The organism is Nocardia sp. NPDC050710 (assembly GCF_040654375.1).
Lineage (GTDB): Bacteria > Actinomycetota > Actinomycetes > Mycobacteriales > Mycobacteriaceae > Nocardia.
The window spans coordinates 401,876-457,589 of the sequence record NZ_JBFAHV010000001.1 but is presented as its reverse complement, the minus strand read 5'-3'; the positions used below and the strand labels follow the sequence as shown (position 1 = coordinate 457,589).

The following is a 55,714-nucleotide window of genomic DNA, read 5'->3' as shown; positions in this document are numbered from 1 at the left end:
CCTGGAGCCGCTTGACCTCCACCATCAGCATGGGCGCCACCATCGGCACCCTGGTCGGCGGTCTCGGTGGCGCGGCCGTCGGCTGCGTCCTCGGCGGCATCGCGGGTGCGACCGTCGCCTCGGCCACCATCGTCGGTCTCTTCGGCCCGTTCATCCCGGCCGCGGCCGTCGGCTGTGCCGGCGGCATCATCGCCGTCGGCGCCCTCGGCACGCTGGCAGGCCAGATCCTGGTCACGGCCCCCGTCGCCATCGTCGCCGCCATCCAGTACGTCAGCACCCTCAACCAACCGGCTCCCAAGCCCGCGAAGTAGCTCTGCCGTAGGGCCGCGCCGAATATCGGAGCTGAATGCGCCGGGGCGGGGGATCAGGGTGCTCGGGAAAGCTTCCCGCCCCGGTGCAGTTCCAGAGCGTTGGCGGCTGACGTTGGACACGTCCTCCGCCGGTGGTTCCGAATTGTCGTCGGAATGGGGTCGACTGTACGAAATGGCGGGCAGCCTCGCGACGGTTCGCCAGATGTTTGCGGGATCGTTAGGGGGAGTGACGGCCCCCGCGATTCGTTGTGGTCATACGGTGACCCATATCTGATGCAATGGTGATCAACATCGCTCGACGTGTCCGTTTTGCCCGGCCTGATAGTCGGCTGAGAAGTCGCAAGATGGGACACTTCGAGCCGTCCGGCCGCGTTGAGATTTGTAGACGGCCGTTCGGCTGATACGAAGGAGTTGTCATGACCCTCATCGGGACAGTGCTCGGGTACGCCCTGACGCTGTTTATCGTCGTGCTGATCGCGCGGATGGTGCTGGACTGGATGGGTGTGCTCGGGAAGGGAAGTTCGCCGGGTGTGATCAAGGCCCGCGGCTTCGCCCAGGCGGCGACCGAGCCGGTGATCGCACCGGTGCGGAAGGTATTGCCGCCGATGCGCACGGGTGGGCTGTCGATCGATCTGGCCTTCACGTTGGTGTTCATCGCGGCGCTGATCCTGCGGTCGATCGCGTTCAGCCTGTAGCCGCGGGGGCGTGCCCATCGGTCAGGCGGGCACGCCCTTCCTGGCCACGGGCTCGCCGACGATCAACTCCGCGCCCGCGATGAGCTCGCCGAGCACGGGTGTCGCCGCGGCCATCGCCGCGCTGTCGCGATGGGTGGTGAAGGCGTCGTCGTCGGCATAGATTTCGGAGACCCAGAACAGTTCCGGATCGTCCTTGGAGCGGTTCAGGACGTAGAGAAGGGTGCCGGGCTCCTTCTCGACCTGCGCGAACACCGGCCCGAAGGCGGCGATGAGGTCCTCGGCCCTGCCTTCCTTCGCTTTCACCCGGGAAACCAATGCAACCTGCGGCATTCGAGCGCACCTCCGAGAACTGTCGACGGGATGGTCATATGAGCCGGAAAGTCCGGTGCGAACGGCCTTTCGGGCGACACCCGCTGAACTGTCGAGCCTGCGCGCCGAGGAGCCCGCGCGGTGTGGATCGGCACCGGCGAGGGTCAGACTATCACCCGTCGTGAAATCCGCCGGTGGGCGCGCGCGGTGCAGTCATCGGGCCGATTACGCGGGTGCGCAACGAGATTCGCCGACCGTATCGTCCGATTCGGCCGTGCGGGCGGGACCGCGCCGCATCGCGATCGCGACCAGTGTCGCTACCGCGAGCACCAGGGCGGCGATGAGGAACGCGGCGCGGTAGCCCTCCCGTCCGCGAGTGTTCGTCTGCGGGTTCAGTCGTTGCGCGGGATGCGCCCGTTCACATCGGTGAACCCGTATTGTTCGGCGAGATCGGCCACGCGCCAAGCAATTCCGGTGCGCTCGCGTCGATCCGGGTCGCAGGCGAGGGCTACAACGGCCCGGCCGGGGAAGCGCGGGGTTTCCGCGGCCGCCAGGTCGTAGGTGCCCTCGCCGGGTAGGGTGACCAGCCGTCGACCCTCGGCATCGACCGGAACCCGTTGCAGCAGTTCGGTATCCACGATGCCGGGCCACAGCGAGACGACGGTCACCTCGGTATCGATGAGGTTGTGTGCCATATCGGCGGTGAGGCGGTCCAGCGCGGTCTTCGCCACCCCGTAGACGGCATTGTGCATATATCGCTGTGCGCCGGGCGAGGAGATATTGACGATCAGGCCACCCGATTCGATCAGCAGCGGAGCGGCGAAAACGGCTGCCGCATAGTGTGATCGGACGCCGACGTCGAAGGTCTCGTCCCATGCCGACGGGGGTACGTCCCAGAACGGCTTGCCCAGCCAGCGGGCCGCGGCGGGGGAGTTGTAGACATTGTTGACCAGGATGTCCAGGCGCCCGTACTCGTCGCGCACCCGTTCGAAGAGACGCTGTACCGCATCGTCGTCGCGATGATCGCAGACGAACGGAATGCCGACGCCGCCCAGCGCGTCGATCTCGGTCGCTGTCCCGTGCACCGTGCCGGGCAGCCGCCCCAGTGTGGCCGATCGTCCGGTGACGAATACGGTCGCACCCGCCGCGCCCAACTCGAGTGCGATGCCTTTGCCGATGCCGCGGCTGGCGCCGGTCACGACGGCGACTCTGCCGCCTAGTTCCTGAGGTATTCCGCTCACGACTTCGGGACATTACCGTGAAATGAGAACACGTTATAAGTTTTGGAGGCGGTAGTGGAACTGAACCATCGGTTCGTGACAACCAACGGCATCCGAATGCACGTCGCCGAACAGGGCGACGGGCACCCGGTGATCTTCTGCCACGGCTTCCCGCACACCTGGTACATGTGGCATCGCCAGCTCCCCGCCGTCGCCGCGGCGGGCTATCGCGCCATCGCACCTGACTTGCGCGGATACGGTCGCACCGACGCTCCGGTGGATATCGACTCCTACACCAATCGCGCCGTCGCCGGCGACCTGCTGGGTCTGCTCGACGAGATGGGCGCCGATCGGGCGGTGTTCGTCGGCCTCGACTTCGGTGCGGCCCTGGTCTGGGAGCTGGCGCTGCGCGCCCCCGAACGCGTCAGCGGCGTCATCGTGCTGAACAACCCCTTCGCTCCGCGCCCGCCCCGCGCTCCGTCGCAGCTGTGGGCCAAGGCCGCTCAACGTCATTTCCTGCACCTCGACTACTTTCAGAAGCCCGGAGTCGCCGACATCGAACTCGGCGCCAGTCCCCGCGAATTCCTGGCCCGGGTGTATTACTCGCTCAGCGCCGACTACCACTACCTCGACACCTGGCGCCACCCCGCCGAGGGGACCGGCTATCTCGATGTCCTCCCCGAAGCGCCCGCCCTGCCGTGGCGCTGGCTCACGCAAGATGATCTCGACACCCTGGCGAAGGACTTCGACAACACCGGGTTCACCGGCGGCCTGAACTGGTACCGGGCGCTGGACCGTAACTGGGAACTCACCGCCGACTATGCCGACGCCCTGGTCACCGTGCCCACGTATTTCCTGTACGGGGACCGCGACCCCGATATGGAAGGATTCAGCGGCCGCGACCCCCTCGGAACGCTCCGCGCCCATGTCCCCGACCTGCGGGCCGTCACCGAGATCCCCAACGCCGGACACCTGGTCCAACTGGAGCGCACACCCGAGGTCAACGCGCTGATCACCGATCATCTGCGCGATCTCGCTCTGTCGTAGGGATCGCCCCTCCTACGAGATCGATGGGGATCCGGTCAGTGGTATTCGGACGATAGTTCGGGATAGTCGGCCCAGACCGGCAGCGGCCGGTACTCGAGGTAGGCGGTGAGCCGGTCGAGGAGGTACTGCCAGCGCGGGCCGATGATGCCCGCCTCGGTGGGGCAGAGATGGCGGCGGATCAGTTCGACGTTCGTGACGACGCCGATCTGAGTGAACTGGAGTTCCAGGATGGAGCCGTCGATATGGATGACGAGCTCATGCGGCGCCACGCAATGGTCGACGCGCACGGCGATGGGACCGGGTATCGGCCCGTCGATGGGGTCGATGGTCAGGTTGCCGTTGCCGCCGGTGACGCCGCCGAGCCAGCGCCCCAGCTGACTGGGCGAGGTGCACGCGGACCACACATCCAGGACCGGCTGGCGAAACGACCGTAGATAGTGCAGCAGAACCTGATCGCCGCCGGATGTGCGATCGTGCTCGGGGCGTACTTCGCCGAGCATGGACACCTCGGTCATAACCAGGTCCTTTCGCTGCAGGTCGGAAATTCTCTCTACTGTATTTCCACCGGATGGCGCGCGAGGGCGGTTCGCCGCGCCTCGATCACCCGGCCAGGAGTTTGTCGGCGGCGGTTTCGATGCGGGCTTCATCCAGCAGCACGGTGTCGGCCGCCGGACCGAGCGGGATGAAACTGTCCTCGCTGGTGACGCGCGCGATGCGGCCGTCGAAGCCCGCGTCGAGCAGAGCGGTGGCCACGGCTTCGGAAATACCACCCGTGCGGCGGGTTTCGTCGGCGATGAGGACGTGGCCGGTGGCGCGGGCGTGGCGCAGCAGGTCATCGACGGGCAGGGGATTGAGCCAGCGCAGGTCGAGAACGCGGGCATGGATGCCGCGCTCGGAGAGTCGGTGCGCGACGCGCAGGCTCATCGGGACGCCATTGGCGAAGCTGACAATGGTGAGATCGGCGCCCTCGCCGTAGATTCCGGCGCGACCGACCTCGAGGTGGTCGGTGGCGGAAATCGGGGCGAGCCAGGCGCCGTCACCGGGGCGCAGGTCACGGGTGTGGTAGAGGGCAATGGGTTCGACGAAAACGCAGACGCGTCCGTCCACGCGCGCGGCCGACACACAGGTCCGCAGCATGGCGGCGGCGTCGTCGGCACGAGCCGGGGTCGCGATGATCAGGCCGGGGATATCGCGCAGCGCCGCAAGGGAATTGTCATTGTGGAAGTGACCCCCGAAGCCCTTCTGATAGGCCAGGCCCGCGACCCGCACCACCATCGGATTGCGGTAGCGGCCGTGTGAGAAGAACGAGAGGGTGGCGCCCTCACCGCGCAACTGGTCGGCGGCATTGTGGATATAGGCCAGGTACTGGATCTCCGGAATCGGAACGAAACCGGCCAGCCCGGCGCCCAGCGCGGTGCCGAGAATGCTCTGCTCGTCCAAGAGGGTGTCGAAGACCCGGCGCGCGCCGAAGGTCTTCTGCAATCCCTTCGTCACCCCGTAGACGCCGCCTTTGCGACCCACGTCCTCGCCGAATACGAGCACATCCGGGTCGCGGCCGAGCAGATCCGCCAGCGTCCGGTTGATCGCCTGCGCCATCGTCATCGGATCGCCCTGCTGCGAAACACGATCCACCCGCGCAGCAAGGCCGGGCTGGGTGCCGAGCTCCGGCTGGGTGCGGTGTTCGGGAGGGGTGCTGCGGTCCGGCCGGGTGTCGAGTTCCGGTTGGATGCTGCGAGCTGGCCGGGTGTCGCGGTCTCGCTGGGCATCGTGTTCGGGCTGGGTGCGGTGGTCGGGAGGCATGCTGCGGTCTGGCTGGGTGCCGAGTTCCGGCTCGGTGTGGTGTTCGGGCTGGGCGCCGCGCTCCAGCCGGGCGCCGCGAAGACGCTGGGCGCTGCGGAGGATTCGGGCGGCGCGATCGAGCCGCGTACCACGCTCGGACCGTGCGGCGCCGCGCGGCGTGCCGGTCGGGCCCGCTGCCTGCTCGTCGACCGCCGCCGTGCCCGGATGTGTGGTGTCGGTGGTCATCCCGCGCTGTCCGGGATCGGCCTGAGGCGGTTCGGACGCGGGTTCGCTTACTTCCACGCCGCCACCGGGCTCCGCCGTAATACCGTTGTGGCGCAGTACATCCGCGCGCACTAGGTCGGGATGGTCGGGCGCGAGAGGGGTGACGACGGCAGCCGCGGTACCGAGTTTCGGTTCGTGCCAGACCAATTCGGCCATGACGGCGACGCGGTGGGCGATATCGTCGTAGCGTTCCAGCACCTGCTGCGGTGTTGCCGAACCCGAGGTCACGAACAATCGCCCGGTAGCGAGCACGGGATCGCGGTCGAGGTCCGCGGCAATGTCGGCGGTTCGGCGGTAGGCGGATTCGACATCGGATCCCGCGTGTCCGAGCAGCCGCACCGTGCGCAGCCGCAGGAAGGCGGGTTTGCGATGCTTGCGCACCCAGTCGGCCGCCGCGGTGGCCGTCGTCAACGCGTCGACGGGATCGCATCCGTCGGCACTGAAATACGCGAGCCCGGGACGGTGGCCGTAGGCGTGCTCGATCCAGTCCGGCGGGGTCGGCACACTGATACCGATCCCATTGTCTTCGCAGAGGAACAGGATCGGCATGGGAATGCCCTGGTGTGCCGTGTGAATCGCGGTGTTGATAGCGCCCGCGGCCGTGGAGTGATTGGCGGAGGCGTCGCCGAAACTGCACAGCACCACCGAATCCGCGGGCCATTCGCTCGAAATACCCAGCCGCGCGGCACGTTCGAGCGCAAACGCGAGACCGACCGCGCGGGGCAGGTGGGAGGCGATGGTGGAGGTCTGCGGGATCACATTCGCGGGCTTGCTGCCGAAAACCTTGTGCCTGCCGCCGGATATCGGGTCCGCGGCGGCCGCGACCACGCCGAGTAGGACATCGCGGATCGGATCGATCCCGGGCACGCGCCGAGCGCGGTGCACGAAGAACGCCCCGGAGCGGTAGTGCAACAGCGCCGGATCGGTGGTGCGCAGCGCCGCGGCCACCGCCGCATTTCCCTCATGGCCCGATGAACCGATGCTGTAGTACCCGCGGCGGGCGCTGCCGAGCCGCCGTGCCGCCAGATCGAGGTGCCTGCTGGTGGCCTGCGCGTCGAACAGTTCGAGCAGCACGGCACTGGTGATGCCGGGTGCGATCGGCTGATCGGCCGACCGGCTCGGCGGTGCGGTCAGCGCCGAGATCTCGGCCCGGAATCGTTCATCGAGTTCCACATCGGCACCGCTCATCGCGGCACCGTACCCAACGGCCGCGCAATCACGCCGCGACCGCAACCTTCGTCGAACCCCTCGGCCGGCACCCGACCCCTCCTGTCCGAAAGGCGCGCTAGCGCAGCGCGGCAGCCGCCTCCTGATCGAGCAACCACGTGGTCGATTCCTGGCCGATGGCGCCAGCGGCCGGAATATCGACCGGTTCGGCTCCGGCGATCGCCGCGGCGACGGCCTCCGCCTTGGCCGCCCCGCCGACCACCAGCACCACATGCCGGGTGCGACGTACGGCGGGCAGGGTGAGGGTCACCCGTACCGGCGGCGGCTTCGGCGAATCCGTCACCGCGACAACGAATTCGTGCTGTTCCCGGACCGCGTCGGTATCGGGGAACAACGAGTTCACGTGCCCCTCGCCGCCCATCCCGAGCAGATGCAGGTCGAATGCCCCGTATTCGGCGAGGTGGGCGTGCACCGCGGCCGAGTACTCGGCCGCGGCCTCGACCGGATCGGGGTACTCCCCATCGGAGGCCGCCACCGGATGCACCCGGGCGTGGTTCACCGGCACGTGATCCAGCAGCGCCCGGCGCGCCTGCAGTTCGTTGCGCTCCGGATCGCCCGCGGGCACGAATCGTTCGTCGCCCCAGAAGATGTCGAGCCGCGACCAGTCGATGTCACCGGGCGATTTGCGTACCAGCTCCAGCAGTCCGACCCCGGTGCCGCCGCCGGTCAGCACCACCGAAGCGGAGCCGCGCGCCGCCTGAGCCGCGACCACCACCTCGACGAACCGGACCGCCGCGGCGGCGACGAGCGCCTCGGTATCGGGGTGTACATCGATGACGTCGACCGGGAATTCCCTCGTGACGCGCGTGCCCTGGTCGGTGTACTCCTGCCCCGCGGTTTCACTCATAGGTCACCCTCTCGATTCCGGCGAGTGCCTCGGCGTAGATCTCGTCGGCATCGAGCCGACGCAGCTCCTCGGCCAGGCAGTCGCGAGTCTCCCTGCGTGCCAACGCGATCCGCTGATCAGGATCTCCGGTGCGGGTCAGTGTGGCGGTGCGGCCGGTCTGTGGACGTTCGATGGCGATGGAGCCGGTCGGGCGGTGCACCTCCACCCTGAGAGCGCCGGAGCGACGGCGTACCGGGCAGCCGAGCCGGGCGGCCAGCCAGCCCGCGAGCATATCCAGCGCCGGTTCATTGCGCAGGCCCGAGATGGTGACCGAATCGACCCCGTCGTAGGGCGGTTCGTCCATCGCGGCGGCGAGCAGTGCCCGCCAATAGGTAATGCGGCTCCATGCCAGATCGGTGTCACCGGGTGCGTAGGATCCGCGGCGCTTCTTGATGGTGGCCTGCGGGTCGGCGGCGAAGGTGGCATCGGTGATGCGCCGCGTCGCCAATCGTCCGACCGAATCCTTGGACGGGAAATCCGGGGCGCCGCGCGGCCACCACGCCACCACGGGGGTATCTGGCAGCAGGAACGGCGTGACGACACTGCTCTCGTGATTGACCAGTTCGCCCTGCAACCGCAGCACGATGACCTCGGCCGCGCCCGCGTCGCCGCCGACCCGGATCTGGGCGTCCAGTTTGGTCTCGGCCTCACGATCGCCGCGCGCCAGCACAACCACGCGACACGGATGCTCCCGGCTGGCGTCGTTGGCCGCGTCTATGGCGTCCTCGGCCTCGGAGCTGTCCAGCGTGCAGACGACCAGGGTGAGCACCCGGCCCATGGTGATGACACCGTTGCTCTCGCGCAGCTGCACCAGGCGCTTGGTGACCGCGCCGGTGGTGGTGTCGGGCATATCGACGATCACGGTCGCCGCCATTCCCGCCCGGTGCGGGCGAGCATTTCGTCGGCCGAGGACGGACCCCAGGTGCCCGCCTCGTACTGTTCGGGTTTGCCTTCGGTGGACCAGCGCTCCAGTACCGGATCCAGGATGCTCCAGGACAATTCGACCTCCGCGTTCACCGGGAACAGCGACGGCTCCCCGAGCAGCACGTCGAGGATGAGGCGTTCGTAGGCCTCGGGGGAGGACTCGGTGAACGCTTCGCCATAGCTGAAGTCCATGTTGACATCGCGCACCTCCATGCTGGATCCGGGCACCTTGGACCCGAATCGCGTGGTGATGCCCTCGTCCGGCTGCACCCGGATGACCAGGGCGTTCTGCCCGAGATCCGCGGTCATAGTCTGATCGAACGGCAGGTGAGGGGCGCGCTTGAAGATCACCGCGATCTCGGTCACCCTGCGGCCGAGTCGTTTTCCGGTGCGAAGGTAGAACGGCACCCCGGCCCAGCGCCGGGTGTCGACCTCGAGGGTGATCGCGGCATAGGTCTCGGTCTTGGACTGCGGGTCGAAACCCTCCTCGTCGAGCAGCCCGACCACCTGCTCGCCGCCCTGCCAGCCGCTCGAGTACTGACCCCGCGCGGTGGTCTCGTCCAGCGGCTCGACCAGTTTCGTCGCCGAGAGCACCTTGATCTTCTCGGTCTGCAACTGATTGGGCTGGAAGCTGATCGGCTCCTCCATCGCGGTGAGCGCGAGCAGTTGCAGCAGGTGGTTCTGGATGACGTCGCGGGCGGCGCCGATGCCGTCGTAATAGCCCGCGCGCCCGCCCAATCCGATGTCCTCGGCCATGGTGATCTGGACGTGGTCGACGTAGTTGGCGTTCCAGATCGGGTCGTAGAGCTGATTGGCGAAGCGCAACGCCAGAATGTTCTGGACCGTCTCCTTGCCGAGGTAGTGGTCGATGCGGAAGACCGTCTCCTCCGGGAACACCCGGTTGACCAGTGCGTTCAACTCGACCGCACTGTCCAGGTCGTGCCCGAACGGCTTCTCGATCACCACCCGGCGCCACGGCTTGCGACCGAGCGCGTCGGTGGTATCGGGCTGGGCCAGTTTGTGTTCGGAGAGCTGGTCGAGCACGACCGGGAACATATTCGGCGGAATCGACAGGTAGAAGGCGTGATTCCCGCCGGTGCCACGTTCCTTGTCCAGCTTGGCCAGGGTCTCGGCGAGCCGCGCGAAGGCGGTGTTGTCATCGAAAGTGCCCTGGACGAAGCGGATCCCCTCCGCCAGATGGTCCCAGACCTCCTGGCGGAAGGGAGTGCGCGCGTGCGACTTCACCGATTCCAGTACGACCTGCGCGAAATCCTCGTCCGCATAGTCGCGCCGGGCGAAGCCGACCAGGGCGAAACCGGGAGGCAGCAACCCCCGGTTCGCCAGGTCGTAGATGGCCGGCATCAGTTTCTTGCGGGATAGGTCACCGGTGACACCGAAGATCACCATGCTGCACGGACCCGCGATGCGTGGGACGCGTTTGTCCCGTTCGTCGCGCAGCGGGTTCTTCCAGACCTCTGCTGTGCCGGCCATGGATCAGTTGCTTCCGCCCGCGGCGCCCAACTCCTCGGCTGTTGCGGAAAGCAGCTCTTCCCAGGACTTTTCGAACTTGTCCACGCCCTCGCGCTCGAGTACGTCGAAGACGTCGTCGAGGTCGATGCCGACGGCGGCCAGCTTGTCGAAGATCTCCTGCGACTCGGCGCCGGTGCCGCTCAGGGTGTCGCCCCGGACCTCGCCATGATCGGCGACGGCCTCGAGCGTCTTCTCCGGCACTGTATTGACCGTGTTCGTCGCCACCAGCTCGGTGACGTACAGGGTGTCGGAGTACTCCGGATTCTTCACGCCGGTCGAGGCCCACAGCGGCCGCTGCCGATTCGCGCCGGACGAAGCGAGAACCGAGTAGGCCGAGGTGTGCGCACCACCGTCGAAGATGTCCTGGTATGCGGCGTAGGCGAGGCGGGCATTCGCCACACCGGCCTTACCGCGCAGTGCCAGGGCCTCCGGGGTGCCGATCGCCTCGAGCCGCTTGTCGATCTCGGTATCCACGCGGGATACGAAGAACGAGGCGACCGAATGGATCTTGGCCGGGTCGTGGCCCGCGGCCTTGGCCGCGCGCACCCCGTCCAGGTACGCGCCCATCACCGAACGGTAGCGGGCGACGGAGAAGATCAGCGTTACGTTCACGCTGATGCCCTCGGCGAGCACCGCGGTGATGGCGGGCAGGCCCGCCTCGGTCGCGGGGATCTTGATGAACAGGTTGGGGCGGTCGACGGTCTTCCACAGGTCGATGGCCTGCGCGACGGTCTTCTCCGCGTCGAAGGCCAGGCGCGGGTCGACCTCGATGGAGACGCGGCCGTCCACGCCCGCGCTCGCTTCGAACACCGGGAGGAACACGTCGCAGGCGGCGCGCACGTCGTCGGTGGTGATGGTGCGGATGGCGGCGTCCGCGTCCGCACCTTGCGCGGCAAGCGCTTTCACCTGCGCGTCGTAGAAGTGGCCCTGGCTGAGGGCGCCCTGGAAGATCGTCGGGTTGGTGGTGACACCGACGATGCTGCGGGTGGCGATCAGCTCGGCCAGGTTGCCGGACTGGATCCGGTCCCGCGACAGATCGTCCAGCCACACCGAGACACCGGCCGACGAGAGCGCGGCGAGGTTTTCGTTCTGTGCCATGAGCGATTATCCCTTCACGTTTTCGAGCGTGCGCTGCGCGGCCGCGACAACGGCGTCCGCGGTGATACCGAACTCACGGAACAGGGTCTTGAAATCGGCCGAGGCGCCGAAGTGCTCGATCGAGACGATCTCGCCCGCGTCACCCGCGAAGCGGTGCCACGGCATGGCGATACCGGCCTCGACGGTGACCCGAGCGCGGATCGCGGGGGGCAGCACCTCGTCCCGGTAAACCTTGTCCTGCGCGTCGAACCACTCCACACACGGCATCGAGACCACACGGGTACCGATGCCCTGCGCCTCCAGCGTAGTGCGCGCGGCGACGGCGAGTTGAAGCTCCGAACCGGTAGCGATCAGGATCACCTGCGGGGTGTCGGTGGAGGCCTCGGCCAGGATGTAGCCGCCCTTCTTGACGCCCTCGTAGCTGGTGCCCTCGACGATCGGCAGGTCCTGCCGGGTCAGCGCCAGCGCGGACGGGCCGTCCTGGTGCGGGGTGTCCGACGGCACGAAGTGCGAGGTGTGCTCGCTGGAGTCGCGCTCCAGGATGGTGCGCCAGGCGTAGGTGGTCTCGTTGGCGTCACCCGGGCGCACCACGTTCAGGCCCGGGATGGCGCGCAGCGCGGCCAGATGTTCGATCGGCTGGTGCGTCGGGCCGTCCTCGCCGAGGCCGATGGAGTCGTGCGTCCAGACGTAGATGGCCGGCACCCGCATGAGCGCGGCGAGACGAACCGCCGGGCGCATGTAGTCGGAGAAGACCAGGAAGGTGCCGCCGTACGGACGCGTCGGGCCGTGCAGCGCGATGCCGTTGAGGATGGAGCCCATGGCGTGCTCGCGGACACCGAAGTGCAGGGTGCGGCCGTAGGGGTTGGCCTTCCACATGCCGGTCGAGATGGACTCGGGGCCGAAGCTCGGCGTTTCCGGCATGGTGGTGTTGTTGGATTCGGCGAGGTCGGCCGAACCGCCCCACAGTTCCGGCAGCACGGGCGCCAGCGCGGCGAGCACCTTGCCGGAGGCCTTGCGGGTCGCCATACCCTTCGGATCCGGCTCGTAGGTCGGCAGCGCCGTCGCCCAGCCCTCGGGCAGGTCACGGGCCTGGAGCCGGTCGAACAGTGCCTTGTTCTCCGGGTTGGCCTGGGCCCACGCGTCGAACTGCTGCTGCCAGGCCGCGTGCGCCTGCTGTCCGCGCTCGACCGCCTTGCGGGTGTGCTCCATGACCGCGGCGTCGACCTCGAAGCTCTGTTCCGGGTCGAAACCGAGGATCTTCTTGGTCGCGGCCACCTCGTCGGCGCCCAGCGCGGCGCCATGCGCGGCGCCGGTGTTCATCTTGTTCGGGGCCGGGTAGCCGATGATGGTGCGCAGCACGATGATCGACGGCTTCGCGCTCTCCGCCTTGGCCGCGTTCAGCGCGTTCTCGATGGCGACGACATCCTCGCCGCCCTCCACCACCTGGACGTGCCAGCCGTACGCCCCGTAGCGCTGGGCGACATCCTCGGTGAAGGCGATGGTGGTGTCGTCCTCGATGGAGATCTTGTTGTCGTCGTAGATCACCACCAGATTGCCGAGCTGCTGGGTACCGGCCAGCGACGACGCCTCCGAGGTGACGCCCTCCTCCATATCGCCGTCGGAGGCGATCACGTAGATGAAGTGGTCGAACGGGCTCGTGCCCGGTGCGGCCTCCGGATCGAACAGTCCGCGCTCGCGGCGCGCGGCCATCGCCATACCGACGGCGGAGGCCAGGCCCTGGCCCAGCGGGCCGGTGGTGATCTCGACGCCGTCGGTGTGCCGGAACTCGGGGTGGCCCGGGGTGAGCGAGCCCCATTTACGCAGGTTCTTCAGATCGTCCAGCTCGAGACCGAAGCCGGTCAGGTAGAGCTGGATGTACTGGGTCACACTGGAATGACCGCAGGACAGCACGAAGCGATCCCGGCCGACCCAGTGCGGATCGCTCGGGTCGTGGCGCATCGTGCGCTGGTAGAGGGTGTACGCCAGAGGCGCAAGGCTCATCGCGGTGCCGGGGTGGCCGTTGCCGGCGTTCTGCACCGCGTCGGCGGCCAGCACCCGTACAGTGTCGACGGCCTTGGTGTCCAGATCCGTCCAGTCGTCCGGGTGGTTCGGCTGAGTGAGGGCGCGGATGTCGTCTGTGACTGACACGACCGAGGTTCTCCTGACATTGGTTTCGTCGACGGCGGCGGTGTTGGTTCGAGCGACCTGCAAGCAGTCGCCAGCGGCGGCGGCGAGTGGTTTTTCGACCACGAGACGCACGGCAGCTGCGCGGTGCGTGCCGGGGTGTCCCCACCACCCTAGATGTGCCCGGTGAGCGGCATGGCGGGAACCCGTCTTACCGGGGCATGTGTCGGGGATTCATGGCATGAATCGGGCTCCCGGGAGACCGATTCGTGACCGGGTACCGACCGGTCGCGTCGGGGGTTTCGGGGTGCCTGAGCAAGGGGCGAGAGGTAGAGCACCCTCGGCGAGGGTCTACCATCCTCTGTAGTAGTAGCCGCGCCGCACTGTGCTGTGCATCGGAACATCCAGGGCCGAGCGCGCTGCTCGTTCCAATGCCGGATGCGATGCACAGCGTGCGAGGAGAGACAGTGCGGATTGGGCAACAGCCGGGTGGCCACGGTGCGCACGGCGCCTCCGCGACGGCGCTTGCCGATCGACTGCAGGGTGACGGTTTCGTGTCTCGGCTCATGCGCCGACCGCTGGCGTACATCGCGCTGACCAAGCCCCGCGTCATCGAACTACTGCTGGTCGCCACCATCCCGACGATGCTGTTGGCCGACCGCGGCCACGTGGACATCCGGCTCATCCTGGCCACGCTGTTCGGCGGGTGGATGGGCGCGGCCAGCGCGAACACCCTGAACTGCGTCGCCGACGCCGATATCGACAAGGTGATGAAGCGCACCGCCAAGCGGCCGCTGGCCCGCGACGCGGTCCCCACCTCGCACGCCTTCGTATTCGGCGTGGTGCTCGGGCTGGGCTCGTTCGCCTGGCTCTGGTGGCAGGCCAACCTGCTCAGCGGCCTGCTGGTCGTCGCGACCATCCTGTTCTACGTCTTCGTGTACACCCTCGGGCTCAAGCGCCGCACCTCGCAGAACGTGGTCTGGGGCGGCGCCGCCGGATGTATGCCCGCGTTGGTCGGCTGGTCCGCGGTGACCGGCACCATCGGCTGGCCCGCTATCGCGCTGTTCGGTGTCATCTTCTTCTGGACACCGCCGCACACCTGGGCGCTGGCCATGCGCTACAAGGAGGACTACCGCGCGGCAGGCGTGCCGATGCTGCCGGTGGTCGCGACCGAGCAGGCGGTGACCAAGCAGATCGTCATCTACACCTGGCTCACCGTGCTGACCACACTGGCGCTGGCGCCCGCTACCGGTGTCGTCTATACCGCCGTGGCGCTGGTGGCCGGAGCGTGGTTCTTGCTCATGGCGCACCAGCTGTACGCGGGCGTACGTCGCGGTGAGTCGGTGAAGCCGCTGCGATTGTTCCTGCAGTCGAACAACTACCTGGCCGTGGTGTTCTGCGGTCTGGCCGTGGATTCGGTCCTCGGCTGGGATACGGTCGGCAGCTTCTTCAGCTGACGGCGGTGTTCTTCGAGCTGACGTCGCCGCGGCGGGCGATGTAGCCGTCGGGGCGCACTTCGATCACCGTGCCGTCGACCGCGGCGTAACCGTCGAAGGCGTGGCCGTCGATGTCGACGACATACCGTCCGGTCGACGATATGCCCGGCCGGATAACCCGGTATGTCCTGACGTCCGATTCGGCCGGGAGTTCGTCGCTCTCGCCGAAAATCAGCAGCGTCGCCTGCGGGCCGCGGAACAGATCGAATAACCGGACCGGATGCCCGGAAGCGTCCTTCAACGGAGCGTCCGGCGCCCGGTCACCGGCGACGAGCGGGCCGCGCTCGGTGCGGTAGCTGATATCCAGCTGCTGGGTTTCCGCGCCGCGGTGCATCGCATCTTCGTCGCCGTCGACCAGCTTGTCGAGCAATTCGGCGCTGATTCCGAGCACCCGGGCCGCGACCGTCCGCCGTTCGGATTCGTAACTGTCCAGGTGTGACTCGTCGCCGCGCAGCGCGGCGGCCAGCTTCCAGCCGAGGTTGTACGCGTCCTGGATACCGGTGTTCATGCCCTGGCCGCCGGTGGGCGGATGGACGTGTGCGGCATCACCGGCCAGGAATACCCGGTCCTGTCGGAAGCGCTGCGCCAGTCGGATATTCGGCCGCCAGACGGTGACCCAGGTGAGGTCGGTGAGGACGATATCGGTCCGGCCGGAGTACCGGTCGACGAATTCCTGCAGGGTCTCCAGGGTGGGTTCGGCGTCGTCGTCGAGCGGGGCCGCGAACTGGAATTGGCGGCCGCCGGGCAGGGGGGACAGCGCGATACCCTCCATCGGGCGTTCCGCGGAGGCGGCGAACCAGTAGCCGCAGTCGTGGTCGAGCGCGTCGGCCCGGACATCGCCGAGCAGCATCCGGATCGACTCGTCGGTACTGCCCTCGAAGGGGATGCCGAGGGTTTTGCGCACCGTGCTGCGTCCGCCGTCCGCGCCGACCAGGTAGGCCGCGCGAACCGTTTCGGTGCCCGCGTTGTCGACCAGCGTCGCGGTGACGCCGGTGGCGTCCTGCTCGAAAGCTGCGAGCGCCGTACCGAGTTCGACCCGCACACCGAACTCCGCGAGCCGATCGCGCAGGATCGCCTCGGTGCGGGACTGTCCGAGCACCCGGAGGTTGGGGTAGGGGATTGCCGGCGTCGGCTCGACCGGTTCGGCCATCCGGCGTTCGGCAACGAATTCGCCGCCGAAATATGCCCGCATGACCGGCGTCTGGGTGCTCGCGGCGTGGATCGCGTCGAGCACGCCGAGGTCGTCGAAGACCTCGAGGGTGCGGGGCTGGATGCCGTCACCGCGGGACCCCGCGAAGAATTCGTCGGCTTTGTCGATGATGCGCACCGGGATGCCCTGGCGGGCGAGGTCGATGGCCAGGGTCAGGCCGGTGGGGCCGGCGCCCACGATGAGTACCTGATCCGTCTCGATTCCTCCATAGCTGAATTGAAATTCACTGAATGCGGATTCACTATGATCTTGATAGGTTTTGCTGTCAAGAGGAGGTGGTGCGGGTGGCCAGCAGCCGCCGGGAGCGATCGGCCGAAACCGAACAGGCGCTGAAAGACGCTGCGCGTCAGGTCTTTGCCGAGCGCGGCTACCTGAACACCAAGATCACCGACATCACCGCGGCCGCCGGGCGCGCCGCCGGATCGTTCTACAACCACTTCGCGAACAAGGAAGAGCTGCTGCAAGCGTTGCTGCAAGATCTCGCCGACGCGGGTGACGAGCGCGCCGAACAACCCGAGCACAACCCGGACTTCAGCGATCCGGATGCGGTGCGCCACCACATCGCCGGGTACTGGATGTTCGCCCGCGAACACGCCACGGTGCTGCGCGCGATAAGTCAGGCGGCGATCGTGAGCGAGGACTTCGCGCGGGTATTCGGGCAGTTCGGCGTCGAGCAACGCGCGGATATCGCCGACCACCTGGATGGGCTGGTGGACAAGGGGTTACGGCTGCCCAGCAGTACGGACGGCAGTCTCGCGATGATGTTCCTGGTGACGCAGGGACTGCTGCAAGTGGTGGAGGACGGCACCGTCGAGTTGACCGACGAGCAGGCGATAGATGGGTTGACGCGGTTCGTCTACCGCGGCCTCACCGGGCGCGACTACTGAAGATCGATCCGGTGTAGTCCAGCGCACTCGAATACGCCTTGCGCCACGGTATTCCGATGGTGATACTCGGCGGAGTCGGCAAATGTTCGAGGGGGGTACGAATGCGGGTGCGTGCGGCCGTTGTCGCCGTTCTGGCGATTGTCGCGCTGGTCGGGCCCGCGGGTACCGACGCCGCGGCGGAGACTTCCGATCATGTAGCGGTACAACAGGCGATGGACGACCTGGTCGCGGCGGGGGCGACCGGTGTGCAGCTCAGGATGCGGGACGAGACGGGTACGTGGACCGCGAGCGCGGGTGTCGCCGAGCGTGGCCGACCCGAGGGTGTTCCGGTGGACGGCCGATTCCGGATCGGGAGTATCACGAAAACCTTTGTCGCGACGGTCCTCTTGCAGATGGTGGGGGAAGGCAGACTGGGTTTGGACGATCCGGTGGCGCGACACCTGCCCCGGTTGACGCTGGACGAACGGATCACCGTCCGAATGATCCTGGGACACACCAGCGGACTGTTCGACTACACCGGTAGAGACACGATCGACGGGACGCTACAGAGCCCGCTCAGCGAGGACACGGCCGCGGTGTATCGGCCCGAAGACCTGGTCCGGTGGGCGGTTTCGATGCCGCTGCGGTTCGAGCCGGGAACCGAATGGCGGTATTCGAATACGAACTATCTGATGGCGGGGCTGCTCATCGAGGAACTCACCGGCCTGCCGTACGCCGCGCAGGTGTACCTGCGAATCATCGTTCCGCTCGGCCTGTGGGGCACCGAAATTCCGAGCCCGTCGGCGGCGATCCGCGGCCCGCACGCGCACGGATATTGGCCGGTCGGCCCCGACGGCGCGGCGCTCGACGTGACAGGCTGGAATCCATCATGGGCGGGGGCCGCGGGTGAGATGATCTCGACCACCGCGGACCTCGATACCTTCCTGGCCGCACTCGCCGAAGGGCGGTTACTCGCCCCGCATCTGATGGCCGAGATGCAGGCGTTCCGTCCCGCGCCCGACGAAACCCTCGGCTACGGTCTCGGCCTGTCCGAACTGAAGAACCGATCGGGTTGTCACGGCATCGGCCACAACGGGGCGATACCGGGCTACTACTCCTGGGCGCTGAGCACCCCAGACGGGCGGCGACGTGTGGTGATGTCGGTGACCGACGGCGCGGGCAACCTCGGTGACGAGGAGTATCAGACCGCGCGGATCCGGCCGGTGATCCTGGCGTTCTGCGGGTCGTAGCCGACCCCGGTCGATGACGCTCCGGCTATGAGTTGTCGCCGCGAGACCGGGACGGTGCGTCTCTGAGTGGTGTGCGGCGCGGTGGTCCGCGGTGGGCAGGCGCGGCGTCGGCGCTTTTGTCCTGCGCGAGCGCGACCGTCGCGACGGCCACCGTGATGAGCGCGGCCACCAGCAGCGCGACCAGCGCGACGTCCACATCCAGGTATTCGCCGAGCGCCAGGAATCCCAGGGCACCGACCACCACCGGTTCGACGACCGTCGCCGCCGGGAATGATGCGTGCAGGCTTCCGGCCCGATACGAGTACTGCTGCACCACCGTGGCGGTGAGGCCGACAATGATCAGCGCGTACGTCTCGGCCGAGAACAAGACGGCGTTCGCGCCCCGGTCGGCGGTCGAGACCACGCCCTTGACGAGCACGGCGGCGAGCCCGAACAGCGCACCGGAGGACACACCCAGCAGTACCGCCTGCCGCGGACCCGGCCAGGCACGGGCGCCGAGCAGCGCGGCGGTGAACAAGGGAACGGAGACCAGCCCCACTATCACCCAGTGCAAGGCCTCGGCGTGCGGCCGACCGGGGCGGGGGTCGCCGACCACCACCAGAATCGCGATTCCGGCGGTCAGCGCCAGCGCCCAAGCCCAGTCGCGGGCCGATACCGAGCGTCCGTTGAGCCACGCGCCCAGCGGCAGTACGAACAGCAGCGACAGCACCAACAGGGGCTGCACGAGCATCAGCGCGCCCCTACCCAAGGCTGCCGCCTGGAAAGCGAACCCGCCGACGCCTACCAGCGTTCCGAGCCACCAATCGGGCGAGCGGAGCAGTCCGCCCATGACCGCGGGCGAATCGGGCGTGTCGGCTGTTCGAGCGGCGGCACGCTGGCGGATCACCGCCCCGAGCGCGATACAGACGGCCGCGCTGAGGGCGAAAACGATGGCGACCTGTGAGGACCGCACGTCCCGTAGGCTACTCCGGCGCGGTCGACCGGGCGTGCCGAGTGGGCGTTTCGAGCTCCATCGGCCTCAGCTCGGTGACGTGACCACCCGGCCCAGATGTCGGGCCGAGAACCGGGCCGAGTCTTCGACCTCGAACCAGGGCGCCTGGTGATGCCCGCCTCAGGTGAGCCTTTCTGGGTCCGAATCATGTCGGATGGCTTCGGTATCGTGCGTTCGGTCGGCGGGAGATTCGGGGATTCACTATGGGATTCAACTCTAATTGGCTGCTCGTGCGCGGGATGAGGCCGCAGCAGGTGTGGACGGCGCTCGGTGTCCAGCCGAGCGGGGTTCGGTCGGATCGCCCCACACCTGTGCTGGCTGGTTCGGTGCGCCCGGATGGCTCGTATCTGTTGGTCGAGGATCGAGCCGACGAACCCGTCGAAGGCACATGGAATTTGGCGGAGTTGTCCGTCGGCTGCGAGGTGATCGGGGTCGGGGAGGTCGACGGTGCCGGTGGTGCGGAGGTGGTGGTGTGGCGTGATGGTCGAAAGGTCTGGGGTGTCGCAGCTCCGATGGACGACGGTGGTCCGGAAATCTGGGGCGATATTCCCGCGGATATTCTCGCTGGAATCGAGAACGACGCGCTATGGGCGGTCCAAGACGATGACGATGATCCGGACTACTTCAATGCGATCCTGGCGCTCGGTATCGCATTGACCGGATACCAGTGCGGAAGGTTTATCGATGGGGTGGCGGTCCCGTCATTCGAGATCCTGGAAACGCCGTGAGACGCAGAGCGGTGCCCGCGTTCAACTCCACAGCGTCACATGCACTTTCGGGCGGAACCGGGTGACGCCCACCCCGGACCCGCGGATCATCGCCTGGAGGCATCGCGGGGTGGTGATGAACCGCAGCAGTTCCGACACCGCGGGCTGGCGAGTGTCGGGCGGCAGGGTGGTCGCGCACCACTCATCGGATACCTGAAGGCCGGGTCCCTTGATGTGGCTCAACCGACCGGTCGCGAGGTCGGAGGAGACCGCGAAGCCGATCGTCAGGGTGATGCCCCCGACACGGCGGACCTCTTCGAGGGCGGCGGCGTCGCTCTGGAAGATCCGCTGGTGTGATTCGGGAATGGCCAACTCGCGCAGCATCGTCGCGATGTGCCCGTCGACACTGCCGGCGCTGGGGCCCAGCATCCATTGCTGCTCCCGCAGCAGCGCCGGATGTGGTGCGAGGTCTGCCAGCGGGCTGTCGGGGCGCGCGACCGAAATGATCTGATACTTCAGGAACGGCCGGGCGGTGATGGTCGTGTCGGTGCCGTCCGGCCCGGGCCCCAGTGCGATATCCACCGCACGGGTCTCGATCAGCCTGCGGAACTGGCTGGTGGGATGCACACTCAGCTCGACCGACAGATCCTTCGCCCGCGCCGCGAACAGGTCAATGAGGCCGGGCGCGGCATGTTCGGCGAATGCGCTCGATGCCGCGATGCGCAGCAGCCGTCGGCCGTGCGCCGCCTCGCTCACCTCGACGGCGGTCTGGCGCTGCAATCCGAGTATCTCGATCGCCCGGCTGGCCAGGCGCAGCCCGCCGGGCGTGAAAGTCAGACCCGTCGCCGCGCGGGTGAACAGCGGGTCGTCGAGCTCCTTGCGCAGCTGGGCGATGTGCATCGAGACACCGGCGTCGGACATCCCCAGCTCTCTGGCCGCCGCATGGACGGAGCCGAGCCGCACCACGGTCGAGTAGGCCCGAAGCTGGGCGGGCGTCACGATTCGAGTCTAGTTTGGAGGTGAACGCGGTGCCTACCGCCGCATTGCGCCTGGAGAACGCATCATGCAGGACGTGCTCGCGGATCTGATGACAACCTGGGACGCCGGGGGCACGGCTGGGGTCGCGACGGTCGTGCGGACCTTCCGGTCGGCTCCGCGACCGCCCGGTGCCGCCATGGTTGTCGCCCCGGACGGCACGGTCGGCGGTTCGGTCTCCGGTGGCTGCGTCGAAGGCGCGGTCTATGAACTCGCCACCGACGTCATCCGGACCGGTCGTCCGGTGCTGCAGCGGTACGGCTTCTCCGATGACGACGCATTCGCCGTTGGTCTCACCTGCGGCGGCATCATCGATATCTTCGTCGAGGCGATCTCACGGGAGACATTTCCTGAACTCGGTGAGGTCGCCGCGGATATCGCCGATCAGCGGCCGGTCGCGATCGCGACCGTCATCGAGCATCCGGGTGCCGCGTGGGTGGGGCGTCGGTTGCTGATCCGGCCGAGCGAGGCGCACGGCACGCTGGGGTCGGCGCGCGCCGACGATGCGGTGATCGATGACGGCCGTGGTCTGCTCGCGGCGGGCCGCAGCGAGGTGCTGTCCTACGGTCCGGACGGGCAGCGTCGCGGCGAGGGCATGGCGGTTTTCGTCGCCAGCTATGCCCGGCAGCCGCGGATGCTGGTGTTCGGGGCGATCGATTTCGCCGCCGCGGTCGCCCAGCAGGGATCGTTTCTCGGGTACCGGGTGACGGTGTGCGACGCGCGGCCGGTCTTCGCCACCTCCGCCCGGTTCCCGACCGCCGACGAGGTCGTCGTCGACTGGCCGCACCGCTACCTGGCCGCGCAGGTCGCGGCAGGCGCGGTCGATTCGCGGACCGTCGTCTGTGTGCTGACCCACGATCCCAAGTTCGACGTTCCGCTGCTCGAGGTGGCACTGCGCGCGCCGGAGATCGGCTATGTCGGCGCCATGGGGTCGCGTCGCACACACGACGAGCGGCTGGCCCGGTTGCGAGAGGCCGGCCTCACCGACGAGCAACTCTCCCGGCTTGCCAGCCCGATCGGGCTGGATCTGGGAGGCCGGACACCCGAGGAGACAGCGGTGTCTATCGCGGCCGAGATCATCGCGCGACGTTGGGGCGGACACGGCGCTGCACTGACCCGGACCGGCGGCCGGATCCACCACACACCGGTCACGAACAGCGAATTAAGTGATTCCTTAAATCGGTCTTGACGACTGCACCGGCGGGGCAAAGGCTGGGCCTATTCCCGCTGATGTGAGGTCGATCACATGCAAGTTCCTGGGCCATTCGAATACGAGCGCGCAACGGGCGTGGATCACGCCATCGGACTACTGGACCGGCTGGGGGAGGAGGCGCGCATCATCGCGGGCGGGCACAGCCTGCTGCCGATGATGAAGCTGCGTCTGGCCAATCCGGAATATCTCATCGACATCAACGACCTGGCTGCCGAGCTGGGATACATCGTCACCGATCCGACCCTGGTGCGAATCGGTGCCATGGTCCGGCATCGGAACCTACTCGAATCCGACCGCCTCGCGGCGGTGTGCCCGATCTTCCGTGACGCCGAGCGCGTGATCGCCGATCCGGTCGTGCGCAACCGCGGCACGATCGGAGGTTCGCTGTGCCAGGCCGATCCGGCCGAAGATCTCACCACGGTCTGTACGGTCCTCGGCGCCACCTGCCTGGTGCGCGGACCGTCCGGCGAACGGGAGATCGCGATGGACGACTTCTTGGTCGGTCCGTACGAAACCGCCATGTCGCACAACGAAATTCTCATCGAGATCCGAATTCCCGTGCGGCATAGGACATCGAGTGCGTACGAGAAGGTGGAGCGCCGGGTCGGCGACTGGGCGGTCGCGGCGGCGGGCGCGACGGTGACATTGCAGGGCGGGACGATCGCGGCCGCGCGGATCGGTCTGACGGCGGTCGACCCCGATCCAGCGGCGCTCGCCGCTTCGGCCGGCGTGCTCATCGGTGAGCCGCCCGCCGAGGAGGTTTTCGCGGAGGCGGGCCGCCGGGCGAGCGCGGCGTGCTCACCTGTCTCCGATGCGCGCGGCAGCGCCGACTACAAGCGCCATCTCGCGTCCGAACTGACGATTCGCGCGCTGCGCACCGCGGTCGAGCGGGTACTGGATGATGCTGCGCTGAAAGGGAATTAGCCATGCAGGTAAATATGACCGTCAACGGCGAGCCGGTGACCGCGGAGGTCGAGCCACGCACCTTGCTCGTGCATTTCCTGCGAGATCAATTGCGGCTCACCGGAACCCACTGGGGCTGCGACACCAGCAACTGCGGCACCTGTGTGGTGGAGCTCGATGGCGAGCCGGTGAAGTCGTGCACCATGCTCGCCGCCATGGCGAGCGGCCACGCGGTGCGCACGGTCGAGGGGCTCGAGGTGGACGGACAGCTCGATCCCGTGCAGGAGGGCTTCATGCAGTGTCACGGGTTGCAATGCGGATTCTGCACGCCCGGAATGATGATCACCGCCCGCGCCCTGCTCGACCGCAACGCGAATCCCGATGAGCAGACCATCCGGGAGGCGATCTCGGGCCAGATCTGCCGCTGCACCGGATACACCACCATCGTGCGGTCGATCCAGTGGGCCGCGGCGAAGCAACGAGGTGAAGCGGTGGAGCCCGAACCCGCCGCCCCGCCGACGCCGGTAGGGAGCACGTCATGACCACCGTCGAGTCCCGGCCCGAAGACCGGGTAGACAACGACCACAAGCCGTGTGGTCACGGCAGGATGCTCCGCAAGGAGGATCCGCGGTTCATTCGCGGACGCGGCAACTTCGTCGACGATGTGTCGCTGCCCGGCATGCTGCATTTGGCGATCCTGCGGTCCCCGTTCGCGCACGCGCGGATCGTGAGCGTCGATGTCTCCGCGGCACAGGCACATCCGAAGGTCAAGGCGGTTGTCACGGGCGCGGACCTCGCGGCGAAGGGCCTGGCTTGGATGCCGACCCTCTCCAATGATGTCCAGGCGGTGCTGGCGACGGACAAGGTCCGGTTCCAGGGCCAAGAGGTGGCCTTCGTCGTCGCCGAGGATCGCTACTCCGCGCGTGACGCGTTGGAACTCATCAACGTCGAATACGAGATGCTCGATCCGGTGATCGACGCCCGGACCGCACTGGCGCCCGAGATGCCGGTGATCCGCGACGATCTCGAGGGCAAGCGCGACAACCATTGCTTCGACTGGGAGACCGGCGACGCCGCCGCGACCGAGGCGGTATTCGCGCGCGCCGACGTCGTCGTGAAGCAGGAGATCGTCTATCCGCGAGTGCATCCCGCCCCGATGGAGACCTGCGGCGCCGTCGCGGATCTCGATCCCGTGACGGGCAAGCTCACGCTGTGGTCGACGAGTCAGGCGCCGCATGCCCACCGCACGCTCTACGCGTTGGTGGCGGGGCTGCCCGAACATAAGATCCGGGTGATCTCACCCGATATCGGCGGCGGGTTCGGCAATAAGGTGCCCATCTATCCGGGATATGTCTGCGCCATCGTCGGTTCGTTATTGCTGGGCAAACCGGTGAAGTGGATGGAGGATCGCAGCGAAAATCTCACCAGCACCGGGTTCGCTCGCGACTACATCATGGTCGGCGAGATCGCCGCCGACTCCAATGGCAAGATCCTGGCCATCCGGTCGACGGTGCTCGCCGATCACGGCGCCTTCAACGGCCAGGCCGCGCCGTTGAAATATCCGGCCGGCTTCTTCGGCGTCTTCACCGGCAGCTACGACATCGAGGCCGCCTACTGCAAGGTGACCGCGGTCTACACCAATAAGGCGCCCGGTGGCGTCGCCTACGCGTGCTCGTTCCGGATCACCGAGGCTGTCTACTTCGTCGAGCGATTGGTGGATTGCCTGGCCTATGAACTGAAGATGGATCCGGCCGAGCTGCGGCTACGGAATCTCCTTCGCCCCGAACAGTTCCCGTACACCAGCAAGACCGGCTGGACCTACGACTCCGGCGACTACGAGAAGACCATGCGACTGGCGATGGACATGATCGGCTACGACGCCTTGCGAAAGGAACAGCGGGACAAGCGCGCCCGCGGCGAGTTGATGGGCATCGGGATGTCCTTCTTCACCGAGGCCGTCGGCGCGGGTCCGCGCAAGGATATGGACATCCTCGGACTCGGTATGGCCGACGGATGTGAGCTGCGTGTCCATCCGACCGGCAAGGCCGTTGTGCGCCTGTCGGTGCAGACCCAGGGGCAGGGGCACGAGACGACGTTCGCCCAGATCGTCGCCGAGGAACTCGGCATACCACCGGACGACATCGACGTGGTGCACGGCGACACCGATCAGACTCCGTTCGGCCTTGGCACCTACGGCACCAGGTCGACACCGGTCTCGGGCGCGGCTGCCGCACTGGTGGCGCGGAAGGTGCGCGACAAGGCGCGGATCATCGCGTCCGGCATGCTCGAGGTCTCCGTCGCCGACCTGGAGTGGGAGAAGGGCTCGTTCCACGTCAAGGGCGATCCGTCCGCGGCCGTGACGATCCAGCAGATCGCGATGCGCGCACACGGCACCGCCGATCTGCCCGAGGGCATCGAGGGTGGACTCGACGCGCAGATCTGCTACAACCCGGAAAATCTCACCTACCCCTATGGTGCGTACTTCTGCGTCGTCGACATCGACCCGGGGACGGCCGTGGTCAAGGTCCGGCGTTTCCTGGCCGTCGACGACTGTGGAACCCGGATCAATCCGATGATCATCGAGGGCCAGGTGCACGGCGGCCTCGCCGACGGCATCGGTATGGCGCTGATGGAGATCATCGCCTTCGACGAGGACGGTAACTGCCTCGGCGGATCCCTGATGGATTACCTCATCCCGACCGCGCTCGAGGTTCCGCATTTCGAGACCGGGTACACGGTCACCCCCTCACCGCACCATCCGATCGGAGCGAAAGGCGTCGGCGAATCGGCCACCGTCGGATCACCGGCGGCGGTGGTCAACGCGGTGGTGGATGCGTTGGCGCCGTTCGGAGTTCGGCACGCCGATATGCCGCTGACGCCGTCGCGGGTCTGGGAAGCGATGCAGGGGCGGGCCACACCGCCCATCTGAGTGGATGTGAGCGATGGGATCACCGATGAAGATCGCCGAGCGGGTACAGCAGCTGGTCGGCTCCCGGACGCCGTTCGTGCACGCGACCGTCGTGCGCGCCCAGCAGCCGACCTCGGCGCACGCGGGCGACGAGGCGATCCTATTGCAGGACGGGACGATCGAAGGATTCGTCGGCGGCCAATGCGCCCAGAACTCGGTCCGTAAGGCGGCGCTGGGTGCCCTCCAGTCGAACGAGAGCGTGCTGCTGCGCGTGCTACCCGATGGCGATCTGCAGTTCCCGGAGGCGCCCGGCGCGGCGGTGGTGGTGAATCCCTGTCTGTCCGGCGGAGCGCTGGAGATCTTCCTCGAGCCACAGAACCCAGCACCGCTGGTGCGCATCTGCGGCGCGACACCTATCGCGGACGCCTTGGCCGAAATGTGCGAACTGGTGGGATTCGGGGTGCAGCGCAGTGTTGCCGATGCCGACTCACTGGATTCGCCCACCGACACGACGGCGATGGTGATCGCGAGTCACGGTGGCCCGGAAGCCGAGCTGATCCGCGTCGCGCTCGACGCGGGTGTGGGATATGTCGGTTTGGTGGCCAGCCGGATTCGGGGCGCGTCGATTCTCGACGAGCTCGGATTGACCGACGCCGAGCGTGCGCGCGTGCGCACTCCCGTGGGTTTGCCGATCGGCGCCAAGACGTCCGCGGAGATAGCCGTCTCGATTGTCGCGGAACTGATCCAGGCGATCCGCAAGGGTGGCTTGGCCGTTCCGGTCCGCTCGGCGAGCGTCGTGTTCGAGGCCGTCGATCCTGTGTGCGGTATGGCCGTGACCGTCGGGGCGGACACACCACATCTCATCATCGACGATGTCGACTACTGGTTCTGCGGCGCGGGCTGCCGCACGTCCTTCGCCGCGACGAAGACGGGCTCATGACAATCGGGTTCGTCACCGGAGTCGTCCTTGCCGCGGGAACCTCACGGCGTCTCGGCACGGCGAAACAGGTCCTGCCGTATCGGAATACGACGCTCCTCGGCGCCACCCTCGACGTGGTGCGATCCTGCGCTTTCGATCAGATCATCGTCACCCTCGGCGGTGCGGCGGCGGCGGTGCGGCAGCAGGTCGATCTCACCGGGCTGGAGGTGGTCATGGCCGAGGACTTCGATTCGGGCTGTTCGTCGTCATTACGTTCGGCTCTGAGCGCGGTGCATCCCCGGGCCGCCGGAATCGTACTGATGCTCGGTGATCAACCGGGCCTGTCGGCGGCGACGGTCGACCGACTGATCGCCGAGGGAACGACCGCCGCGATCACGGTCTGCCGCTACCGCGACGGTATCGGGCATCCATTCTGGCTGAGCCGCAGCGTCTTCGGTGAGTTGGCCCGACTGCACGGCGACAAGGCCGTGTGGAAGATCATCGAGTCGGGGCGTGTCGCGGTGTCCCGACTCGACGTCGACGCACCGGTTCCCTTGGACGTGGACACCTGGGACGACTACGAGCGCTTGCGCGCCGCGGCGTCACCATGATGTCGCCGTTCGACGACATCGAGGACGTGGTGCGACGATTCGACACCGACGACTACCTGCTCGATACCGGAACCGCCGCCGCCTTCTATCTGGCCACCACGTTGGGTCGGCCGTTGCTACTGGAGGGCGAACCGGGAGTAGGCAAGACGACGGCGGCGAAGACCCTCGCCACCGTGCTCGGTGCACCGCTGATCCGTCTGCAGTGTTACGAGGGCCTCACCGTGAGCGAGGCGCTGTACGACTGGAATTACCAGCGTCAGCTGCTCAGTATCCGGCTCGCCGAGGCGCGCGGCGCCGACCTCACCGAAGCCGACCTCTTCACCGAGGCATTCCTGGTCGACCGCCCGATCCTGCGTTGTGTGCGTTATCGCGGTCCGACGCCCCCGGTGCTGTTGGTCGACGAAATCGACCGTGCCGACGACGAATTCGAAGCGCTGCTGCTCGAATTCCTCGGTGAGGCCGCGGTGACCGTTCCCGAACTCGGGACCTTTGTCGCCGAGCATCCGCCGCTCGCGGTGCTGACCTCGAACCGCAGTCGCGACCTGCACGACGCACTGCGGCGGCGCTGCCTCTACCACTGGATCGACTACCCGGAGCCGGCCCGCGCGGTGGCGATCGTGCGACGCACCGTGCCGGGGGCGACCGACGCGCTGATCGAACACGCCACCCGATTCGTCGCCCACGCCCGCGATCTCGATCTCGACAAGCCGCCCGGCGTCGCGGAGACCATCGACTGGATCGCCGCGCTGGCGACGCTCGACGTCGCCGATCTCACCGCGCCGGAAGCGGTCGCCGCGCTGAGCGCATTGGCCAAGACACCCGACGACCGCGCCGCCGTGCACGCGGCATTCGTCGAATACACCCGAAGCCTCGCTACCGGATGAGAGGGAGACTCCATGAAGATCGCCAACGAGTTCACCGTCAACGCACCCATCGAGCGGGCATGGGAGGTGCTGACCGACCTCGAGCAGGTGGTCCCGCTCATGCCGGGCGCCCAGATGGTCGGCTGGGAGGGAGATCAGTTCCTCGGCAAGATGAAGGTCAAGGTCGGTCCGGTGACCAGCGAGTTCACCGGGAAGGCGAATTTCGTCGAGCGCGACGACCACGACCATCGCGCTGTCATCAACGGTAGCGGCCGGGATGCACGCGGATCCGGAAACGCGGCGGCGACCATCACCACGCAACTGCGCGAAGACGGCGACAAGACCCGCGTCACCGTGGACACCGACCTCAGGATCGTCGGCAAGCTCGCCCAGTTCGGCAGCGGGATGTTGCAACAGGTATCCGAGAAACTGGTCGGTCAATTCGTCACATCCCTCGAAGCGAAACTCGCGGAGGGCGATTCGGCCTCGAAGGCGGAAGTCGGGCCGGACAGCCGAGGGATACGTCCGCAACCGGTCGCACAATCCGAGCCCGCACCGCTCGACCTCGTCGATCTGGTCGGGCCCGCGATGATCAAGAAGTATGCGCCGGCGGTCGCGTTCGTGTTGGCGGCCGTGCTCGCGATCATCCTGGTACGCAGGCGGATGCGCGGGTAACGATGACACGGGCGGTATTGCTGCGCGGCGTCGATCTGGCCGCATTCGCCGTCGCGGTAGTCGCTCGGCTGCGCCGTGGTGGCGTCGCGGTGGCGCCGAGCGGGCCCGCGCTGTTCGTGCAAGCCTTGCGCCACATGGCGCCGCGGTCGCGCACCGAGTTCTACTGGGCCGCACGGCTCACGCTCGTCGATCGCATGCAGGATCTCGCTGCCTTCGACGCGGTCTTCGCGGCGGTGTTCGCCGATACGGTGCTGGGCGTCGACCCGCCGAGCCGAACGCGCGGACTGCCCGCCGAACGCGCGTCGGCACCACGCGTAGAAGGTCGGGGGCAGTCTCGGCAGGGTGGCGAAGTCCCTTGGGCGACACTGCGATCGGCGATCGATGCCGATCGATCGACCGACCGGGGTGTGGCGCTGCCCGACGTGCTGCCGAGCCGGTTCGCGGCACGAGCGCAGGAACCGTTCGACCACTTCGATCCGGACGATCTGCGGACGGTCGGGGCCTGGCTGGAGCAGGCGTCGGCGCACTGGCCGCAGCGCAGCAGTCGGCGTTACGAAAACCATCCGCACGGCAAGCGGATCGACTTCCGGGCAACGATGAACAACTCCCGCCGCACCGGCTGGGAATCGGCGGTGCTGGTCCGCACTCGTCCCCGCCGCCGCCCGCGCCGAATCGTCATGGTGTGCGATGTCAGCCGCTCGATGCAGCCGTATTCGACGGTCTACCTGCACCTCATGCGGGCCGCGATGCAGCGCCGTTCGCCCGATCGCCCCGAGGTATTCGCCTTCTCCACCTCGCTGACCAGGCTGACCTCGGTGCTGGCGCACCGTTCGCCGGATGTCGCGGTGGCACGGGCCAACGACAAGGTAGTCGACCGCTACGGCGGCACGCATATCGGCCGCTGCCTCGGCACGTTGCTCACCACTGCGTCCGGCAATGCGGTGCGCGGCGCCGTCGTCGTCATCGCCTCGGATGGCTGGGACAGTGACACCCCCGATGTCCTCGCCCGTGCGATGGCCCGGATTCGACGGCGGGCCTGGCGCGTCATCTGGCTCAATCCCCGTGCGGGCGACGCCCGATTCCGGCCGGCCACCGGTGCGATGGCGGCAGCCCTGCCGTACTGCGACATCATGATGCCCGCGCACACACTGGCGGGCATACACGCGTTCATGCAAGCCCTGGCATCGTCGTTGTCACCCGATGCGGGCTGCTCGCCGCCATCGAACAGCGAAAGCATCAATGGCCGCGGGAGACGCCCTCGGTAACATCCTCATGGAAGTAGCGGAGTCTCTGGCCGACAACTACGACTCGGACGTCACGCCACCGAACAAGGATCAGATTCTCGCCGAGACCGGTCGACAGATCGGAGAAGCCGCGAAAGCCAAGGCGGCATTTCCGGAAAACGGAGGACCGGCTATGACGAAAAACGGTGAGGTAGCTCATGTTGGAGGATGATCTGGGATTGGCGGATTTTCAGCTGTATCTGCTGAAGGCCATGGATCCGCCCGAGTCGCTCCGCACCGCCGCGCTGGCCGATCTCGGATCATCGAAACAGGACATGTTCGCAAAATTTGACAACGTCCACCAGGCACTCTGGGTACTCGACGGTGGGGTCGCCAGCAACATCCTCCCCATGCTGGACCAGGTGCGCGTTCCCGGCTCGCACCCGGAAGGAAGCGTCGCATTCTCACTGCCCATCTGGAAGGAGTTTCTCTACATCGTTTCCTTCGATTCGACTGGGCGCGTGTTCTCTACTACTGAATTCAGTCGCCGGGATGGTCGAGAAACTGATTTGGTGGTGCGTCCGTGGGAAATACTCGAAAGCGAACTGCCTGAAATGTTCGATCGAATCGAAGAATTCGAAACCTGGGGCCCATCGTACCGAGTCCTGACAGCTCGACACCTGGAGAGCGGAGAGGTTTTCCGTCTGAGATTCGGATTCGGCCTTCTCCAGGCCGTCATCTCTCGGGGGGATCAGTCCAGGTGATCCGGCCCTGCTTTATGGGCACAAGGGCTGCACCGCCGACACCGAGGTCGCCCGAATCCAGTGGCGGTACCTCTAGAAGTACATGTGACACAATATGGAGACAGGGAAGGTCCCGCCGACTCGGCGGGACCTTCGGTGTTCTGCGGGTCGTAGCCGACCGCTCGGATCAGGGCAGTAGCACGATGGAGCCGGTGGTGTTGCGGCCCTCCAGATCACGATGCGCCCGCTCGGCCTCGGCCAGGGGATAGGTGGCGCCGATCCTGAGGTGCAGGGTGCCGTCCGCGACCGCGGCGAGGATATCGCCCGCGCGCCAGAGCAATTCGGCGCGGTCGCGGGTGTAGTGGACCAGCGTCGGCCGGGTGACGAAGAGGGAGCCCGCCGGATTGAGACGTTGCAGGTCGAACGGCGGCACCGGACCGCTGGCCGCGCCGAAGAGGGCGAGTGTGCCGCGGATGCGTAGCGAGGCGAGGCTCGCCTCGAAGGTGGACTTGCCGACGCCGTCGTACACCGCGGCGACGCCGACACCGTCGGTGCGGGCGCGAACCTGGTCGGCGAGGTCATCGGAGTAGCGCAATACCTCGGCGGCTCCCGCCGCGCGCGACAGCTTCTCCTTCTCGTCGGAGGAGACGGTGGTGATGACCCGGACGCCGCGGGACGCCGCGAGCTGGGTCAGGATCAGTCCGACGCCACCCGCGCCCGCGTGCACCAGGATCGATTCACCGGGTTCCGGCTTGTAGATGGACTCGACCAGGTAGTGCGCGGTCATGCCCTGGAGCAATGCCGAGGCCGCGACCGGTGCGGGCACCCCGTCCGGCACCGGCACCGCGACCGCGGCGTTCACCGCGACGCGCTGCGCGTAACTGCCCGGCGCCGCGGCCCACGCGACCCGGTCGCCGACCGCGAAATCGGTCACATTCGCGCCGACCTCCGCGACCACGCCGGTGCCCTCGGCGCCCGGAATGTACGGCACGGGCTGCGGGTAGAAACCGGTCCGGATGTAGATGTCGATGAAATTGATCCCGATCGCCTCGGTATCGACGAGCAGCTGATCGGGCCCGATCTGCGGATCCGGCACCTCCGCGTACTTCAGGACCTCGGGACCACCGTGTTCGGAAACCTGAATGGCGCGCATAGCATTCAGTTCTACACCGGCGGGGCGGTTCGACACAGGCGGGGCTGGACCGTGTCCTACCGGTCGGTAAACTCACGCATATGAGCGTTGAAGCTGCTGCCCCGGCCCCGGTCAAGCTGTCGGGGGTCCTCGTGGACTCCGTCAAGGGATTCGTCGCCGAACACGGCGGCTCCGCCACCGCCGTCCTGCAGCCGATCGGCCGCGTCGGCGTGCGCGTCACCCTGGTCGGCAGCGACGGCATCCTCGGTGATCGGGTGGTAGACGACCTGCCCTCCGCCAAGGCGCTCGTGGCGGCCGTGAACGGCCTCACCGAGGCCGACGAATGGGACCGCGAGCTGACCTCCGTCGTCACCCCGCGCCGCAGTCATTGGGCGCAGATGGCGGGCTGGGTCGCCAAGCAGACCCGATTCCCCAAGGCGCGCAACGAGAACTGAGCCCGCGCGGCCACGGTCGTTACGGCCGTTCGGGATCGAGCAGTTCGCCGATTCCCCAGTGCAATACCCGCCCGGCCACGGCCAGGTATGTCGCGATGGCCATGACGATGAGCACCGTTCCGTAGTCGGCGGCCCAGCCGGGAATCCGATCCAATTCGGCAACGGCGGCCAGCACCATGATTACGCCGAGCAGGACGGCTAGCGAGGCCAGCGGTGCCGTATTGGGCTGGGTCGGACAGCGGGGCGGGCGGTTCGTCATCGGGGGCCTCTCTCCTTCTCGGCACCGCGATCCGTCGGGTGTCGTGGTGTTCATCGGTGGGCGTCACCAATTCGTTATCGAACTACCCCACCCACCCTTGTACCCGACCCCGGCCGCCGCATCGGGTCCGAGGGCATGTTCGAGAGGACCAAAGTCCCGAGCCGACGGCATCCGCGTTTCCGGCCTGTCGTATCAATCGCCGCAGACCGGGGTTACATATCGGTCGACAAGTGCTCGCGACGAAGTCGGTGAGCGTTGCGGCGTGCGCTGGGTCGACGTCGAGCCATGATCGCCCGGACCGGAGCGGTGCGTACTGTCGCGATATCGCGGGTGCACCCGTCGTTGCGATGAACGCCGACGGGAGCCGGGCCAGGACCGGATCCAGCGCTATGTGTTCATGGCCACGCCGGGCGGGCAGGAGTCGTGCAACACGCGGCGGCACCGAGGTTCAGGGCCCGGCGGCGGGATCTCCTCCGGAGCCGGTGGCTCGTCGAGAGGGTATCTAGGCCGCCTGGGTAGCGGCGGCCGTTTCGGGTGCGAGGACCTGCTCGCGCGTGCGGAGCGAGGCCCAGAGGGCGGCGGTGGCCGCGGTGCAGGCGGCGGCGCCACCGACGTGGAAGACGACGAGGACGGCGGGGACATCGGTGAAGTACTGGACGACACCGATGAGGGCCTGGGAGCAGACGATGGCCAGCAGGGCGAACAGGCGGGTGCGGACGGCGGGAGTGATGCCGACGGCGAATAGACCGAACGCGAGGCCGATGAGCAGGGCCAGATAGCCGACCAGCAGCTGCGAGTGCAGGTGGACCAGGGTGACGATCTCGACCTCGAGGCGGGCAACGGGTCGCTCGATACCCTTGTCACCCGCATGCGGGCCCGCGGCGGTGACCAGGGTGCCCGCCACCAGGACGGCGGCCAGGGCGACCCCGCTCAGGACGCTGAGCCAGCGCAGGGGCGCGGGCGCCTGGACGGTTTCGATGCCGTCGTCGGGTTCGCTGATCTTCGCGTACATGACCGTCGCGAGCCACACCATCAGCATCGAAGCAAGCAGGTGCACGGCAACCGTCCACCACAGCAGCCCGGTGCGGACCGTAATGCCGCCGATGATTGCCTGCAGCACCGTGCCGCCCGGCATCAGCCAGGCGTACACCAGCACTTCGTGTCGGCGGCGGGCGCGAACGACGGCCAGCACGATCAGGCCCGCGAAGAGGCTGACCACGAAGGTCAACATGCGATTACCGAATTCGACCGCTTGGTGCAACGCCGCCACCTCGGACACCGCGACCGGGGTGAAGCTGCCGGGAAAGCACTGCGGCCAGGTCGGACAGCCCAGTCCCGAGGCGGTGACCCGCACAATCGACCCGGTAACCGCGATCCCCGCCTGGGTGAGAACGACCGCAACCGCGATCAGCCGCTGCACCCGCAACGAGGGAAGCGGGAGCCGGTCGACGAGTCGCAAGAATGCGCGATACACCACCCGACGATCGTAGCGACCCCCCAACCGCCCCCCACACCCGGTCTACTACAAAGTGTCGTTAGACACTCCACCGGTCTGCCACAGACCCACTGGGCGCCGCACAGAGGTTGTGACCTCTGTGCGGCGGGGACATGGTCTGTGGCAGCTCGAATCAGTGGAAGCGGAAGAGGCGGGTGGCGAGGAAGGCCGATCCGATGCCCCAGGTGGTGAGGACGGCCACGCCGAACCAGTCGATACCGCTGTGCAGGGCGTCATCGAGGGTGACGGCCAGGGCGCCGGAGGGGATCAGGCGGGCCAGCACATCGACCGCGGTCGGCAGATCATCGGAGGCGAAGACGATGCTGGCGATGCCCAGCATGACGAACCAGAGGATATTGGCCAGCGCCAGTACGATCTCCGCCTTCAAGGTGCCGCCGAGCAGCAGGCCCATGGCGGCGAAGGTGAAGGTGCCGAGTGCGATGACGAGCGCGCCGAACACCAGGCCGACCACACCGGGCCGCCAGCCGAGCGCGAAACCGATGGCGCCGAGCAGGATTGCCTGCATCACCACCACGATCAGTACCGCGGCGCTCTTGCCCGCGATAATGCCCCAGCGCGGAAGCGCGGTGGCGCCCAGGCGTTTCAGTGCCCCGTAGCGGCGGTCGAAGCCGACCGCGATGGCCTGGCCGGTGAATGCGGTGGACATGACGGCCACCATCATCACCGCGGGCACGATCTTGTCGACGCGGGTGTTGCCGAGATCGCCGAAGGGCAGCAGGCTCAGGCCGACCAGCAGCGTGATCGGGATGAACATGGTGAGCAACAGCTGTTCGCCGTTGCGCAGCAACAGGATCAGCTCGAGCCGGGTCTGCGCCGCGAGCATCGCGGCGCGGGTGGTCGGGCGCGGATCCGGGGTGAAGGTGCCGGGTGCGAAGCGATTGGCGGTCAGGTCTGGCTGCGTCATCCGCGTAGGTCCCGTCCGGTGAGTTCCAAGAAGACGTCTTCGAGCCGACGCTGATCGATCCGGATATCGGTGGCCAGCACATTGAGCTGGGCACACCACGCGGTGACGGTCGCCAGCACCTGCGGGTCGATCTCGCCCTCCACCAGGTATGCGCCGGGCGAGGTCTCGCGCGGCGAGAACCCTTCCGGCAGGGCCGATTTCAACAGTGTCAGATCGAGCTTCGGCGGCGCGGTGAAGCGCAGCTGACCCGCGGCGCCGTGCGCGGTGACCTCGGCCGGGGTGCCCGCGGCGACGATCTGCCCGTGGTCGATGATCACCAGTTGGTCGGCGAGTTGCTCGGCCTCGTCCATCACGTGCGTGGTGAGCAGCACGGTGACGCCGTCGCGGCGCAGCGCGTCGATCAGCTCCCACACGATCAACCGGGCCTGCGCGTCCAGTCCCGCGGTCGGCTCGTCCAGGAATACGATCTCCGGTCGTCCGACCAGCGCGCAGGCCAGCGCGAGCCGCTGCTGCTGACCGCCGGAGAGACGGCGGTACGGCGTGCGGCGGTTGTCCTGTAGCCCGAGCGTGCGCAGCAGCCATTCGGGGTCGAGCGGATCGGCCGAGTAGGAGGCGACCAATTCGAGCATCTCACCGGCCCGGGCGCCGGGATAGGCGCCGCCGCCTTGCAACATGACGCCGATGCGCGGGCGCAGCCGGTCGGAATCGGCGATCGGATCAAGTCCCAGTACCCGCACCGAACCCGCGTCCGGGGTGACGAAACCCTCGCACATTTCGACGGTGGTCGTCTTCCCGGCGCCGTTCGGCCCGAGCAGCGCAAGCACCTGTGCCCGTTCGACATCGAAGGACAGGCCGTCGACCGCGGTGGTCTCGCCATAACGCTTGACGACGCCGTCGACGCGGACGGCGGGTCCAGAGGCTGTAGTCACGACCGCGCCTCGCAGGCGCTCGGCCCCGCCGCGCCCGAGGGTGCCGTGCCCATTGTTCGCTCGCTCCGCTCCCGCACGATGTCACACCGTAAGCGGTCGACCGATGTGACCTGGAAGACACCCCTGCACGGTCAATCTCTCGACCCGGATGCGGGCGTCGCGGGGACCGCCGTTTCGGCGCCCGCTCGGTTCATTCGCCACGGCAGTGACTTGCGGGTGGCCAGGATCATCAGCAGGCAGGTGACGATCGTGATGGCGGCCGCGTAGATGAGCACGAACGGCGTGATGTCGCTGCCCGACGGCATCAGCAGCACGGCGACCACCGCCGATGCCACCGTCGCCGGGACGCGGAAGGCGGGCCGGTTGGCCCAGGCGGCCAGCGGCACGATGCCCCACAGCAGATACCAGGGCTGCACCACCGGGAACAACAGCACCACCGCGCCGAAGGCGACGCCGAGCGCACCGACCGGATGCAGCCTGCCGCTCCAGGTGGCGATCAGCAGCCGCACCACGATGAGTGCGGCCGCGGCCGCCGCGATGGGCCGGGTAATGCTCAGCAGCGCGGTCGTATGGTCGCCCAATCCCAGGAGTACGCCACCGAATCCGGTGGCCACGCCGAGCGCCGTCGGCAGCGACATCCAGCTGCGCACGGAGTTGGCGGTCGTCAGGGTGTCGATCCAGCCGAAGCCGAGGCCGCTGCCGAGACAGACCGCCAGCATCACCGTCGCGGTGACACTGCCGAGCAGGAGTGCCGAGGTGAGGATGGCGCGCCCATCGCGGCCCCACCGTCGGCTCAACGCCATCCAGACGAAGGCCAGCGCGAGCATCGAGGGAATCTTGATGGTCGCGGAGAGCGCGATGGCGGTGGCGCCCGCCAGGAACAAGGTCAGCGTATGCCCACGAAGCGGGCCGACGCGGCTCAGCGCCGCCAGGCACAATTCCAGGCCGACGAGCATCAGGCCGATCATCATGGCCTCGTTGTGCACACCGGATACCAGGTGGAATATCACCAGGGGGTTCGCGGCGCCGAGCCACAGCGCGGCGACACTGGATACGCGGCACCGCTGGGCCAGACGCGGCAGTGCCCACACGATGCAGGCGACGCCGATCAGTGCGAGCAGGCGATGCAGCAGCACTCCCGCGAGAATGTTCTCCCCGGTGAGTTCGGCAATTCCCTTACCGAACCAGATCGAGAGCGGTCCGTACGGTGCCGGCGAATTCTGCCAAATATTGGGAACGCTGCGCGTCAGGACATGATCCTGGCCGAGACCCTGCACCGGCCCCACGTCATAGGGGTCGAGTCCGCGCGCCGCGATTTCGCCCTGCGCCAGATAGGAATACACGTCCTGGCTGAACATGGGTGGCGCGACCGAGAGCGGAATGATCCACAGCAGCAGGGTGCGATCCAACTGCGACCGGCTGAGCCGACGCACCCGATTGGACTGCAAACCCAGCGCGAACCGGCCGAGCAGTAGCCACGCCAGCATCACGATGACGGTGCCGACCATGGTCACCGCCAACCCGGAACTGTGCACCCGCGCCGGCAGTCCGAGGATGGCCTTGCCGTAGGTGGGGTTCTGGAGTGTGGGCTGGGCGCCGAGGCCGAGGGCGCCGATCGCCATCATCACCGTGCCGGTCGCGCCGAGCAGCCGGACCCGGCGCAACTGGGTGGTTTCGTGGGCGTTGAGTCCGGCGGCCTCGGGTTCGTTGACGTGCAGTGCTTCGCTGACGGTGTGGTCGGGAGGTACATCGATCCCGATCACGCGCCTGCCCAGCGCCACCGCGGAGGCGAAGGGCTTGGTCCGACGGAGCCGAATCAGGGGGCTGGAGGCGTGGGAACCGTCACTTTTGACAGCCTGTTCGCCCTGTTCGCCTGACATCACGGGGTCAGCGTAGCGGATCCGGCCGTGTCGTCCGGGGGCGCGGACGGGCCTGGTCGCACCCCGCTCGAGCGGCTCGAGCGTCGTTGCCGAACGCCGAATCCGGACCGGTGGCGTCTCGGCCGATACCGCGGCGACGGAGCACAATCGGGGCATGATTTCGGAGTCGAGGCGGCGGATCGAGGTGGCGGCGGCCGGGTTGTTGGCCCGGCACGGGTACCACGGATTCGGGTTGAAGAAGTTGAGCGAGGCGGCGGGGTTGCCGTACGGGTCGATCTACCACCACTTTCCGGGTGGGAAGGAGGAGATCGCGGTCGCCGCGATCACCGGAACCGGGGTCCTGTCGGGTCGGTTGATCGCACAGGCGCCGACCGATGTGTTCGCGACGACCGCGACGCTCTTCGAATTCATGGTCGCGAAGCTGGCGGGGTCGGACTGGACGGACGGGTGCCCGGTGGGGACGCCCGCGCTGGACGGCGGCAGCGATGTGGAGGCGGTGCGGGGCGCGTGCGTCGCGGCCTTCGATGCGATGGAGCGGGCGTTCGGCGGATTGCTCATCGAAGTGGGGTTGGCGGCGGAGGAGGCCGCGGACCTGGCGACGACGGTGGTCGCGGCGTACGAGGGCGCGACGATCCTGTCGCGGGTGCGACGTTCGGATGCGCCGTTGCGTGCCGTGGCGGCGGGGATGGAGCGGCTGATCCGGATGACGCTGGCTGATGCGGGCCCGACCGGAAATCCTCCGGAAGTCGATGATGCGCGCTGAGGGCATTGACTAGAAAGAACGTTCTAGCGAGACTCGGATCATGAAGCGATTGATGTTGTTCGGTCCCGGCGAGCTGAAATGGGAGGAGGCGCCCGAACCCGAGCTCACCGCACCGGGCCAGGCGCTGGTGCGGCCGGTGGCGCTGGCCACCTGCGATATCGACCCGGCCGTGCTGCGCGGAGCCTTCCCGCTCCCCGGTCCGTATCCGTTCGGACACGAGGGCGTGGCCGAGGTCGTCGCGATCGGAGACGAGGTGCGCACCGTCGCGGTCGGCGACCATGTCATTGTGCCGTTCCAGATCTCGTGCGGCGCGTGCAAAGCCTGCCTGCTAGGGCGCACCGGCAACTGCCTGAGTCATCCGCGGATGTCCACCTTCGGGCTGGGCACCCTCGGCGGCCTCGGTTGGGGTGGGCTCTGGGCGGATCTGGCCCTTATTCCGCACGCCGACGCCATGCTCGGTCCGGTTCCGGCGGGCATCGACCCGGCGGTCGTGGCCAGCGCCAGCGACAATATCCCGGACGGCTATCGCACCGTCGGCCCGCAATTGGCCGCCGACCCGGGCGCGGAAGTGTTGGTGATCGGTGGTCCGGCCGCGCCGTCCATCGGCCTCTACGCCGCCGGTCTCGCGGTCGCTCTCGGCTCGGATCGGGTCGTCTACCTGGATGATTCGGTCGAACGGCTGGAGATCGCCCGCGCCTTCGGCGCCGAGGCGATCGAAGGTCCGGGCAATGCCAGGGTCGGCCGGTTCCCGATCACCGTCGAGGCCGCGGGCGGGGCTACGGCGCTACGCGGTGCGATCGACGCGACCACCTACGACGGCTGGTGCACGAGCGTCAGCGTGCAACTCGGCGAGGTCGCGCTGCCGATATTCGATATGTATTCACGCTGCTGCACCTTCCACACCGGCCGTGCCCACGTCCGACCGGTCATCCCGGCGGTCCTGGAGCTGGTCGCCGCGGGGCGCTTCGACCCGTCGAAGGTCACCACCGTCACGGCCACCTGGGACGACGCCGTCGACGCCCTTTTGGATACACCGCTCAAACTCGTCGCCGTGCGCTGAGTGCCGTCCGTCGGTGGTCCACCAGGCGTCCAGTATGTGGTCGAACGCTGTGTAGTGCGTCACTTCGGTCGCCGGATGGATCCACCGCGGACCCACTGGATCTCGCATTTCCTGCGGTAGCGCGTATCCGACCCCTTCCGCCGCTGGTCAGACGTCCATCTACTCAGGGCACCCTTATTAGATTTCGGGAACGAATTCCGCCACACTGATGTTGTGAAAACCGTGGGTTTGCGGAAAGAGGACGAAAGGGCTGGTCGCAAGGCTGGTACCGGGTCGTCTGCCGTGCCCGCGGCGGTCGGGACCGAAGGGCATACCCGGGCGGCCATCGTGCAGTTGCTGCTCGAGGACGGCCCGATTACCGCGACCGCCATCGGGGCGAAGCTGGGGCTCGCCCCCGCCGGGGTGCGCCGCCACCTCGACGCCCTCATCGATTCCGGGGAAGCGCGGGCCAGCCGCTCAGCGCCCTGGCAGCAGAAGGGGCGCGGTCGTCCCGCCAAGCAGTACCAGCTCACTGCCGCCGGGCGGGGCAAGCTGGGCCACGCCTACGACGATCTGGCCGGGGCCGCCATCCGGCAGCTCGGTGAAATCGGTGGCGAACAAGCCATCACCGAATTCGCGCGCAAACGGGCACGCACTATCGTGGCCGGGATCGACGCGGTCGGGGAGCACACCCCGGAGCAGATGGAGGCGAAGGCCGAGGAGATCGCCGAGGCGTTCACCGACGCGGGCTTCGCCGCCACCACCCGCAAGGTGGGCGCGGGTGTGCAGATCTGCCAGCATCACTGCCCCGTCGCGCACGTCGCGGAGGAATTTCCGCAGCTGTGCGCGGCAGAGCTGGAGGCGTTCCGCGAACTGCTCGGCACCCATGTGCAGCGGCTCGCGACCATCGCCAACGGCGACTGCGCGTGCACCACGCACGTGCCGCTGCTCGTATTACCGATTGCCAAAACTTCACCATCAGCCGCCGCACAGCCCGCGACGGTACGTACGAACGACTCCGGAAGGAGTGCCGAATGACGACGACCACCGACCAGGTGCAACCGCTCACCCAGGAAGAGACCATCGCCTCGCTGGGCAAATACGGTTACGGCTGGGCCGATTCGGATGTGGCCGGTGCCAGTGCGCAACGAGGCCTGTCCGAGGCTGTCGTCCGCGACATCTCGGCCAAGAAGAACGAAACCGAATGGATGCTCGAGCAGCGCCTGAAGGCCCTGCGCATCTTCGATCGCAAGCCCATGCCGCATTGGGGTTCCAACCTCGACGGTATCGACTTCGACAACATCAAGTACTTCGTGCGCTCCAGCGAGAAGCAGGCGGAGAGCTGGGAAGACCTGCCCGAGGACATCAAGAACACCTACGACAAGCTCGGCATCCCGGAGGCGGAGAAGCAGCGCCTCGTCGCCGGTGTCGCCGCGCAGTACGAGTCGGAGGTCGTCTACCACTCCATCCGCGAGGATCTGGAGAAGCAGGGCGTCATCTTCCTCGACACCGACACCGGTCTGCGCGAGCACCCGGAGATCTTCCAGCAGTACTTCGGCTCGGTGATCCCCGCCGGTGACAACAAGTTCTCCGCGCTGAACACCGCCGTGTGGTCGGGTGGCTCCTTCATCTACGTGCCGCCGGGCGTGCACGTCGATATCCCGCTGCAGGCCTACTTCCGCATCAACACCGAGAATATGGGCCAGTTCGAGCGGACCCTGATCATCGTCGACGAGGGCGCCTACGTGCACTACGTCGAGGGCTGCACCGCGCCGATCTACAAGTCCGACTCGCTGCACTCGGCGGTCGTCGAGATCATCGTGAAGAAGGGCGGCCGCTGCCGCTACACCACCATCCAGAACTGGTCGAACAACGTCTACAACCTGGTCACCAAGCGGGCCAAGGCCGAGGCGGGCGCGACCATGGAGTGGATCGACGGCAATATCGGCTCCAAGGTCACCATGAAGTACCCGTCCGTTTGGATGATGGGTGAGTACGCCAAGGGCGAGGTGCTCTCGGTGGCGTTCGCCGGCGAGGGCCAGCACCAGGACACCGGCGCGAAGATGCTGCACCTGGCGCCGCACACCTCCTCGACCATCGTGTCGAAGTCGGTGGCGCGCGGCGGCGGTCGTGCGTCGTACCGCGGCCTGGTCCAGGTCAACAAGGGTGCGCACGGCTCCAAGTCGACCGTGAAGTGTGACGCGCTGCTGGTCGACACGATCAGCCGTTCGGATACCTACCCTTACGTCGACATCCGCGAGGACGACGTGACCATGGGCCACGAGGCGACCGTCTCGAAGGTCTCCGAGGATCAGCTGTTCTACCTGATGAGCCGCGGCATGACCGAGGACGAGGCGATGGCGATGGTGGTGCGCGGCTTCGTCGAGCCCATCGCCAAGGAACTGCCGATGGAATACGCCCTCGAGCTGAACCGCCTGATCGAACTGCAGATGGAAGGAGCCGTCGGCTGATGGCAGTCGAGAACGTTGCCGAGGCCGCTGAGGCTCGTACTCCGGGCAAGAGCGCAGCCAGCGGAGCTACCGTTGCGCCCAGTAATAAGGGGGAGGTATTCACCTCCTTCGACGTGAACGCCTTCGAGGTGCCCTCGGCCAAGGACGAGGCGTGGCGGTTCACCCCGCTGCGTCGCCTCCGCGGGCTGCAGGACGGCACCGCGATCCGCGACGGTAAGGCGACCGTCGAGGTCACCCCCGTCGCCGGGGTGAGCGTGGAAACGGTGGAGCGCACCGACTCCCGCCTGGGTGCGGCGGGCGTTCCGTCGGATCGTGTTGCCGCTCAGGCATACTCCGGTTTCGAATCGGCGACCATCGTGTCGGTCGGTAAGGAAACCGAAGTGGCCGAGCCGGTTACGGTCACCATCACCGGTCCGGGCGAGGGTAAGACCGCCTACGGTCACTTGCAGATCCGGCTGGACACCTTCGCCGTCGCGACCGTGGTCATCGACCAGCGTGGCAGCGGAACCTTCGCGGAGAATGTGGAATTCGTGCTCGGCGACAGCGCCAAGCTCACCGTTGTCGCGGTCCACGACTGGGCCGACGACGCCGTGCACGCCACCGCGCACCACGCCAAGCTGGGCCGCGACGCCACGCTGCGGCACACCTCGGTCACCCTGGGCGGTGACTTGGTGCGGCTCACCGGCAATGTCCGCTACGCGGGTCCCGGCGGCGACGCCGAACTGCTCGGCCTCTACTTCGCCGACGCGGGTCAGCACTTCGAGCAGCGCCTGCTCGTCGACCACGCGGTGCCGAACTGCAAGTCGAATGTGCTGTACAAGGGTGCGCTGCAGGGCGACCCGCACTCCCCGAAGGGCGACGCCCGCACGGTGTGGGTCGGCGACGTGCTGATCCGCGCGGCCGCCGAGGGCACCGACACCTTCGAGGTGAACCGCAACCTGGTGCTCACCGACGGCGCCCGCGCAGACTCGGTGCCGAACCTGGAGATCGAGACCGGCGAGATCGTCGGAGCCGGACACGCCAGCGCCACCGGGCGTTTCGATGACGAGCAGCTGTTCTACCTGCGTGCTCGCGGCATTCCGGAAGATGCGGCGCGACGCCTGGTGGTGCGCGGCTTCTTCCACGAAATCATCCAGAAGATCGCGGTCCCCGAGGTCCGGGCGCGGCTGGAGTCGGCCATCGAGGCCGAACTCGCCGCGATCGGCGCCTGATACCCGAACCACATACCCCCCGCAAAAGGAATTCGAATTCGATGACCACCCTGGAAATCAAGGACCTGCACGTCGAGGTCGCCAACCCCGACGAGTCCGGCGAGCCCATCAAGATCCTCAAGGGCGTGAACCTCACCATCAAGTCCGGTGAGACCCACGCCATCATGGGCCCGAACGGCTCGGGCAAGTCGACCCTGTCGTACGCGATCGCCGGGCACCCGAAGTACACGGTGACCTCCGGCTCGATCACCCTCGACGGCGAGGACGTCCTCGAGATGTCGGTCGACGAGCGCGCGCGTGCCGGTCTGTTCCTCGCCATGCAGTACCCGGTCGAGGTCCCCGGTGTCTCGATGTCGAACTTCCTGCGCACCGCTGCCACCGCGGTCCGCGGCGAGGCCCCGAAGCTGCGCACCTGGGTCAAGGAGGTGAAGGAGTCGATGAACGAGCTCGAAATCGACGCCGCCTTCGCCGACCGCAGCGTGAACGAGGGCTTCTCCGGTGGTGAGAAGAAGCGCCACGAGATCCTGCAACTCGGCCTGCTCAAGCCGAAGATCGCGATCCTGGACGAGACCGACTCCGGCCTGGACGTCGACGCGCTGCGCATCGTCTCCGAGGGCGTCAACCGCTACAAGGATCGTGAGAACGGTGGCGTGCTGCTGATCACCCACTACACCCGCATCCTGCGCTACATCCAGCCCGAATTCGTGCACGTATTCGTCGGTGGCCGCATCGTCGCCGAGGGCGGCGCCGAACTCGCCGAGGAACTCGACGCCAACGGCTACGTTCGCTTCACCCAGGCGTCGGCTTCGCCGACTGCCGTCCCCGAGTCCGCTACCGCGGGAGCCTGATATGACCGCCACGGTCCGTACCCTCGACGTGGCCCGCATCCGGGCCGACTTCCCGATCCTGAACCGCACGGTTCGGGACGGGAAGCCGCTGGTGTACCTGGACTCCGGCGCGACGTCGCAGCGGCCGCTGGCGGTACTGGACGCGGAACGGCGATTCCTTACCGAGAGCAATTCGGCGGTGCACCGCGGCGCGCATCAGCTGGCGGAGGAGGCGACCGACGCCTACGAGGGCGCGAGGGCCGATATCGCCCGGTTCGTCGGCGTCGACGCCGGTGAGATCGTCTTCACCAAGAACGCGACCGAATCGCTGAACCTGGTGACCTACTCGTTCTCCGACTCCCGGTTCCCGTACCACGTGGGTCCCGGCGACGAGATCGTCATCACCGAACTGGAGCATCACGCGAATCTCGTTCCGTGGCAGGAACTCGCGCGGCGCACCGGTGCGACGTTGAAGTGGTACGGCATCACCGACGACGGCCGGATCGACCTCGATTCGCTCGAGTTGTCGCCCGCCACCAAGGTCGTCGCGTTCACGCACCAGTCCAATGTGACGGGCGCGATCGCCGATGTCGCCGAAATGGTGCGCCGGGCAAAGGAAGTCGGCGCTCTGGTGGTGCTGGACGCCTGCCAGTCGGTACCGCATATGCCGGTGAACCTCCGCGAGCTCGGCGTCGATTTGGCCGCGTTCTCCGGGCACAAGATGCTCGGTCCCTCCGGCGTCGGTGTGCTCTACGGCCGCCGCGCGCTGCTCGAGGAGACACCGCCGTTCATCACCGGTGGTTCGATGATCGAGACGGTCACCATGCAGGGCAGCACCTACGCCCCGCCGCCGCAGCGGTTCGAGGCGGGCGTGCCGATGACCTCGCAGGTGGTCGGATTGGGCGCGGCGGTGCGGTATCTCGAAGAGATCGGCATGGATGCCGTTGCGGCACATGAGCACACGCTGGTCGGCGCGACGCTGGAAGGTCTCGGCGCCATCGACGGTGTGCACATCGTCGGCCCGACCGAGAATGTCGATCGCGGTGGCGCGGTGTCATTCGTGGTCGAGGGCATCCACGCCCACGATGTGGGCCAGATCCTGGACGACGAAGGCGTCGCGATCCGCGTCGGCCACCACTGCGCGTGGCCGCTGATGCGCCGGTTGGGGATTCCCGCCACGGCGCGGGCGTCGTTCGCGGTCTACAACACGCTCGATGAGGTGGACGCACTGGTCGCGGCCGTGCGGAAGGCTCAGAGCTTCTTCGGGGTTGCATAGAACATGCGCATGGAGCAGATGTACCAGGAAGTAATCCTGGACCATTACAAGCACCCGCACCACCGCGGGCTGCGGGAGCCGTTCGGTGCCGAAGTGCATCACGTGAACCCGACCTGCGGTGACGAGGTGACCCTGCGCGTCCAGCTGAGCGACAACGGTGATGTCGCCGACGTCTCCTATGACGGTCAGGGCTGTTCCATTAGCCAGGCCGCCACCTCGATCCTGGCCGATCAGGTGATCGGTCTGCCGGTGCAGCAGGCGCTGAAGGTGGTCGACTCGTACAACGAGATGATCTCCAGCCGCGGCACCATCGAGGGCGACGAGGATGTGATCGGCGACGGTATCGCACTGGCCGGGGTGTCGAAATATCCGGCGCGGGTGAAGTGCGCGCTGCTGGGCTGGATGGCGTTCAAGGATGCGGTGGTCCGGATAACCTCGGCGGAAGAGGCGAAGCGGACGATGGGTACGAATGGGGCTACAGCATGAGTGAAACACCGGTAACCGAAACCGAGCAGGTCGAACAGGTCGAACTGTCGGCCGATGAGATCAAACACCTCGAGGATATCGAGGAGGCGATGCGCGACGTCGTCGATCCGGAACTCGGCATCAATGTCGTCGACCTCGGCCTGGTGTACGGCATCAAGGTCGAGGGCGAGATCGCCAAACTGGATATGACCCTGACGTCCGCGGCCTGCCCGCTCACCGACGTCATCGAGGATCAGTCCCGCAACGCCCTGGTCCGCAGCGGTCTGGTCGACGATCTCGAGATCAACTGGGTCTGGATGCCCCCGTGGGGTCCCGACAAGATCACCGAGGATGGCCGGGAACAGCTGCGCGCCTTGGGCTTCACGGTCTAGCGCTCCCTGTATCGAGGGCTCTCGTCGTTCACGTCGCCTACTCCTCGACTCCGCAGCGCGAGGTAGCGCTGACGCGTTCGACCAAAAGAACACTGGTAGATGTCATCTCGCACTGATATGGCATCATTGCCGTTCGGATACCGACCGCGGGGGCGATGGGCATGGCTGTGGTGTCGAAGGTGTTGGCGGGGGCGCTCGTGATGTCGGCTGCCGCATGCGGGAGCGTAGTCGAGGGCAATCCGGTGGCGGGGCCACAAAGCACCACTACCGCACCACCCGCCGGTGTCGACGCGCCACTCGAAGAACATGCCGTGGACAACGAGTGCGTTCTCGATGCGGCGGAAATCAGCGCACTCGCCAGGGTGAGTCTCGATGATGGCAGCGACACCAAGACCAAGCGGAGCGACGGCTCATTCGGTCGAAGCTGCACCTATTACCTGACTGCCGGTGGCATTCTGTCCTTCACCGCGTCGATCAAGGTGATGCGGCCACAGCAGGGCGCAGTCACCGACGCGATGATCGCGCGCCGCACCGAACCCGGAACCTGCATTATCCGAGGTATCGGGCGGGCCGTCCTGATCGAAGGACAGACCGAGTACCCGCGAGCCTGGATTTTCACCGACAAGTTCGTCGCCACCATCTTTCTGGTCGGCAGCAACCTACCTACCCCACCGACGGAGGACCGTTGGGCCGCCGCCGCGAGACAGATCGTCGCCGAACTCCCCGCCTAGGCCGTATTCACCTGCGGCTCAGTCGGATCGAACCCGACTCGCGATATGGGCGAGCGCAGATCGGCGAGTACCTGGCAGTCAGTGGTTCTCGGTCCGACGGGGGTGCTGGTCGTCCCACAGACGGCGTGCGGTGCGGATGGGGTCCTGATACGTGGCCGACCAATCCGCCAGCGCCAGTGCGACATCGACCAGGCTGCGGCCCATCTCGGTGAGGCGGTAGTCGACCTGCGGTGGGATGGTCGGGTAGGCGGTGCGCTCGACGAATCCGTCCCGGCACAGTCGCTTGGTCGTGACTGTGAGCATGCGCTGCGAGATCCCGGGGATCGCCCGTTGGAGGTCGCCGAAACGCCGTACGCCTTCGGACAATTCGACCAGCACCAGCACGGTCCACCGGTCGCCGACTCGGTCGAGCACGTCGCGGATTCCGCAGTCGCGATTCTCACTGCGCCAGTCGGGAATAGGGCGGTCTACCTGGATGGTGATCGTGGTATGCGTAGCTGACCGTGAAGTGCCTTCTTTTGCCGGGTCGACGACTGGATCACGCTCGATGACATCGTTCTGCACATCAGATACAACGTCAGGAGCCCCAGCATGATTCTCGTCACCGGTGTTTCCGGGAGCCTCGGCGGTCTGATCCACGCGGGTCTGGCCGCATTGCCCGACCTCGACGTGGTCACGGGCACGCGTTCCGGGGACGGTTCTGCCGCGCGACGCATCGACTTCGATGATCCGGACAGCCTGGCCGGCGGCTTCAGTGGCATAGATGTGCTGGTGTTCATCTCGGCGGGCTACGCCGAAGACGATGTCGTAATGGCCCGCCACAGCGCGGTTGTCGACGCCGCGACGACCGCGGGCGTGCGTCATGTCGTTTACACCAGCCTGGCTCACTCCGGTCGGCACATGACCATCGCCGCACCGCATCGAAGCACCGAAGCTCTGTTGCGGTCCGCGCCGTTCGACGTGACGGTGCTCCGCGACGGTCTCTACCCCGAAGTGCCAGTGGGTTTGGGCTTGGCTGCGGCGGAATCCGTCACCGACACAGGAATTTTCGCGGCACCGCTCGGCGCCGGCCGGGTATCGGTAGTCGCCAAACAAGATCTGGCCGATATCGCGGTTCGGATCGCCGGCGAATCCGAACGTGATGTGGCTGCGGGCTTCCGCAGCCGGCATGCGGGAAAAACCTACGAACTGGAAGGCGTTACCACGGTCACGGGCCACGATATCGCCGCCGCGCTGAGCGAACTGCTCGACCGCCCGGTCACTTACCGGGATCGCCCTCTGTCCGAGGCCCGCGCATCTCTCCGGACGATCGGCCTTCTGCCATACCAGATCGCCAACGCCATGTCCTTGTACGCCAACGCCAAAGCCGACTTGCTCGAAGCCCGCCACAGCGACTTGCCGCTGCTGCTGTCCACCCGCCCACGGCCGGTGGAACATCTGATCGCCGCCGCGGTACGCGCGGGCGGATACGAATCCCGGTCGATCTCCGCCCGACGCTGATATTCGGGCCGCGGACGCCGATCGATCCGAACCGCCACCATCGGCAGGGCACGGGTCGGCATCTGCCATCAGGTCGCCCCTGGTGCGGACGACCAGCGGTGGTCACGGGTTCCCGCCGATATCGGACTGTCGGTGATCCACGCTACGGTCGACTCCGTGTCCGTGAATATCGACGTCTCCTTCACGATTCGGGAGCTGAAGGACGAGCGCGAACGCGCAGGCGTGACAGCGCTGCTGACCGACGTGCTCGAGAACGAGGGTCTGAGCCTCGAAGTGTTCATCACACTGGGAGAAGTGGGGGAGAGTCTTTTCGTCCGGGCGGACTCCGACTATCCAGTTATTTTCAGTAGGTTCTACCTCTGGTCGGAGGACTTCGAGCAGAAGCTCACCCGCCGGGTGACCGCCCTCGTGCCGCATGCCCAGGTGGATTTCGATTGGGGTTACCCGGATGAAGACTGACGACGAACTCGGCGCTCCCTGGCCGGACACCCTGCCCGCGGAGGCGCCGGTCGTGCACCGGAACCTGACCGTGACGGTCGGCGCCAGACAGTTGACGACACTCACCCACGACCACCTCAACTACTGGCTGGGCAATCTGCGCTACGCCCGTGGCGGACCGTTCATGACAGTGGCAAGGGCCGACAACCGGGCGGCGTTCATTCAGACCTACCGCAACAGCGACACCGACTACCTGTTCGAGGTGCACTCCGGAGTCGCTGACGCCGACTACCTCGCCACTACGGTGCACGACGTGAGCGAGGTCGGCCAGCTGATCTGGGATTGGTTGGAGAACGACTGGCAGCGACTCGATGCGGTCGCGTGGGAACGGCATTCCCTGTGGTGAGCCGCGGCACTGTGGCGGGTTCCCCGACGACACCGTCTCCCTTGTGCTGGGCTCGATTTCGCGGCCGTCGTGCCGGTGATGACTGCGGCGGGATCCGATGTGGTCGGTCGGTGATCGAAGGCGACGACTGTGCCGGTCGGCGCAGCGGCGAAAGCCGTTGTAGGGAACCGACTCTTGGTGACAGGTGGATCGGCTGGCCGCTTCCCCGTCGCGCGGGAGCGGGGGCGTTGACCATCGGACGGTAACCGACTCACCGAGGGGCGCATGTCGATTCCGAGGCTGTCGGACTGCATGGGTGGGTACCACTTTGGCGGCCTGGCAGTGCGCCCGGTACGGCCAGCGCGCTCCGGCTGTTCCGCAACGCTCACGGCCACTCTCATCGGGCCTCGGACGTACGCGTGCGTCGCATAGTTTCAATCGCATTGTCCAGGGCCGATGAAATCGCTTCCTTCGCTGCCGATATCTGGATCTTCCTCTCCTCGTCGGAAATCTCCATGCTCAGGCATCGTTCCAGCCTCTTCCATGCCTCGTAGACTTCTCGATCGAGTTGGTCGTACATGCTGACGAGGCCGAGTAGATCGCGGGCCGTTCCCGACTGCTTGGCATTTGTCAAGAACCAGATATTGAACCGTGCTTCTTCGGCTATATAGTTGCCGATGAGGACATTGGTTTCCAGGCCGAGGATGCCGCAGGAAAGCAGCTTGATCGCAATATTGTGGGCGGTGACATTGGTCGGCCCTTCCAGCTCCTCGGGTATCTCCCAACTCGGTAGCTCTTCCAGCCACTTCCAGTCGTCGTTGATCGGCAAGTACATTCCCTTCGGAGCGGTCGATAGTGCACGAGCGGCCAGTTGATTGCGGGCTCGGTGTCGGTCGCAGTCCAGCCGACCGGATCTGGCAGGCCGGAACATTGCGGCCGTCCTCGGCTCGGGTGGGTGAGGTCGTTGTGTTGTCCCCGACCGCAACTGCGCTCGGTAGCGGCATTTTCTGGCTGGGGTCGATAGCTGTTGCCTCCCAATCGAATTGCTGGACAATTCGACTGTGGTGGGCCAAGATCCTCCCGTCAACGTCTTTGAAACGGGAGAGTTCTCTTGTCCGTGCTGCGCAAGTCGGCCCTCGCGGTCGCCGTCTCGTCTACCGCCGCATTCGCCGTTGCCGGGGCGGGCTCCGGACCCGCCGACGCCGCTGCGATGTACCACGGAACTCTCGCGGTTTCGCGCACGACCGGCAAGGTGGTGTCGGCGGTCGATCACCCGAGCCGGGTGACAGCCGATGCCGCGGCGATCCGTGAATGCGGTGTCTACGACTGCGAATTGGTGCAGCGCTTCGTCGATAGTTGCGCCGCGATCGCCCAGGGGGCCGACGGCAAGTATGGCTGGGCCGCCGCCGGTACTCGCGCGGAGGCCGAGGGGAGAGCGGTTGCCTCCCTCGGCGAAAGCGCCCCGCCCTTCCCGGACCTCGGTAGCGCCCAGCCCCGCGCCGCGCGCGTCGCGATTTCGGCCTGCACCAAGAACGCCGGCTGACATACTCGGCTGCGCGGACGGTATCCGAGCGCGCGCCTGTCCACCCTCACGGCGCTGTACCTGATCGTGTTGGCGGTGGCCGCGCTGGTGCCGCGGCGCCGTGCTCGTAGTCGTCACGCTCGTGATGTGACTTGCGGTCGCGATCATCTGGATCGTGCGGGCACGAGTCCGTCGCCTGACCGCGCGGGCATATCCGGAACTCGCGGCGGCGGCACGGAGGCGAGGAGTTGCGTTCGTTGCGTACCTCTTCGACCGCGAGTCTGGTGGCAGTCGCGGTGGTCGTCTCGCTCGCTGGGAGTCGGGGCGCAAGTGGCTCGCCGACTCGATCGGTCTCTCAGTGAGCGTCCGGGAACAGTGGTCATGCTCGGGCGAGTCGGCGCGACATGGTCATGATGGTGGCGATGTGGACCATGGCTTCGTGGTGGTCAGGGCGGGTTTCGTAGCGGTGTTTGCTGATCCAGGCCAGTGTTCGTTCCGCGACCCAGCGGCGCGGCAGCACGACGAAGCCGGGATCAGTGCGTTTGACGATCGTTACGGTCAGGTCCAGGACCTGGCGCGCCCAGCGCACCAGCCTGCCCGCATAGCCGGCATCGGCCCAGATCAATGCGACAGTGGAGAACCGCTCCCGTAGCCTCGCCCGCAGCGGGACCGCGCCGTCGCGGTCCTGGGTACCGGCGGCGGTGACCATGACCGCCAGCAGCAGACCCATGGTGTCGGTGGCGATATGGCGTGTGCGGCCTCCGACCACGCCGAGCCGAATATCCTTTGCCCTCAACCACATTCGCCGATCCGGAACCATCGAACCTGGCGCCACGAACTCACCGACAACCGCCACCGGCCACGGCTGAGAAGAGGTCCCGGACGCTCACTCAGTCCCACGGGCTGGTGCTCACCGGGCCGGGGACGACGATCACTGCGATCTCGCCGTCGCGGGCACGGCCCGCCCAGACCTGGGCCCAGCCTTCGGGGACGCCGAAGGCCAGCAGGTCGGCCCGGTGCTCCTCGTCGCGGGCGAGCTCGAAGTAGCCCTCGCAGAGGTCTTCGGTGTCCCGTCCGGGACCCGTCGGCTGACCGAAGCCGGGCAGGTCCGCCAGGAATCGGCGGAAAGGCGCGGTCAGCGATTCCCAGGCGGTCGCGTCGGCGAAGCAGCCCATGGCCTCCTCCGCCTCGAACCCCGCCCGATCGGCGCGTGGTCCCGACGGGTCCTCGCCCACGCCGAGCACCAGCTCCCACGTGACCACCGGCTCGTCACGGATGCGCAGGCGCGTCGCGGCGCACTCCCGGCGCTCGAAGTAGCAGCCGTTGATGAGGCTGGGCACGTCCGACCAGGACACCTCCACCGGGTACGTGCCGGGCGGGACGCGAAGCGCGAGCTCATGCGGCGGCTCGGCGCTCCAAGGCGAGTCCGCGACCAGCCGGCCGCTCGGCAGCCGGATCACGGCAACCTCCTGCACGTCGACGATGTCGATCCAGCTGTACGGCGTGTACGGATCGCCTCCGATCCGCTGGCCCGGTGTGAACAGTCCATCGAGATACTCCCGTGACTCCGGCCTGAGCTCGTCCATGCCCCGCCCCTTTCCTCTTCACGTCCACTGCGCAACTCGACCATACTTAGCTGGACCTTGGTGGTCAGCCCGCCTCTGGACCGGCGGAGTGCCTGGTCCGTAGTACGGCTGCCATTGCGGATCGTTGCTCAGCTCGCTTCGGTAGCTGCGCAGATGATCCTCGCCCCGAGCATGACCACAGTTCCCGGACGCTCACTCAGTAACGGCGGCAGCGCAATTCCGCTCGGCCTTCACGCTGCTGGCGCCGTTCCTGACCGGGTTGCTCGGCTTCTTCCTGAATTGAAGTTCGATCGGTGTTGGACACGCTGGGGCGGCGGGAGCTCGCGAAGTGGGAGGCACCGCCGCCCATCCGCCGGTACCGGCCGGGATCTTCGCTGCCCGATTGTGCGAGTGCGCACCAAAGATTTGGACATTTCGAGCGCATTCGGCAATGATCGGGTGCGAAAAATTCAACGTGAACCGGGGAGGATTCAATGTCTTTATCGCGCATGCTGATCGGCGCCGCCGTGGCATCCACCGCCACCGCCCTCACATTCGTCACGGCCGCTCCGGCCGGTGCCGGGCAGAGCGGTCTGGAGATCGCCGAGGTGGCCGGATATCAGGCCAGCTCGATCGATGGCGGATTCCAGGCCAGTGACGGAAATCTCTATGGGGCACTGGCGATTTCGCGGAGTACCGCGCGGGTCGCGTCGGCGGTCAACTACGGCAGCTGGGGGGCCGCCGATAATGGGGCGATCGCGGAATGCGGCGTGCGCGACTGCCAGGTGGTGGTGCACTTCGCCAATGCCTGCGGTGCGGTGGCGCAGGGCGCCGACTACCGGTTCGGCTGGGCCTGGGACGGCACCCGGGTCGGTGCCGAGCGGAGTGCGGTCGACGTGCTGGGGTTGAGCGCCCCGCCGTTCCCTGATCTCGGCAGTGCCTCGCCGCGCGCGGCCCGCGTCATCCTGTCGGCCTGCACGGCGAACGCGGGCTGATCCGGAAACGGTTGCGGTAGTCCAGCTATCAAGCTGTCAGGGCTCGGCCGGAGCGCGATTCGCGATCCGGCCGAGCCCTTCTCGTTGACGTGAAAACTTCAGATCGAAACGTTGAATCCGAGATCGCTTTCCCGGGTCATCACATTTCCGCACACGGAAGATGTTGCATCCCTTCCGATTTGGAATTCCGAAGCGGATGCACCAGGATTCGAGTGGAATCAGCATTTCACGTGGGGAGAAATATCAATGTCTTTGTCGGGCAACGCTGTCCTGGGCCTGATCGCGTCGACCGCGATCGTCGCCCTCGGTTCGGGTACCGCCACCGCCGCCGAGGATTATTACGGCTCGCTCGCACTGGGTGTCACCCCGGGCACCGTCATCATCGGATCGGGTATCAACTACCCGGACCAGGAGGGTGCGGACGTTCGCGCGCTCACCGAGTGCGGCGTCGCGAACTGCAAGATCATCGTGCAGTTCAAGAACGCCTGCGGCGCGGTCGCGGCACGCGGTGACAAGCTCTCCTGGGCCGGTGGCTACACCCGGATCGAGGCCGAGCAGGCCGCGCTCGCCGGGCTCGGTCCGGATCCGTCACCACTGCTGGTGAGCCTGGGCAGCGCGTCGCCGGTGCGCGCGAAGGTGCTGACCTCGGAGTGCGCGGGCTAACCGACGCCGAAATAGTAAAGGGGCACGGGCTTTTCGGTCCCGTGCCCCTTTCGGATGATTCGACCGAATTCAGCGTCGCAATACCCGCCGTGCCAGCCAATTTCCGAAGAATTGGATACCCTGCACGCCCGCGATAATGATGAGAGTGGCGACCAGGGTCACCTGCCAGTCGAATCGCTGATATCCGTAGACCAGGGCGAAATCACCGAGCCCGCCGCCGCCGACGGTGCCCGCCATGGCGGACATATCCACGATGGCGATCACCACGAAGGTGTAGCCGAGGATCAGCGGTCCGAGCGCCTCCGGGATCAGGAGGGTCAGGATGATCCGCAGTGGCCCCGCGCCCACGGCCCGGGCTGCCTCGATCACCCCGGGATCGACCGTCACCAGATTCTGTTCCACGATGCGAGCGATGCCGAAGGAGGCCGCGACGATCATGACGAAGGCGGCGGCCTCGGTGCCGATGGTGGTGCCGACCACCTCCAGCGTCACCGGTCCGAGCGCGGCGAGCAGGATGATGAACGGGATCGGCCGCACCACATTGACCACCACATTGAGCAGCAGGTTGATCGGGGCGTTGGCCAGCAGCCCGCCCTTGCGCGTGGTGTAGAGCATGGTGCCCAGGAACAGCCCGATCAGGCCGCCGACCACGAAGGTGAGCAGCACCAGGTAGATGGTGGTGCCGACGGCCTCGCTCAGTACCGGGCGTAGTTTATCCCAATCCGTATGCATGGCAGCCCCTTTCACGCCACCGGGCGGTCGAGTTCGGCGACCACCTCGGCGACGGCATCCTCGGCGCCGTGCAGGGCCAGTGTGACGCTGCCGAATGTCTTGTCCTGCAACGTGCTCACCCCGCCGTACACCACCTCGAAGCGGACATCGGCGTGGGTGGCGGTGGCCAGCGCCGCGCCGATGCCGCGCCGGTCATCGATGTCGACAGTGACCAGCGTGCCGCCGTGTCGTTCCCGGAGTACCTCGAGTTCGATGGCGCTGGGCCGGTTGTGCAGCACGGTCTCCACGAACGACCGCGTGGGTGGTGCCTGCGGCGCCGCGAAAACATCGAAGGTGCTGGCCAGTTCGACGATCCGGCCCTCGGCCAGCACCGCGACCCGATCGGCCACCGCCCGGATGACGTCCATTTCGTGGGTGATCACCACGATGGTGACGCCGAGCTCCCGGTTGATCTTCTTCAGCAGCCGCAGCACCTCCCCGGTGGTCTCCGGGTCCAGCGCCGAGGTCGATTCGTCGGCCAGCAGCAGCGACGGCGAGGTCGCCAGTGCCCGGGCGATGCCGACCCGCTGCTTCTGCCCGCCGGACAGCTGATCGGGATAGCTGCGGGCCTTCTCGG

Annotated in this window: 58 protein-coding genes (2 of these 58 cut by a window edge); 34 read left to right on the top strand and 24 right to left on the bottom strand. The window is 67.1% G+C overall.

Annotation, left to right across the window (positions count from 1 at the left end; all coding sequences use genetic code 11):
- Positions 1-311: the 3' end of a hypothetical protein gene (locus AB0H61_RS02080; protein ID WP_357298069.1), read on the top strand. The gene continues 388 nt to the left of window position 1, outside the view; the window shows 311 of its 699 coding nt (coding positions 389-699); its start codon lies beyond the left edge, outside the window; it ends in the stop codon at positions 309-311.
- Positions 312-727: 416 nt separating this feature from the next.
- Complete coding sequence (locus tag AB0H61_RS02075; RefSeq protein WP_357298066.1) at positions 728-1,006, top strand: YggT family protein; 279 nt, start codon at positions 728-730, stop codon at positions 1,004-1,006.
- A gap of 21 nt (positions 1,007-1,027) precedes the next feature.
- Here AB0H61_RS02075 and AB0H61_RS02070 read toward each other — a convergent pair whose 3' ends face one another.
- Positions 1,028-1,336: a putative quinol monooxygenase gene (locus AB0H61_RS02070; protein ID WP_357298064.1), complete on the bottom strand. Its 309-nt coding sequence runs from the start codon at positions 1,334-1,336 to the stop codon at positions 1,028-1,030.
- A gap of 371 nt (positions 1,337-1,707) precedes the next feature.
- Positions 1,708-2,556, bottom strand: coding sequence for an SDR family NAD(P)-dependent oxidoreductase (locus tag AB0H61_RS02065; RefSeq protein ID WP_357298063.1), 849 nt, complete (start codon positions 2,554-2,556; stop codon positions 1,708-1,710).
- Positions 2,557-2,610: 54 nt separating this feature from the next.
- Between AB0H61_RS02065 and AB0H61_RS02060 the strand changes: the two genes are divergently transcribed.
- Positions 2,611-3,582 carry an alpha/beta hydrolase gene (locus tag AB0H61_RS02060; RefSeq protein WP_357298061.1) on the top strand — a complete coding sequence of 324 codons (972 nt, stop codon included), beginning with the start codon at positions 2,611-2,613 and terminating at the stop codon, positions 3,580-3,582.
- 35 nt (positions 3,583-3,617) lie between these two features.
- Here the strand turns inward: AB0H61_RS02060 and AB0H61_RS02055 are convergent, their stop codons facing one another.
- From AB0H61_RS02055 to tkt, 7 genes are all read right to left on the bottom strand, one after another.
- On the bottom strand, positions 3,618-4,097 hold the full coding sequence (locus AB0H61_RS02055; protein ID WP_357298059.1) for a hypothetical protein: 480 nt from the start codon (positions 4,095-4,097) through the stop codon (positions 3,618-3,620).
- A gap of 85 nt (positions 4,098-4,182) precedes the next feature.
- Positions 4,183-6,834, bottom strand: a complete 2,652-nt coding sequence (locus AB0H61_RS02050; protein ID WP_357298057.1) for a thiamine pyrophosphate-dependent enzyme — start codon at positions 6,832-6,834, stop codon at positions 4,183-4,185.
- 97 nt (positions 6,835-6,931) lie between these two features.
- On the bottom strand, positions 6,932-7,720 hold the full coding sequence (gene pgl / locus AB0H61_RS02045; protein ID WP_357298055.1) for a 6-phosphogluconolactonase: 789 nt from the start codon (positions 7,718-7,720) through the stop codon (positions 6,932-6,934).
- Positions 7,713-8,621 carry a glucose-6-phosphate dehydrogenase assembly protein OpcA gene (opcA, locus tag AB0H61_RS02040; RefSeq protein WP_357299814.1) on the bottom strand — a complete coding sequence of 303 codons (909 nt, stop codon included), beginning with the start codon at positions 8,619-8,621 and terminating at the stop codon, positions 7,713-7,715. The genes pgl and opcA overlap by 8 nt, the downstream gene beginning before the upstream one ends.
- Positions 8,618-10,174, bottom strand: a complete 1,557-nt coding sequence (zwf, locus tag AB0H61_RS02035; protein ID WP_357298053.1) for a glucose-6-phosphate dehydrogenase — start codon at positions 10,172-10,174, stop codon at positions 8,618-8,620. The genes opcA and zwf overlap by 4 nt, the downstream gene beginning before the upstream one ends.
- A 3-nt stretch (positions 10,175-10,177) precedes the next feature.
- Positions 10,178-11,311: a transaldolase gene (tal, locus tag AB0H61_RS02030; RefSeq protein ID WP_357298051.1), complete on the bottom strand. Its 1,134-nt coding sequence runs from the start codon at positions 11,309-11,311 to the stop codon at positions 10,178-10,180.
- Between the two features lie 6 nt (positions 11,312-11,317).
- Positions 11,318-13,459: a transketolase gene (gene tkt, locus AB0H61_RS02025; protein WP_357298049.1), complete on the bottom strand. Its 2,142-nt coding sequence runs from the start codon at positions 13,457-13,459 to the stop codon at positions 11,318-11,320.
- Positions 13,460-13,902: 443 nt separating this feature from the next.
- Between tkt and AB0H61_RS02020 the strand changes: the two genes are divergently transcribed.
- Positions 13,903-14,892: a heme o synthase gene (locus tag AB0H61_RS02020; RefSeq protein ID WP_357298047.1), complete on the top strand. Its 990-nt coding sequence runs from the start codon at positions 13,903-13,905 to the stop codon at positions 14,890-14,892.
- Here the strand turns inward: AB0H61_RS02020 and AB0H61_RS02015 are convergent.
- A complete protein-coding gene (locus AB0H61_RS02015) occupies positions 14,885-16,342 on the bottom strand; it encodes an FAD-dependent monooxygenase (protein ID WP_357299811.1) in 1,458 nt (485 codons plus the stop codon). The two genes, AB0H61_RS02020 and AB0H61_RS02015, sit on opposite strands and share 8 nt — an antisense overlap.
- An 83-nt stretch (positions 16,343-16,425) precedes the next feature.
- Between AB0H61_RS02015 and AB0H61_RS02010 the strand changes: the two genes are divergently transcribed.
- Positions 16,426-17,028, top strand: a complete 603-nt coding sequence (locus AB0H61_RS02010; RefSeq protein ID WP_357298045.1) for a TetR/AcrR family transcriptional regulator — start codon at positions 16,426-16,428, stop codon at positions 17,026-17,028.
- A gap of 101 nt (positions 17,029-17,129) precedes the next feature.
- A complete protein-coding gene (locus AB0H61_RS02005) occupies positions 17,130-18,257 on the top strand; it encodes a serine hydrolase domain-containing protein (RefSeq protein WP_357298043.1) in 1,128 nt (375 codons plus the stop codon).
- A gap of 25 nt (positions 18,258-18,282) precedes the next feature.
- Here AB0H61_RS02005 and AB0H61_RS02000 read toward each other — a convergent pair whose 3' ends face one another.
- A complete protein-coding gene (locus AB0H61_RS02000; RefSeq protein WP_357298041.1) occupies positions 18,283-19,209 on the bottom strand; it encodes a DMT family transporter in 927 nt (308 codons plus the stop codon).
- A gap of 242 nt (positions 19,210-19,451) precedes the next feature.
- On the opposite strand from AB0H61_RS02000, the gene AB0H61_RS01995 reads away from it, so the two are divergent.
- Positions 19,452-19,976, top strand: coding sequence for a hypothetical protein (locus AB0H61_RS01995; RefSeq protein ID WP_357298039.1), 525 nt, complete (start codon positions 19,452-19,454; stop codon positions 19,974-19,976).
- A 21-nt stretch (positions 19,977-19,997) separates the two neighbouring features.
- Here AB0H61_RS01995 and AB0H61_RS01990 read toward each other — a convergent pair whose 3' ends face one another.
- Positions 19,998-20,954, bottom strand: coding sequence for a LysR family transcriptional regulator (locus tag AB0H61_RS01990; RefSeq protein ID WP_357298037.1), 957 nt, complete (start codon positions 20,952-20,954; stop codon positions 19,998-20,000).
- A gap of 64 nt (positions 20,955-21,018) precedes the next feature.
- Here AB0H61_RS01990 and AB0H61_RS01985 point away from each other — a divergent pair, with 64 nt between their 5' ends.
- From AB0H61_RS01985 to AB0H61_RS01940, 10 genes are all read left to right on the top strand, one after another.
- Positions 21,019-22,179 (top strand): XdhC/CoxI family protein, encoded by a 1,161-nt coding sequence (locus AB0H61_RS01985; protein WP_357298035.1) that lies wholly within the window; start codon positions 21,019-21,021, stop codon positions 22,177-22,179.
- 57 nt (positions 22,180-22,236) lie between these two features.
- Positions 22,237-23,127, top strand: coding sequence for a xanthine dehydrogenase family protein subunit M (locus AB0H61_RS01980; RefSeq protein WP_357298033.1), 891 nt, complete (start codon positions 22,237-22,239; stop codon positions 23,125-23,127).
- A 2-nt stretch (positions 23,128-23,129) separates the two neighbouring features.
- Positions 23,130-23,648, top strand: a complete 519-nt coding sequence (locus AB0H61_RS01975) for a (2Fe-2S)-binding protein (protein ID WP_357298031.1) — start codon at positions 23,130-23,132, stop codon at positions 23,646-23,648.
- Complete coding sequence (locus AB0H61_RS01970; RefSeq protein ID WP_357298028.1) at positions 23,645-26,035, top strand: aerobic carbon-monoxide dehydrogenase large subunit; 2,391 nt, start codon at positions 23,645-23,647, stop codon at positions 26,033-26,035. The genes AB0H61_RS01975 and AB0H61_RS01970 overlap by 4 nt, the downstream gene beginning before the upstream one ends.
- 25 nt (positions 26,036-26,060) lie before the next feature.
- A complete protein-coding gene (locus tag AB0H61_RS01965; RefSeq protein WP_357299808.1) occupies positions 26,061-26,954 on the top strand; it encodes an XdhC family protein in 894 nt (297 codons plus the stop codon).
- Positions 26,951-27,544, top strand: a complete 594-nt coding sequence (locus tag AB0H61_RS01960; protein WP_357298026.1) for an NTP transferase domain-containing protein — start codon at positions 26,951-26,953, stop codon at positions 27,542-27,544. The genes AB0H61_RS01965 and AB0H61_RS01960 overlap by 4 nt, the downstream gene beginning before the upstream one ends.
- A complete protein-coding gene (locus AB0H61_RS01955) occupies positions 27,541-28,428 on the top strand; it encodes a MoxR family ATPase (RefSeq protein ID WP_357298024.1) in 888 nt (295 codons plus the stop codon). The genes AB0H61_RS01960 and AB0H61_RS01955 overlap by 4 nt, the downstream gene beginning before the upstream one ends.
- 12 nt (positions 28,429-28,440) lie before the next feature.
- Positions 28,441-29,082, top strand: a complete 642-nt coding sequence (locus AB0H61_RS01950) for an SRPBCC family protein (protein WP_357298022.1) — start codon at positions 28,441-28,443, stop codon at positions 29,080-29,082.
- A gap of 2 nt (positions 29,083-29,084) precedes the next feature.
- Positions 29,085-30,347, top strand: a complete 1,263-nt coding sequence (locus tag AB0H61_RS01945; protein ID WP_357298020.1) for a VWA domain-containing protein — start codon at positions 29,085-29,087, stop codon at positions 30,345-30,347.
- A 176-nt stretch (positions 30,348-30,523) separates the two neighbouring features.
- Positions 30,524-31,069: a hypothetical protein gene (locus AB0H61_RS01940; RefSeq protein ID WP_357298018.1), complete on the top strand. Its 546-nt coding sequence runs from the start codon at positions 30,524-30,526 to the stop codon at positions 31,067-31,069.
- A gap of 166 nt (positions 31,070-31,235) precedes the next feature.
- On the opposite strand, the gene AB0H61_RS01935 is transcribed toward AB0H61_RS01940, so the two are convergent.
- Entirely contained in the window at positions 31,236-32,201 is a 966-nt protein-coding gene (locus AB0H61_RS01935) for a quinone oxidoreductase (RefSeq protein WP_357298016.1), read from the bottom strand.
- Between the two features lie 80 nt (positions 32,202-32,281).
- Between AB0H61_RS01935 and AB0H61_RS01930 the strand changes: the two genes are divergently transcribed.
- On the top strand, positions 32,282-32,635 hold the full coding sequence (locus AB0H61_RS01930; RefSeq protein WP_357298014.1) for a hypothetical protein: 354 nt from the start codon (positions 32,282-32,284) through the stop codon (positions 32,633-32,635).
- 19 nt (positions 32,636-32,654) lie between these two features.
- Here AB0H61_RS01930 and AB0H61_RS01925 read toward each other — a convergent pair whose 3' ends face one another.
- The 5 genes from AB0H61_RS01925 to mptB all read right to left on the bottom strand — a co-directional run bounded on the left by AB0H61_RS01925 (position 32,655) and on the right by mptB (position 38,123).
- Positions 32,655-32,894: a hypothetical protein gene (locus AB0H61_RS01925; protein ID WP_357298012.1), complete on the bottom strand. Its 240-nt coding sequence runs from the start codon at positions 32,892-32,894 to the stop codon at positions 32,655-32,657.
- Positions 32,895-33,396: 502 nt separating this feature from the next.
- Entirely contained in the window at positions 33,397-34,371 is a 975-nt protein-coding gene (locus tag AB0H61_RS01920) for a heme A synthase (protein ID WP_357298010.1), read from the bottom strand.
- A 151-nt stretch (positions 34,372-34,522) separates the two neighbouring features.
- Positions 34,523-35,314, bottom strand: a complete 792-nt coding sequence (locus tag AB0H61_RS01915; protein WP_357298008.1) for an ABC transporter permease — start codon at positions 35,312-35,314, stop codon at positions 34,523-34,525.
- Positions 35,311-36,243: an ABC transporter ATP-binding protein gene (locus AB0H61_RS01910; RefSeq protein ID WP_357298006.1), complete on the bottom strand. Its 933-nt coding sequence runs from the start codon at positions 36,241-36,243 to the stop codon at positions 35,311-35,313. The genes AB0H61_RS01915 and AB0H61_RS01910 overlap by 4 nt, the downstream gene beginning before the upstream one ends.
- Before the next feature lie 131 nt (positions 36,244-36,374).
- Positions 36,375-38,123: a polyprenol phosphomannose-dependent alpha 1,6 mannosyltransferase MptB gene (mptB, locus tag AB0H61_RS01905; RefSeq protein WP_357299806.1), complete on the bottom strand. Its 1,749-nt coding sequence runs from the start codon at positions 38,121-38,123 to the stop codon at positions 36,375-36,377.
- 154 nt (positions 38,124-38,277) lie between these two features.
- Between mptB and AB0H61_RS01900 the strand changes: the two genes are divergently transcribed.
- From AB0H61_RS01900 to AB0H61_RS01855, 10 genes are all read left to right on the top strand, one after another.
- The gene (locus tag AB0H61_RS01900) at positions 38,278-38,886 is read left to right on the top strand and encodes a TetR/AcrR family transcriptional regulator (RefSeq protein WP_357298003.1); all 609 of its coding nucleotides are present in this window, start codon (positions 38,278-38,280) and stop codon (positions 38,884-38,886) included.
- A gap of 40 nt (positions 38,887-38,926) precedes the next feature.
- Complete coding sequence (locus AB0H61_RS01895) at positions 38,927-39,946, top strand: alcohol dehydrogenase catalytic domain-containing protein (RefSeq protein WP_357298000.1); 1,020 nt, start codon at positions 38,927-38,929, stop codon at positions 39,944-39,946.
- Between the two features lie 222 nt (positions 39,947-40,168).
- Positions 40,169-40,963: a metalloregulator ArsR/SmtB family transcription factor gene (locus AB0H61_RS01890; RefSeq protein WP_357299803.1), complete on the top strand. Its 795-nt coding sequence runs from the start codon at positions 40,169-40,171 to the stop codon at positions 40,961-40,963.
- Positions 40,960-42,396 carry a Fe-S cluster assembly protein SufB gene (sufB, locus tag AB0H61_RS01885; protein ID WP_357297998.1) on the top strand — a complete coding sequence of 479 codons (1,437 nt, stop codon included), beginning with the start codon at positions 40,960-40,962 and terminating at the stop codon, positions 42,394-42,396. The genes AB0H61_RS01890 and sufB overlap by 4 nt, the downstream gene beginning before the upstream one ends.
- Positions 42,396-43,607 (top strand): Fe-S cluster assembly protein SufD, encoded by a 1,212-nt coding sequence (gene sufD, locus AB0H61_RS01880; RefSeq protein WP_357297994.1) that lies wholly within the window; start codon positions 42,396-42,398, stop codon positions 43,605-43,607. The genes sufB and sufD overlap by 1 nt, the downstream gene beginning before the upstream one ends.
- A gap of 41 nt (positions 43,608-43,648) precedes the next feature.
- On the top strand, positions 43,649-44,455 hold the full coding sequence (gene sufC / locus AB0H61_RS01875) for a Fe-S cluster assembly ATPase SufC (protein WP_357297991.1): 807 nt from the start codon (positions 43,649-43,651) through the stop codon (positions 44,453-44,455).
- Position 44,456: 1 nt separating this feature from the next.
- Complete coding sequence (locus AB0H61_RS01870) at positions 44,457-45,710, top strand: cysteine desulfurase (RefSeq protein ID WP_357297988.1); 1,254 nt, start codon at positions 44,457-44,459, stop codon at positions 45,708-45,710.
- A gap of 3 nt (positions 45,711-45,713) precedes the next feature.
- Entirely contained in the window at positions 45,714-46,196 is a 483-nt protein-coding gene (gene sufU, locus AB0H61_RS01865; RefSeq protein WP_357297985.1) for a Fe-S cluster assembly sulfur transfer protein SufU, read from the top strand.
- Positions 46,193-46,567: a metal-sulfur cluster assembly factor gene (locus AB0H61_RS01860; protein ID WP_357297982.1), complete on the top strand. Its 375-nt coding sequence runs from the start codon at positions 46,193-46,195 to the stop codon at positions 46,565-46,567. Before sufU ends, AB0H61_RS01860 begins: the two co-directional genes overlap by 4 nt.
- Positions 46,568-46,728: 161 nt before the next feature.
- Entirely contained in the window at positions 46,729-47,298 is a 570-nt protein-coding gene (locus tag AB0H61_RS01855) for a hypothetical protein (protein ID WP_357297979.1), read from the top strand.
- Between the two features lie 78 nt (positions 47,299-47,376).
- On the opposite strand, the gene AB0H61_RS01850 is transcribed toward AB0H61_RS01855, so the two are convergent.
- Positions 47,377-47,712 (bottom strand): helix-turn-helix domain-containing protein, encoded by a 336-nt coding sequence (locus tag AB0H61_RS01850; protein WP_357297977.1) that lies wholly within the window; start codon positions 47,710-47,712, stop codon positions 47,377-47,379.
- A 177-nt stretch (positions 47,713-47,889) separates the two neighbouring features.
- On the opposite strand from AB0H61_RS01850, the gene AB0H61_RS01845 reads away from it, so the two are divergent.
- From AB0H61_RS01845 to AB0H61_RS01835, 3 genes are all read left to right on the top strand, one after another.
- Positions 47,890-48,798, top strand: coding sequence for an NmrA family NAD(P)-binding protein (locus AB0H61_RS01845; protein ID WP_357297975.1), 909 nt, complete (start codon positions 47,890-47,892; stop codon positions 48,796-48,798).
- 156 nt (positions 48,799-48,954) lie between these two features.
- Positions 48,955-49,257 (top strand): hypothetical protein, encoded by a 303-nt coding sequence (locus AB0H61_RS01840; RefSeq protein WP_357297973.1) that lies wholly within the window; start codon positions 48,955-48,957, stop codon positions 49,255-49,257.
- The gene (locus tag AB0H61_RS01835; RefSeq protein WP_357297970.1) at positions 49,247-49,642 is read left to right on the top strand and encodes a hypothetical protein; all 396 of its coding nucleotides are present in this window, start codon (positions 49,247-49,249) and stop codon (positions 49,640-49,642) included. Before AB0H61_RS01840 ends, AB0H61_RS01835 begins: the two co-directional genes overlap by 11 nt.
- Positions 49,643-50,018: 376 nt before the next feature.
- Here AB0H61_RS01835 and AB0H61_RS01830 read toward each other — a convergent pair whose 3' ends face one another.
- Positions 50,019-50,450 (bottom strand): hypothetical protein, encoded by a 432-nt coding sequence (locus AB0H61_RS01830; protein WP_357297968.1) that lies wholly within the window; start codon positions 50,448-50,450, stop codon positions 50,019-50,021.
- A gap of 288 nt (positions 50,451-50,738) precedes the next feature.
- Here AB0H61_RS01830 and AB0H61_RS01825 point away from each other — a divergent pair, with 288 nt between their 5' ends.
- Positions 50,739-51,164 carry a DUF4189 domain-containing protein gene (locus tag AB0H61_RS01825; RefSeq protein WP_357297967.1) on the top strand — a complete coding sequence of 142 codons (426 nt, stop codon included), beginning with the start codon at positions 50,739-50,741 and terminating at the stop codon, positions 51,162-51,164.
- Between the two features lie 358 nt (positions 51,165-51,522).
- On the opposite strand, the gene AB0H61_RS01820 is transcribed toward AB0H61_RS01825, so the two are convergent.
- Entirely contained in the window at positions 51,523-51,945 is a 423-nt protein-coding gene (locus tag AB0H61_RS01820) for a transposase (RefSeq protein ID WP_357297964.1), read from the bottom strand.
- 88 nt (positions 51,946-52,033) lie between these two features.
- A complete protein-coding gene (locus AB0H61_RS01815; RefSeq protein ID WP_357297962.1) occupies positions 52,034-52,729 on the bottom strand; it encodes a DUF4241 domain-containing protein in 696 nt (231 codons plus the stop codon).
- Positions 52,730-53,202: 473 nt separating this feature from the next.
- Between AB0H61_RS01815 and AB0H61_RS01810 the strand changes: the two genes are divergently transcribed.
- On the top strand, positions 53,203-53,703 hold the full coding sequence (locus AB0H61_RS01810) for a DUF4189 domain-containing protein (protein WP_357297960.1): 501 nt from the start codon (positions 53,203-53,205) through the stop codon (positions 53,701-53,703).
- 246 nt (positions 53,704-53,949) lie between these two features.
- The gene (locus AB0H61_RS01805; protein WP_357297957.1) at positions 53,950-54,366 is read left to right on the top strand and encodes a DUF4189 domain-containing protein; all 417 of its coding nucleotides are present in this window, start codon (positions 53,950-53,952) and stop codon (positions 54,364-54,366) included.
- A gap of 69 nt (positions 54,367-54,435) precedes the next feature.
- On the opposite strand, the gene AB0H61_RS01800 is transcribed toward AB0H61_RS01805, so the two are convergent.
- Both AB0H61_RS01800 and AB0H61_RS01795 read right to left on the bottom strand, forming a co-directional pair.
- Entirely contained in the window at positions 54,436-55,098 is a 663-nt protein-coding gene (locus AB0H61_RS01800; RefSeq protein WP_357297955.1) for a methionine ABC transporter permease, read from the bottom strand.
- Between the two features lie 11 nt (positions 55,099-55,109).
- On the bottom strand, positions 55,110-55,714 hold the 3' portion of the coding sequence (locus tag AB0H61_RS01795) for a methionine ABC transporter ATP-binding protein (protein WP_357297952.1). 412 nt of this gene lie beyond the right edge of the window; 605 of the gene's 1,017 nt are visible here — the last part of the coding sequence; its start codon lies off the right edge, out of view; the stop codon is at positions 55,110-55,112.

What these genes read in the sequence shown, in the direction of transcription:
- AB0H61_RS02075 (WP_357298066.1), top strand. Translation starts at nt 728, where the DNA reads ATGACCCTCATCGGGACAGTGCTCGGGTACGCCCTGACGCTGTTTATC.
- AB0H61_RS02070 (WP_357298064.1), bottom strand. Translation starts at nt 1,336, where the DNA reads ATGCCGCAGGTTGCATTGGTTTCCCGGGTGAAAGCGAAGGAAGGCAGG.
- AB0H61_RS02055 (WP_357298059.1), bottom strand. Translation starts at nt 4,097, where the DNA reads ATGACCGAGGTGTCCATGCTCGGCGAAGTACGCCCCGAGCACGATCGC.
- AB0H61_RS02050 (WP_357298057.1), bottom strand. Translation starts at nt 6,834, where the DNA reads ATGAGCGGTGCCGATGTGGAACTCGATGAACGATTCCGGGCCGAGATC.
- pgl (WP_357298055.1), bottom strand. Translation starts at nt 7,720, where the DNA reads ATGAGTGAAACCGCGGGGCAGGAGTACACCGACCAGGGCACGCGCGTC.
- zwf (WP_357298053.1), bottom strand. Translation starts at nt 10,174, where the DNA reads ATGGCCGGCACAGCAGAGGTCTGGAAGAACCCGCTGCGCGACGAACGG.
- tal (WP_357298051.1), bottom strand. Translation starts at nt 11,311, where the DNA reads ATGGCACAGAACGAAAACCTCGCCGCGCTCTCGTCGGCCGGTGTCTCG.
- AB0H61_RS02005 (WP_357298043.1), top strand. Translation starts at nt 17,130, where the DNA reads ATGCGGGTGCGTGCGGCCGTTGTCGCCGTTCTGGCGATTGTCGCGCTG.
- AB0H61_RS01995 (WP_357298039.1), top strand. Translation starts at nt 19,452, where the DNA reads ATGGGATTCAACTCTAATTGGCTGCTCGTGCGCGGGATGAGGCCGCAG.
- AB0H61_RS01985 (WP_357298035.1), top strand. Translation starts at nt 21,019, where the DNA reads ATGCAGGACGTGCTCGCGGATCTGATGACAACCTGGGACGCCGGGGGC.
- AB0H61_RS01980 (WP_357298033.1), top strand. Translation starts at nt 22,237, where the DNA reads ATGCAAGTTCCTGGGCCATTCGAATACGAGCGCGCAACGGGCGTGGAT.
- AB0H61_RS01975 (WP_357298031.1), top strand. Translation starts at nt 23,130, where the DNA reads ATGCAGGTAAATATGACCGTCAACGGCGAGCCGGTGACCGCGGAGGTC.
- AB0H61_RS01970 (WP_357298028.1), top strand. Translation starts at nt 23,645, where the DNA reads ATGACCACCGTCGAGTCCCGGCCCGAAGACCGGGTAGACAACGACCAC.
- AB0H61_RS01965 (WP_357299808.1), top strand. Translation starts at nt 26,061, where the DNA reads ATGAAGATCGCCGAGCGGGTACAGCAGCTGGTCGGCTCCCGGACGCCG.
- AB0H61_RS01960 (WP_357298026.1), top strand. Translation starts at nt 26,951, where the DNA reads ATGACAATCGGGTTCGTCACCGGAGTCGTCCTTGCCGCGGGAACCTCA.
- AB0H61_RS01955 (WP_357298024.1), top strand. Translation starts at nt 27,541, where the DNA reads ATGATGTCGCCGTTCGACGACATCGAGGACGTGGTGCGACGATTCGAC.
- AB0H61_RS01950 (WP_357298022.1), top strand. Translation starts at nt 28,441, where the DNA reads ATGAAGATCGCCAACGAGTTCACCGTCAACGCACCCATCGAGCGGGCA.
- AB0H61_RS01945 (WP_357298020.1), top strand. Translation starts at nt 29,085, where the DNA reads ATGACACGGGCGGTATTGCTGCGCGGCGTCGATCTGGCCGCATTCGCC.
- AB0H61_RS01940 (WP_357298018.1), top strand. Translation starts at nt 30,524, where the DNA reads ATGTTGGAGGATGATCTGGGATTGGCGGATTTTCAGCTGTATCTGCTG.
- AB0H61_RS01935 (WP_357298016.1), bottom strand. Translation starts at nt 32,201, where the DNA reads ATGCGCGCCATTCAGGTTTCCGAACACGGTGGTCCCGAGGTCCTGAAG.
- AB0H61_RS01930 (WP_357298014.1), top strand. Translation starts at nt 32,282, where the DNA reads ATGAGCGTTGAAGCTGCTGCCCCGGCCCCGGTCAAGCTGTCGGGGGTC.
- AB0H61_RS01925 (WP_357298012.1), bottom strand. Translation starts at nt 32,894, where the DNA reads ATGACGAACCGCCCGCCCCGCTGTCCGACCCAGCCCAATACGGCACCG.
- AB0H61_RS01915 (WP_357298008.1), bottom strand. Translation starts at nt 35,314, where the DNA reads ATGACGCAGCCAGACCTGACCGCCAATCGCTTCGCACCCGGCACCTTC.
- mptB (WP_357299806.1), bottom strand. Translation starts at nt 38,123, where the DNA reads ATGTCAGGCGAACAGGGCGAACAGGCTGTCAAAAGTGACGGTTCCCAC.
- AB0H61_RS01900 (WP_357298003.1), top strand. Translation starts at nt 38,278, where the DNA reads ATGATTTCGGAGTCGAGGCGGCGGATCGAGGTGGCGGCGGCCGGGTTG.
- AB0H61_RS01895 (WP_357298000.1), top strand. Translation starts at nt 38,927, where the DNA reads ATGAAGCGATTGATGTTGTTCGGTCCCGGCGAGCTGAAATGGGAGGAG.
- sufB (WP_357297998.1), top strand. Translation starts at nt 40,960, where the DNA reads ATGACGACGACCACCGACCAGGTGCAACCGCTCACCCAGGAAGAGACC.
- sufD (WP_357297994.1), top strand. Translation starts at nt 42,396, where the DNA reads ATGGCAGTCGAGAACGTTGCCGAGGCCGCTGAGGCTCGTACTCCGGGC.
- sufC (WP_357297991.1), top strand. Translation starts at nt 43,649, where the DNA reads ATGACCACCCTGGAAATCAAGGACCTGCACGTCGAGGTCGCCAACCCC.
- AB0H61_RS01870 (WP_357297988.1), top strand. Translation starts at nt 44,457, where the DNA reads ATGACCGCCACGGTCCGTACCCTCGACGTGGCCCGCATCCGGGCCGAC.
- sufU (WP_357297985.1), top strand. Translation starts at nt 45,714, where the DNA reads ATGCGCATGGAGCAGATGTACCAGGAAGTAATCCTGGACCATTACAAG.
- AB0H61_RS01860 (WP_357297982.1), top strand. Translation starts at nt 46,193, where the DNA reads ATGAGTGAAACACCGGTAACCGAAACCGAGCAGGTCGAACAGGTCGAA.
- AB0H61_RS01855 (WP_357297979.1), top strand. Translation starts at nt 46,729, where the DNA reads ATGGCTGTGGTGTCGAAGGTGTTGGCGGGGGCGCTCGTGATGTCGGCT.
- AB0H61_RS01845 (WP_357297975.1), top strand. Translation starts at nt 47,890, where the DNA reads ATGATTCTCGTCACCGGTGTTTCCGGGAGCCTCGGCGGTCTGATCCAC.
- AB0H61_RS01835 (WP_357297970.1), top strand. Translation starts at nt 49,247, where the DNA reads ATGAAGACTGACGACGAACTCGGCGCTCCCTGGCCGGACACCCTGCCC.
- AB0H61_RS01820 (WP_357297964.1), bottom strand. Translation starts at nt 51,945, where the DNA reads ATGTGGTTGAGGGCAAAGGATATTCGGCTCGGCGTGGTCGGAGGCCGC.
- AB0H61_RS01815 (WP_357297962.1), bottom strand. Translation starts at nt 52,729, where the DNA reads ATGGACGAGCTCAGGCCGGAGTCACGGGAGTATCTCGATGGACTGTTC.
- AB0H61_RS01810 (WP_357297960.1), top strand. Translation starts at nt 53,203, where the DNA reads ATGTCTTTATCGCGCATGCTGATCGGCGCCGCCGTGGCATCCACCGCC.
- AB0H61_RS01805 (WP_357297957.1), top strand. Translation starts at nt 53,950, where the DNA reads ATGTCTTTGTCGGGCAACGCTGTCCTGGGCCTGATCGCGTCGACCGCG.
- AB0H61_RS01800 (WP_357297955.1), bottom strand. Translation starts at nt 55,098, where the DNA reads ATGCATACGGATTGGGATAAACTACGCCCGGTACTGAGCGAGGCCGTC.